This window comes from Streptomyces sp. NPDC007863 (genome assembly GCF_040633895.1).
GTDB lineage: Bacteria > Actinomycetota > Actinomycetes > Streptomycetales > Streptomycetaceae > Streptomyces.
Map to the genome: position 1 here is coordinate 198,109 of NZ_JBEYEI010000013.1, position 45,560 is coordinate 243,668.

Annotated in this window: 46 protein-coding genes, 1 rRNA gene and 1 riboswitch (1 of these 48 running past the window's edge); of the genes, 16 read left to right on the top strand and 31 right to left on the bottom strand. The window is 73.9% G+C overall.

Annotated features, from left to right (window positions below; translation table 11 throughout):
* On the top strand, positions 1 to 283 hold the 3' end of the coding sequence (locus ABZ621_RS21785) for an NAD(P)/FAD-dependent oxidoreductase (protein ID WP_360606924.1). The gene continues 974 nt to the left of window position 1, outside the view; 283 of the gene's 1,257 nt are visible here — the last part of the coding sequence; the start codon falls outside the window, past its left edge; the stop codon is at positions 281 to 283.
* Positions 284 to 364: 81 nt separating this feature from the next.
* Here the strand turns inward: ABZ621_RS21785 and ABZ621_RS21790 are convergent, their stop codons facing one another.
* Positions 365 to 1,012, bottom strand: a complete 648-nt coding sequence (locus ABZ621_RS21790) for a fasciclin domain-containing protein (protein WP_360606926.1) — start codon at positions 1,010 to 1,012, stop codon at positions 365 to 367.
* Between the two features lie 599 nt (positions 1,013 to 1,611).
* Here ABZ621_RS21790 and ABZ621_RS21795 point away from each other — a divergent pair.
* Entirely contained in the window at positions 1,612 to 2,514 is a 903-nt protein-coding gene (locus tag ABZ621_RS21795) for a dienelactone hydrolase family protein (protein WP_360606928.1), read from the top strand.
* A 118-nt stretch (positions 2,515 to 2,632) separates the two neighbouring features.
* Complete coding sequence (locus ABZ621_RS21800) at positions 2,633 to 5,098, top strand: helix-turn-helix transcriptional regulator (RefSeq protein WP_360606930.1); 2,466 nt, start codon at positions 2,633 to 2,635, stop codon at positions 5,096 to 5,098.
* A 22-nt stretch (positions 5,099 to 5,120) separates the two neighbouring features.
* Here the strand turns inward: ABZ621_RS21800 and ABZ621_RS21805 are convergent, their stop codons facing one another.
* From ABZ621_RS21805 to ABZ621_RS21835, 7 genes are all read right to left on the bottom strand, one after another.
* Positions 5,121 to 5,786 carry a GPP34 family phosphoprotein gene (locus ABZ621_RS21805; protein WP_360606932.1) on the bottom strand — a complete coding sequence of 222 codons (666 nt, stop codon included), beginning with the start codon at positions 5,784 to 5,786 and terminating at the stop codon, positions 5,121 to 5,123.
* Positions 5,787 to 5,862: 76 nt separating this feature from the next.
* Positions 5,863 to 6,567, bottom strand: coding sequence for a DUF6230 family protein (locus ABZ621_RS21810; protein ID WP_360606934.1), 705 nt, complete (start codon positions 6,565 to 6,567; stop codon positions 5,863 to 5,865).
* A complete protein-coding gene (locus ABZ621_RS21815) occupies positions 6,564 to 7,193 on the bottom strand; it encodes a hypothetical protein (protein ID WP_360606936.1) in 630 nt (209 codons plus the stop codon). Before ABZ621_RS21815 ends, ABZ621_RS21810 begins: the two co-directional genes overlap by 4 nt.
* On the bottom strand, positions 7,190 to 7,606 hold the full coding sequence (locus tag ABZ621_RS21820) for a DUF6114 domain-containing protein (RefSeq protein ID WP_360606938.1): 417 nt from the start codon (positions 7,604 to 7,606) through the stop codon (positions 7,190 to 7,192). Before ABZ621_RS21820 ends, ABZ621_RS21815 begins: the two co-directional genes overlap by 4 nt.
* Positions 7,600 to 8,385, bottom strand: a complete 786-nt coding sequence (locus ABZ621_RS21825) for a DUF6230 family protein (protein ID WP_360606940.1) — start codon at positions 8,383 to 8,385, stop codon at positions 7,600 to 7,602. The genes ABZ621_RS21820 and ABZ621_RS21825 overlap by 7 nt, the downstream gene beginning before the upstream one ends.
* The gene (locus ABZ621_RS21830) at positions 8,382 to 8,918 is read right to left on the bottom strand and encodes a DUF6114 domain-containing protein (RefSeq protein WP_360606942.1); all 537 of its coding nucleotides are present in this window, start codon (positions 8,916 to 8,918) and stop codon (positions 8,382 to 8,384) included. The genes ABZ621_RS21825 and ABZ621_RS21830 overlap by 4 nt, the downstream gene beginning before the upstream one ends.
* A 140-nt stretch (positions 8,919 to 9,058) precedes the next feature.
* On the bottom strand, positions 9,059 to 9,739 hold the full coding sequence (locus tag ABZ621_RS21835) for a DUF6230 family protein (protein ID WP_360606944.1): 681 nt from the start codon (positions 9,737 to 9,739) through the stop codon (positions 9,059 to 9,061).
* Between the two features lie 208 nt (positions 9,740 to 9,947).
* Here ABZ621_RS21835 and ABZ621_RS21840 point away from each other — a divergent pair, with 208 nt between their 5' ends.
* The gene (locus tag ABZ621_RS21840) at positions 9,948 to 10,565 is read left to right on the top strand and encodes a TetR family transcriptional regulator (protein WP_360606946.1); all 618 of its coding nucleotides are present in this window, start codon (positions 9,948 to 9,950) and stop codon (positions 10,563 to 10,565) included.
* A 34-nt stretch (positions 10,566 to 10,599) separates the two neighbouring features.
* Here the strand turns inward: ABZ621_RS21840 and lepB are convergent, their stop codons facing one another.
* On the bottom strand, positions 10,600 to 11,208 hold the full coding sequence (gene lepB / locus ABZ621_RS21845) for a signal peptidase I (RefSeq protein WP_360606949.1): 609 nt from the start codon (positions 11,206 to 11,208) through the stop codon (positions 10,600 to 10,602).
* A gap of 115 nt (positions 11,209 to 11,323) precedes the next feature.
* Positions 11,324 to 12,469 (bottom strand): AraC family transcriptional regulator, encoded by a 1,146-nt coding sequence (locus tag ABZ621_RS21850; protein WP_360606951.1) that lies wholly within the window; start codon positions 12,467 to 12,469, stop codon positions 11,324 to 11,326.
* Between the two features lie 178 nt (positions 12,470 to 12,647).
* Between ABZ621_RS21850 and ABZ621_RS21855 the strand changes: the two genes are divergently transcribed.
* Positions 12,648 to 13,067 (top strand): Rieske (2Fe-2S) protein, encoded by a 420-nt coding sequence (locus ABZ621_RS21855; protein WP_360606953.1) that lies wholly within the window; start codon positions 12,648 to 12,650, stop codon positions 13,065 to 13,067.
* A 64-nt stretch (positions 13,068 to 13,131) separates the two neighbouring features.
* Here ABZ621_RS21855 and ABZ621_RS21860 read toward each other — a convergent pair whose 3' ends face one another.
* On the bottom strand, positions 13,132 to 13,785 hold the full coding sequence (locus ABZ621_RS21860; protein WP_360606955.1) for a cysteine hydrolase: 654 nt from the start codon (positions 13,783 to 13,785) through the stop codon (positions 13,132 to 13,134).
* 94 nt (positions 13,786 to 13,879) lie between these two features.
* On the opposite strand from ABZ621_RS21860, the gene ABZ621_RS21865 reads away from it, so the two are divergent.
* Positions 13,880 to 14,347, top strand: a complete 468-nt coding sequence (locus ABZ621_RS21865) for a pyridoxamine 5'-phosphate oxidase family protein (protein WP_360606957.1) — start codon at positions 13,880 to 13,882, stop codon at positions 14,345 to 14,347.
* 36 nt (positions 14,348 to 14,383) lie between these two features.
* Here the strand turns inward: ABZ621_RS21865 and ABZ621_RS21870 are convergent, their stop codons facing one another.
* Positions 14,384 to 15,286, bottom strand: a complete 903-nt coding sequence (locus tag ABZ621_RS21870; protein WP_360606959.1) for a LysR family transcriptional regulator — start codon at positions 15,284 to 15,286, stop codon at positions 14,384 to 14,386.
* Positions 15,287 to 15,359: 73 nt separating this feature from the next.
* On the opposite strand from ABZ621_RS21870, the gene ABZ621_RS21875 reads away from it, so the two are divergent.
* A complete protein-coding gene (locus ABZ621_RS21875; RefSeq protein ID WP_360606961.1) occupies positions 15,360 to 16,358 on the top strand; it encodes a DMT family transporter in 999 nt (332 codons plus the stop codon).
* Positions 16,359 to 16,405: 47 nt separating this feature from the next.
* Here the strand turns inward: ABZ621_RS21875 and ABZ621_RS21880 are convergent, their stop codons facing one another.
* Positions 16,406 to 17,740: an aminotransferase class I/II-fold pyridoxal phosphate-dependent enzyme gene (locus tag ABZ621_RS21880; protein WP_360606963.1), complete on the bottom strand. Its 1,335-nt coding sequence runs from the start codon at positions 17,738 to 17,740 to the stop codon at positions 16,406 to 16,408.
* Positions 17,741 to 17,789: 49 nt separating this feature from the next.
* Here ABZ621_RS21880 and ABZ621_RS21885 point away from each other — a divergent pair, with 49 nt between their 5' ends.
* Together ABZ621_RS21885 and ABZ621_RS21890 are read left to right on the top strand one after the other, a co-directional pair.
* Positions 17,790 to 18,500 carry a pyridoxamine 5'-phosphate oxidase family protein gene (locus ABZ621_RS21885; protein ID WP_360606965.1) on the top strand — a complete coding sequence of 237 codons (711 nt, stop codon included), beginning with the start codon at positions 17,790 to 17,792 and terminating at the stop codon, positions 18,498 to 18,500.
* Between the two features lie 10 nt (positions 18,501 to 18,510).
* Positions 18,511 to 19,164 carry an FMN-binding negative transcriptional regulator gene (locus ABZ621_RS21890; RefSeq protein ID WP_360606967.1) on the top strand — a complete coding sequence of 218 codons (654 nt, stop codon included), beginning with the start codon at positions 18,511 to 18,513 and terminating at the stop codon, positions 19,162 to 19,164.
* A gap of 4 nt (positions 19,165 to 19,168) precedes the next feature.
* Here ABZ621_RS21890 and ABZ621_RS21895 read toward each other — a convergent pair whose 3' ends face one another.
* From ABZ621_RS21895 to ABZ621_RS21905, 3 genes are all read right to left on the bottom strand, one after another.
* Positions 19,169 to 20,179 carry a DMT family transporter gene (locus tag ABZ621_RS21895; RefSeq protein WP_360606969.1) on the bottom strand — a complete coding sequence of 337 codons (1,011 nt, stop codon included), beginning with the start codon at positions 20,177 to 20,179 and terminating at the stop codon, positions 19,169 to 19,171.
* Between the two features lie 198 nt (positions 20,180 to 20,377).
* Positions 20,378 to 21,376 carry an EamA family transporter gene (locus ABZ621_RS21900; RefSeq protein WP_360606971.1) on the bottom strand — a complete coding sequence of 333 codons (999 nt, stop codon included), beginning with the start codon at positions 21,374 to 21,376 and terminating at the stop codon, positions 20,378 to 20,380.
* Between the two features lie 91 nt (positions 21,377 to 21,467).
* Positions 21,468 to 22,061: a Clp protease N-terminal domain-containing protein gene (locus tag ABZ621_RS21905; RefSeq protein WP_360607012.1), complete on the bottom strand. Its 594-nt coding sequence runs from the start codon at positions 22,059 to 22,061 to the stop codon at positions 21,468 to 21,470.
* 225 nt (positions 22,062 to 22,286) lie between these two features.
* On the opposite strand from ABZ621_RS21905, the gene ABZ621_RS21910 reads away from it, so the two are divergent.
* Both ABZ621_RS21910 and ABZ621_RS21915 read left to right on the top strand, forming a co-directional pair.
* Positions 22,287 to 22,508 (top strand): hypothetical protein, encoded by a 222-nt coding sequence (locus ABZ621_RS21910; protein ID WP_360607014.1) that lies wholly within the window; start codon positions 22,287 to 22,289, stop codon positions 22,506 to 22,508.
* 70 nt (positions 22,509 to 22,578) lie between these two features.
* Complete coding sequence (locus tag ABZ621_RS21915; RefSeq protein ID WP_360606973.1) at positions 22,579 to 23,007, top strand: SRPBCC family protein; 429 nt, start codon at positions 22,579 to 22,581, stop codon at positions 23,005 to 23,007.
* A 75-nt stretch (positions 23,008 to 23,082) separates the two neighbouring features.
* Here the strand turns inward: ABZ621_RS21915 and ABZ621_RS21920 are convergent, their stop codons facing one another.
* A complete protein-coding gene (locus ABZ621_RS21920) occupies positions 23,083 to 23,712 on the bottom strand; it encodes a PadR family transcriptional regulator (protein ID WP_360606975.1) in 630 nt (209 codons plus the stop codon).
* Between the two features lie 361 nt (positions 23,713 to 24,073).
* Here ABZ621_RS21920 and ABZ621_RS21925 point away from each other — a divergent pair, with 361 nt between their 5' ends.
* Positions 24,074 to 25,294 (top strand): acetylhydrolase, encoded by a 1,221-nt coding sequence (locus ABZ621_RS21925; RefSeq protein ID WP_360606977.1) that lies wholly within the window; start codon positions 24,074 to 24,076, stop codon positions 25,292 to 25,294.
* A 191-nt stretch (positions 25,295 to 25,485) separates the two neighbouring features.
* Complete coding sequence (locus ABZ621_RS21930) at positions 25,486 to 26,304, top strand: PhzF family phenazine biosynthesis protein (protein ID WP_360606979.1); 819 nt, start codon at positions 25,486 to 25,488, stop codon at positions 26,302 to 26,304.
* Positions 26,305 to 26,410: 106 nt separating this feature from the next.
* Here the strand turns inward: ABZ621_RS21930 and ABZ621_RS21935 are convergent, their stop codons facing one another.
* Both ABZ621_RS21935 and ABZ621_RS21940 read right to left on the bottom strand, forming a co-directional pair.
* On the bottom strand, positions 26,411 to 27,211 hold the full coding sequence (locus ABZ621_RS21935; RefSeq protein WP_360606981.1) for a CPBP family intramembrane glutamic endopeptidase: 801 nt from the start codon (positions 27,209 to 27,211) through the stop codon (positions 26,411 to 26,413).
* Positions 27,212 to 27,313: 102 nt separating this feature from the next.
* Entirely contained in the window at positions 27,314 to 28,819 is a 1,506-nt protein-coding gene (locus tag ABZ621_RS21940; RefSeq protein ID WP_360606983.1) for a glutamate-cysteine ligase family protein, read from the bottom strand.
* 642 nt (positions 28,820 to 29,461) lie between these two features.
* Here ABZ621_RS21940 and ABZ621_RS21945 point away from each other — a divergent pair.
* Positions 29,462 to 30,052 carry a hypothetical protein gene (locus ABZ621_RS21945; protein ID WP_360606985.1) on the top strand — a complete coding sequence of 197 codons (591 nt, stop codon included), beginning with the start codon at positions 29,462 to 29,464 and terminating at the stop codon, positions 30,050 to 30,052.
* Between the two features lie 327 nt (positions 30,053 to 30,379).
* Positions 30,380 to 30,586, top strand: a complete 207-nt coding sequence (locus ABZ621_RS21950; RefSeq protein ID WP_043229447.1) for a DUF5999 family protein — start codon at positions 30,380 to 30,382, stop codon at positions 30,584 to 30,586.
* 70 nt (positions 30,587 to 30,656) lie between these two features.
* Here ABZ621_RS21950 and gcvP read toward each other — a convergent pair whose 3' ends face one another.
* Complete coding sequence (gene gcvP / locus ABZ621_RS21955; protein ID WP_360606987.1) at positions 30,657 to 33,542, bottom strand: aminomethyl-transferring glycine dehydrogenase; 2,886 nt, start codon at positions 33,540 to 33,542, stop codon at positions 30,657 to 30,659.
* Positions 33,543 to 33,721: 179 nt separating this feature from the next.
* A riboswitch (glycine riboswitch) is annotated at positions 33,722 to 33,820 on the bottom strand.
* Positions 33,821 to 33,933: 113 nt separating this feature from the next.
* On the opposite strand from gcvP, the gene ABZ621_RS21960 reads away from it, so the two are divergent.
* Complete coding sequence (locus ABZ621_RS21960; protein ID WP_360606989.1) at positions 33,934 to 34,305, top strand: PRC-barrel domain-containing protein; 372 nt, start codon at positions 33,934 to 33,936, stop codon at positions 34,303 to 34,305.
* Between the two features lie 297 nt (positions 34,306 to 34,602).
* Here the strand turns inward: ABZ621_RS21960 and ABZ621_RS21965 are convergent, their stop codons facing one another.
* From ABZ621_RS21965 to rrf, 11 genes are all read right to left on the bottom strand, one after another.
* Positions 34,603 to 36,054 (bottom strand): DNA polymerase IV, encoded by a 1,452-nt coding sequence (locus ABZ621_RS21965; protein ID WP_360606991.1) that lies wholly within the window; start codon positions 36,052 to 36,054, stop codon positions 34,603 to 34,605.
* A 362-nt stretch (positions 36,055 to 36,416) separates the two neighbouring features.
* A complete protein-coding gene (locus ABZ621_RS21970; RefSeq protein WP_360606993.1) occupies positions 36,417 to 37,043 on the bottom strand; it encodes a MerR family transcriptional regulator in 627 nt (208 codons plus the stop codon).
* Between the two features lie 256 nt (positions 37,044 to 37,299).
* Positions 37,300 to 37,767 (bottom strand): bifunctional nuclease family protein, encoded by a 468-nt coding sequence (locus ABZ621_RS21975; RefSeq protein WP_030492457.1) that lies wholly within the window; start codon positions 37,765 to 37,767, stop codon positions 37,300 to 37,302.
* A gap of 90 nt (positions 37,768 to 37,857) precedes the next feature.
* Entirely contained in the window at positions 37,858 to 38,616 is a 759-nt protein-coding gene (locus tag ABZ621_RS21980; RefSeq protein ID WP_360606995.1) for a MerR family transcriptional regulator, read from the bottom strand.
* A gap of 32 nt (positions 38,617 to 38,648) precedes the next feature.
* The gene (locus ABZ621_RS21985; protein ID WP_360607016.1) at positions 38,649 to 39,569 is read right to left on the bottom strand and encodes an FHA domain-containing protein; all 921 of its coding nucleotides are present in this window, start codon (positions 39,567 to 39,569) and stop codon (positions 38,649 to 38,651) included.
* A gap of 81 nt (positions 39,570 to 39,650) precedes the next feature.
* A complete protein-coding gene (locus ABZ621_RS21990; protein WP_360606997.1) occupies positions 39,651 to 40,580 on the bottom strand; it encodes a DUF881 domain-containing protein in 930 nt (309 codons plus the stop codon).
* A gap of 5 nt (positions 40,581 to 40,585) precedes the next feature.
* A complete protein-coding gene (locus ABZ621_RS21995; protein WP_030492461.1) occupies positions 40,586 to 40,918 on the bottom strand; it encodes a small basic family protein in 333 nt (110 codons plus the stop codon).
* Complete coding sequence (locus ABZ621_RS22000; protein ID WP_360606999.1) at positions 40,915 to 41,844, bottom strand: DUF881 domain-containing protein; 930 nt, start codon at positions 41,842 to 41,844, stop codon at positions 40,915 to 40,917. Before ABZ621_RS22000 ends, ABZ621_RS21995 begins: the two co-directional genes overlap by 4 nt.
* 101 nt (positions 41,845 to 41,945) lie before the next feature.
* A complete protein-coding gene (locus ABZ621_RS22005; RefSeq protein WP_360607000.1) occupies positions 41,946 to 44,441 on the bottom strand; it encodes a mannose-1-phosphate guanyltransferase in 2,496 nt (831 codons plus the stop codon).
* A 116-nt stretch (positions 44,442 to 44,557) separates the two neighbouring features.
* Entirely contained in the window at positions 44,558 to 45,166 is a 609-nt protein-coding gene (locus ABZ621_RS22010) for a CDP-alcohol phosphatidyltransferase family protein (RefSeq protein ID WP_360607002.1), read from the bottom strand.
* A gap of 138 nt (positions 45,167 to 45,304) precedes the next feature.
* A 5S ribosomal RNA gene (rrf, locus tag ABZ621_RS22015) occupies positions 45,305 to 45,421 on the bottom strand.
* Positions 45,422 to 45,560: the final 139 nt, after the last annotated feature.

The window sequence follows — 45,560 nt, forward strand, 5'->3', positions numbered from 1 at the left end:
GCTCGGCCGCCCCGGCCCGGTGGAGACGGACGCCGTGGTCGGGGCCCTGGGCGAGGTGTACGGCACGGAGACGGGCGCCTGGGAGCCCGTCCACCGGGTCACCGTCACCGACGCCCTGCCGGCGATGCCGGGATCGGCGCCGCTCGTCCGGGACGTGCGGTGGGCTCCCGGCCGGTACGTGTGCGGGGACCACAGGGCGACGGGGTCCCTCCAGGGCGCGCTGGCGTCGGGTGCGCGGGCGGCCCGCGCGGTCCTGGACGATCTGCGGGCGGGCGCGGTCTGAGGACCGGCCTCCTGTACGTCGGACGGCCCCGCGCTCTCCGAGGGGCGCGGGGCCGTCCGAGGTCCGGGCCGTGTGCCGGCGCTACTGGGGCATGAGCACGGTGTCGACGATGTACACGGTGGCGTTGGCCGTCTTCACGTTGCCGCAGACGACCTTCGAGGTGTCGTTCACGGTGTACTCGTCACCGGAGCCCTTCGTGGTGATCATGCCCTTCTGCAGGGTCTCGAAGGAGCCGTTCTCCAGCTGCGCGGGGGTGAGCTTCTGGCCGACCACGTGATAGGTGAGGATCTTGGTCAGCTCGGCCTTGTCGGCGAGGACCTTGTCCAGGTCGGCCTCGGGGATCTTGGCGAAGGCGTCGTCGGTCGGCGCGAAGACCGTGATGTTCTGCGCGTTGTTGAGGGTGTCGACGAGGCCGGCCTGCTTGACCGCGGCGACCAGGGTGGAGAGGGCCGGGTTGTTCGACGCGGCGGTCGCGACGGGGTCCTGCGCCATGCCTTCGAAGGAGCCGGCGCCGTCCTTCGGCACACCCGCACAGGCCGGGCCGAAGGGCGCGTCCATCGCCGTCGCGCCCTCCGCCGGGGTGGCGGCGGTGGTCGGATCGGCGGACGAGGACGCGGGTGCAGCGGCCTTGGTGTCGCCGTCGGAGTCCGAGCAGGCGGCGAGGGAGAGGGGCAGGACCGCGGCGGCGGTCAGGGCGACGGCGCCACGGCGGATACGCAGGGAGGTCATGTCTGTTGCTCCTAGAGAGTTCGTCGTCCGGTGCCGCGGGACTGCGGGCCGCGCGCTCCGGACCGGCGGCGTCCGCGGGCACCGCGCCCGGGAGGACCGGCCCGCGCCGGCGCCCCGAGGGGTGCCGCGCGACCCCGGGACGTCCCGGGTGCCGGTGGTCCGGACGGCGGTGCCGCTGCGGAGGATGCTCACGTCCTGTCATTCGGCGCCGCCCGCCCGGCGGATGGGTGCTTCACTCGAACGAGTGGTGCCGGGTCCTCGCGTGCACCGCGGACCTCTCCGGCTCATGACGTACGTGCCGAGGTCGTCGGCCTCGACGATCCCGGGGAGCGATCCCCCCTCACGCGGGGCGTGACACAGCGGTCGCCACGACCTCCTCCACCCCTCTCCCAGACGGGCCGGTCTCCCCGCTTTCCCGTCGGTCCGTTTCCGTCGGTCCGTTTCCGTCGGTCCGTTTCCCGTGGAGTACGAACCGGCCGCCGCGGGCGCCGTTTCGAGGCCGGTGGTTTCGCCGATGCCCCGGGGCCGTGGCGGCTGGACAGTGGCGGCGTCCGTCAGGACACGGCCCGCCGGCCGGCGCTGCCGGAGGCGGGTGCCCCATGACACGAGAGGACGGCTTCGTCGTGAGACGACACCTTTCCCTGGCCGCCGCAGCGGCGTCCGCGTGCTTCGCCCTGCTGCTCGCGCCCGGCGCCCAGGCCGCCGGGACGGCAGCGGAGAATCCGTACGAGCGCGGTCCCGCCCCGACCCAGTCCAGCATCGAGGCGCTGCGCGGGCCGTACGCCGTGGCGCAGACCGGCGTCTCCTCGCTGGCCGCGACCGGCTTCGGCGGCGGCACCATCTACTACCCCACGTCGACCGCCGACGGCACCTTCGGCGCGGTGGTGATCTCGCCGGGGTTCACCGCGTACGAGTCGTCGATCGCCTGGCTCGGGCCGCGCCTGGCGTCGCAGGGGTTCGTGGTGTTCACCATCGACACCCTCACCACGCTCGACCAGCCGGACAGCCGCGGGCGGCAGCTCCTCGCGGCCCTCGACCACCTGACGCAGCGCAGCTCCGTACGCGGCCGGATCGACGCGAGCCGGCTCGGCGTGATGGGGCACTCCATGGGCGGCGGAGGCACCCTCGAAGCCGCGAAGAGCCGGCCGTCCCTGAAGGCCGCCATCCCGCTGACGGGCTGGAACACGGACAAGACCTGGCCGGAGATCGCCACGCCCACGCTCGTCATCGGCGCGGACGGCGACACCGTCGCACCGGTCGCCACCCACTCGGAACCCTTCTACGAGAGCCTCCCGGACAGCCTCGACAAGGCCTACCTGGAACTCAACGGCGCGACGCACTTCACCCCGAACACGTCGGACACGACGATCGCGAAGTACAGCGTCTCCTGGCTCAAGCGCTTCCTCGACGACGACGTGCGCTACGAGCAGTTCCTGTGCCCGCTGCCGCGGCCGAGCCTGACGATCGAGGAGTACCGGGGCAGCTGCCCGCTCGGGTCCTGACCCGCGGAAGCCCCGCACGCGCCCTGTGCGCGGTCACAGAACGGCGTCCCCGGGACTGGGCCGGTGCCCAGCCCCGGGGCCCTTCCACGGTCCGGTACGGGTCGGTAGCGTGGGCCGGGTGATCGGAGCGACGTCCTCCGCCGAAGGCCCCGAGCTCTACGGGTGCGGGGCCCCGCTCGCCGCCGTGGCCAGGCTGTCGGCCCGCGCCGCGGACGGCTCCGGCGGTCTGCTCCTCGTCACCGGCGACCCCGGCACCGGGCGCTCCGCGCTGCTGGCCCGCGCGGCCCGCGGCTTCCCCGGCGCCGCCTTCGGCGTGGCCGCGCCCGGCCACCGGGCGCCGTGGAGCGGAGTGCGGGCGCTCCTCGGCGCGCTGGCCCCGTCGGCGCCGGCCGCCCGCCGGGCGCTGCGGGAGGCCCGCGGACCGGCCGGTCTCGGCGCGGCCCTGGCGGGGCTGTTGTCCGGGCGCGGCGCGCTGGTGTGCCTGGACGACCTGCACGCGTGGGACGCGCACTCGCGGGCCGCGCTCGCCGCCGCGTGGCGCGAACCGGCGGGACCGGGCTGGCTCGTGTCGCTGGCCGCGCACCACCGGCCGCCGGAGGTGCCGGGCGCGGAGAGCGTACGGCTCGGGCGCCTGGTGCCGGACGCGACGCGGGCGCTGCTCGACGCGCTGTCCCCGGTGCCGGTGCCCGCCGTCGTACGGGAGCGGCTGCTCCAGGAGACGGCCGGGCACCCCGGGGTGCTCGTCGCGGCCGTACGGCGCCTGGACGCCGAGCGGCTCTCCGGACGCGCGCCGCTGCCCGATCCCGTCGTCGACGACGACGTGCTGGGCCGGGTGTACGGCGGGCTGCTGGCCTCGCTGCCCGTCGACTCGCGCCGGCTGCTCTGCCTGGCGGCCACGGCGACCCGGTCCGGCGGGGGCGTGGCCGCCGTCGAGACGGTGCGGACGGCGGCACGGGCGGCACGCACCCCGGCCAGAGCCCTGGACGGTCTCGTCGCCGGCGGGCTCCTCGCGCGCACCGGCCCCGCCCTGCGCTTCGCCGACCCCTTCCTCGAACGCGCCGCCGTGGCCGCCGCCGGACCCGGCGGACCGGCTCTCGCCTGGGGCGAGCGGCGTCGCGCCGAGCCGGTGACCCCGGAGCGGACGCTCGCCGCGGGCCGCGCCCTGCTCCTGCGGGGCCTGGCGGCGGCGGCCGGCGGTCCGGTGCGGGAGGCCCACGAGGCGCTGCTCCAGGCGGGCCGGCTGTTACGGGACGAGGCGCCGGCCGAGGCGGCCGACGCGCTGTTCCTCGCGATGGAGGCGGCCTGGGCGGGCGGTGACGCCGCCGCCTGCCTGGCGGCGCTGGACGGCGCGCGGGGCGCCGCGGGCCCGGAGCGCGACTTCTCCGACGGGCTGCGGGCGGCCCTGGGCGGACGGCTCGCCGAGGCCCGCCCGCCGCTCGCGCGCGTGGTCGCGCGGGACGGCGCGGAGGCCGAGCCACGGCTCCTGCTGCGGGCGGGCTCGGCGGCCCTCGTGCTGGGCGACACCGCCGCCGCGGCCCGGATCCACGCCCGGGCGCTCGCCCTGGCCCGGGCGGAGCTCCGCGGGACGCTGGTCCCGCGCGCCCTGGAGCACCTCGCCTACGCCGAGCTGCGCGCGGGGCTGTACAGCCGGGCCGCGCGCCACGCGCGGGAGGGGCTGCGGGCCGCCGGACGGACCGGCCAGCCCAATGTGGCGGCCCATCAGCACGCCGTGCTGGCCCTCGCGGCATCGGTCCTCGGGGAGGACGGGCGGCGGGTCGCCGAGCACGCCGGGGCGGCCCTCGCGACCGCCCGCGCGCACGGGCTCGTCCAGGCCGCGACGCTCGCCGAGTGGGCGCTCGCCCGGGCGGAGCTCGGCGTCGGGCTCGCCGCCCAGGCGGCCGCCCGGCTTGCCCCGCTCGTCCGCCCCGGGCCCCGGGGCGGGCACTTCGCGCTCCGCATGCTGGTGGCCCCCTGCTTCGTCGAGGCCGCCGCGGCCTCGGGGCGCCGCGCGGAGGCCCGGGAGGTGACGGAGGAGTACGCCGGCTGGGCCGCGCAGGGCCTCGACCGGGCGGCTCCGGCCCAACTGGCGCGCTGCCGGGCGCTGCTGGCGGAGGACGAGCGGACGGCGTACTGGTTCGGCGAGGCGGTGCGGCACCACGACGGCTGCGGCAACGACTTCGAGCGGGCCCGGACGCTGCTCGCGTACGGGACCTGGCTGCGGCGCCGGCGCCGGCCGGGCGACGCGCGCGGTCCGCTGCGCGACGCCCTGGTCACCTTCGAGCGGGCCGCGGCCGTCGGCTGGGCCGAGCGGGCCCGCTGGGAGCTGCGCGCGACCGGCGGCGTCGAGGGCTCCGGCGGCTCCGGCCCGGCCGCCCTCGCCGTCCTCACGCCGCAGCAGCAGCTGATCGCCCGGCTGGCGGCGCAGGGGGCGACCAATCAGGAGATCGCGGACCGGCTCACGCTGAGCCCGCGCACGATCGACCACCATCTGAGGAACGTCTACGCGCGGCTGCAGATCCGGTCGCGGGTGCAGCTGTCCGGCGTGGTGGCGGCCCTCCCCCGCCCTGACGCGGGCCAGGAGTGAGGAGGGCCGGCCCGGCGGCCGCTCAGACGCCGCGCCAGAGGTTGGCGAAGGCGGAGGCCTCGATGGTGCGGCGCTGGCGTACGGCCTCCAGCTCCATGACCGCGTCGTGCACGGCGGCCACCACGGCCGTGACCGCCTCGTCCTCGAAGCCGGGCTCGATCACGGCGAACTCGCCCTGGTCCGCGTCCGCGTCCGCGTCGTCGCCGGCTTCCTCGGCGGGGGTGGGAGCGGTGACGCCGATGCCCAGGGCCGAGGCGAGGGCGGTCAGGACGGGCTCCCGCTCGTCCCAGCGCTCGGCCGCGCGGCGGCGGGCGGGCGTGTCGAGCGGTTCCACGCGCTTCCTGCCGAAGGGCATCCGGCCGCCGCGCTGCGGCGCCAGCTCGCCGTCCTCCTCCAGGGCGGTCTGGTAACCGGCCGAGAGGTCGCGGCCACGGCGCCAGAGCCAGTCCTCGATCCGCTCGTACGGGGCCTGCCGGGTGAGACCGGCCGCGGCCTCGCCGAGGAGCCGGTCGCCCGGCTCCGCGGGTCCGCCGGGCACGATGCGGTCGTCGTCGACGGTGACGGCCTCCGCGCCGAGGAGATCGATCAGTTCGGCTCCCGCGAGGGCGAGCGAGAGGTCGCCCTGCCCCACGGCGCGTTCGGGATCCTGGTCCATGGCAAGGATGAACAGGTCTTTCGCCGTGGTCATGAAAGGGTTCCTCCCGGAGGCGACGACGGAGTGGCCGCCACGATCACTACCACCTCCCCCGCCGGCCGTCGAGCCCTCATGGCGTGCCCGGTGTCCCCGTGGGCGCGGCGGGGGCGGGGCAGGCGACCGCGCCGGGCTTCACGGAGAGCTTGAGCCGGGGCGCGGTGAGCAGTCCGGGGATCTGGAAGTCCTGCGCGGTGCCGGTGATCCGGTCGAACTTGGCGTAGCGGGCCTGGATGCCGAAGCGGTGCTGCGGGGCGCCGAGCGGGTTGGGCACGTACGCGCCGGAGGCGTCCTTGACGGTGCGGACGTCGGCGCCGTTGACGTTGAGGTCGACGATGCCGTCCATGTCGAGTTCGCCGGTGGCGTTCCTCAGGTCGAGGACGGTGTTGCGGGTGCGGATCTCCCAGGAGCCGGGGTTGTCGTCGCCGAGGGTGAGCAGCAGCGTGTACGTGGCTCCCGCGATCTGCTGGCGCTGGCTGAGGCAGAGCCCGTTGAGGACCCCGTCGGCGAAGCCCATCCGCAGCACCCGCACGCTGCCGGCCGTGCCGTCGGGGCGTACGACCTGCTGGTCGACGACGGCGGCGCCGTACTGGGTGCCGTACAGGCTGCTGGTGGTGAAGTCGACGGGCCGGTCCTGGACGCTCAGGCCGACGGCGAGCGCCCCGGTGGCCATCGCCGAGCCGAGCCCGCCGGCGGCGAGGAGCGCGGGGACGGCGACGGCGAGGGTGCGCCGCCAGTGGGTGCGGCCCTCGGGGCGGTGCGGTGCGGAGCTGGTCATGGCGTGGTCACCGTGATCGTTCCGGGGAGGTGGACGGGGTTGTCGGTGGAGTCGAGGGCGGCGTGGTCGTCGACGGTCCTGATGGCGTAGATCTCGCCCTCGAACTCCTCCGCGCCGGCCGTGAGCGGGATGAGGGAGCCGAAGAAGTCGAGCAGCCCCTGGACCTCGCAGATCTGGAAGATCACGCGGACGCAGACCCGGTCGATCTTCCCCCACATCGTCGTGGTCTCGGGCCGGCCGGCGCTGTCGTAGCCGCCGAGCGAGCCCTCGTTCGGCACGTCGATGACGAGGGTGTGGCCGTCGGCCCGCTGGGTCACGTTCATGTGGGAGCGGATCTGCAGCTTGGTGAAGGTGTACTTGTTCGTCACGACGGGGGTGCCGTCGGAGAGCCGGATGGTGACGCCCTTCTCGACGGTCAGGGAGACGGCGACCATGCTGTCGATGCGCACCTGGAGCGGGTACGGGCTGGGCAGGAACGGTACTCCGAGCGGTGCCACGGCCGCAGGCGGGCGGCCGGCGGCGCTGCTCGGCCCGCCGGAGGTGAGCGCGGTGGCGACGGCGAGCAGCAGCGCGGCCACGACGGCGACCGCCTTGCGCCGCCCCCGTACGCCCGCCCCGGCCGTCACGCCTCCACCGCCTCGGGTACGGCTCCGGCCGCGGCGCGCGCCGCTCCGCGCGGGCGCTTGGCGCCCCAGCCGACCAACATCGAGCCGCCGAGGACCCCGAGGGCCATGCCGAGGAGGAAGCCGCCGAGGTTGGAGACGACGAGGGAGACCACGGCGAGGACGCAGCCGAGGAGGCCGAAGGTGTACCGCTGGCGGGGCGCGGCGAGCGGGATGAGCCCGCAGAGGATCATCCCGCCGCCGACGAGGTAGCCCGCGACGCCGCCGAAGCCGGTGCTGACGATGAGCTGCACGGAGCTGAGCGAGAACTTGAGCACGGTCCAGCCGCCGGCCACCATCCACACCGCGCCCCAGAAGGGGCGGGTGCGCCGGAAGGCGCGGAACCACCGGTACGCGGCGCGGGCCCGGCTCAGCATGTGGCGGCCGTTCCGGCGACGACCCTCAGCTTCAGGTTCGGCAGCACCAGCGCGCCGGCCATCTCGGCGTCGTACGCGGTGGCGTTGAGCCCGTGCAGCCGGATGGAGCTGCCGCCCTCGCCGCCCGCCGAGCCGAGGCCGAAGCCGCCGGGGAGCGCCCCGGTGAGCGGCTTGCCGGCGACGGTGACCTGGTCGGCGGACTGGCCGAGGACCGCGTTCTGGAGGGTGGTGGGGCCGTACGCCTGCAGCTCGGTGGCCTGGATGTAGAGGTTGGAGGCGTCGATGTCGGTGGTGAAGGCGGCGGGCGGGGTCGCGGTCACCGGCTGTCCGCCGGTGAGCAGGAGCGAGTACGGCACGCCCGCGATCGACTGGTGGACGATCCCGCACAGTCCGGCGAGGCCCGCGCTGGCGAAACCGACGCGCGCCATCGCGGTGTCGGTGGTCGTGGTGCCGTCGGGGCGCCCCACGGCGGGGGTGTTGACGATGGCGCCGAAGCCGCTGCCGGAGACGCCGTTGGAGGTGAGGGTGAACGGCTGTCCGGTGACGCTGAAGTTGGCGGCGAGGGCGCCCTGCGCGAGGGCCGCGCCGAGCGCGCCGATCGCGAGGCAGGAGGGGACGAGGGCGAGGGCGCCGCGGCCCCAGCGGGTGCCCCGGCGGGTGCCGTCGGCGGCCTCGGCGAGCATCCGGGCGTTCCAGCCGGCGGCGGCGCGGACGCCTTCGGCGCCGAGCCGGGCGAGCGGGCCGCCCGTCGTGCGGGGCGCTGCGTGGAGGGGGTTCATGCGGAGCCGCTCCCAACGGATGCGGGGGACGCGGGGGTCCCGTCGGTGACACGGTCACGGCGGCGGCCCGGGCGGCCGGGGCGCCGGGCGGGCTTCTCTGGCAGCCAGGCGAAGGCCATGGCGCCGCCCAGGACGGAGAGGCCCATGCCGACGAAGAGGCCGCCGAGGTTGGACAGGGGGAACGAGGCGACGCCGGCGATGACGGCGAGGGTGCCGGCGGTGTGGCGCTGGCTCGGCAGGGCGAGGACGAGCAGGGCCATCGCCATGATGACGACGCCGCCCGCCATGCCGGCGATGCCGCCGATGCCGACCTGGAGGATCCTGCCCAGCGGCGCCAGCGGCAGGAAGAAGATCACGAAGCCGCCGAGGGCCATCCACAGCGCGGCCCAGAACGGCCGGGTGCGGCGCCAGCGGCGGAACCCCCGGCGGGCGCGGGCCGGGGCGGAGGGGCGCGGCTCCGGGGCCTCGGCGGGCGCCGGCTCGGCGGGCATCGCCTCGGGGGCCTCGGGGGCGGGCGGGTCGGTGCTGGTCACGGGGGCCTCGCAGGGGCGGTCCGGAAGGGGCGGGCGGTGGGCCGGTCCGGGGCGGCGCGCCCCGCGGTGGCGCGCCGTCCCGGTCCGGGTCGTGCGGTGGTGCCGTGGTGCGGTGGTGCTCATGGGGTGCGGAGGGGGTGTCAGCAGCCCGTGTCGCCGTGCTTGATGGCGATCGCGAGGTCGGGGAGCGTGATGGCCCCGGCGATCGTGGCACCGTTCGCGTCGGCGTTCAGGTTGCTGATGTCGGTGCGGCCGCCGGTGGCGTCGAGGCCGAACTGGCCCGCGGCGCCGTCCTGGATGCCGGTGGCCTTGATCCCGGCGCCGTCGGCCGCGGCGCCGATGACGTTCGGGGTGGCGTCGCTGGCGTTCAGGGTGGCGGTGGCCGCCTTGAGCGCCTGGGCGTCGAGGATGAGCTTGTTGGCCTGGAGTCCGGCGCCGTTGGCCAGCTGGTCGCTGGTGAGCGGGGTCGCGGCGGCGGGCGAGGAGATGTTGAGCGACCAGGTGCCGAGGCTGCCGATCACCGGGAGGGCGACCGACTGGGTGGCGTGGACGCAGATCCCGTCGAGGCCGGCCTTGGCGATGCCGACCTGCGCGGCGCCCTTGGGGCCGCCGGCGTCGATGGTGTGCATGACCGCGCCGATGCCCTGCGGGGCCGCCACCGTCTTGGAGCTGAGGGTGAACGGCACACTGGTCAGGGAGAGGTTCGCCGCGAGGGCGCCCTGGACCATCGCGGTGGCCATGGCCGCGACCGCCGCGCAGGCGGGGACGGCGAGGAAGGCCGATCTGCGCCAGCGGGTGACGCCTCTGGGCTCGTTCTGCATGAGGGTTCTCCAACCGTGGGTCCGCGCGGTGGCGCGGGGTGGGATGAGGGACAGCCGTGCGTCCGGGGCCGGCGGCCGAGGACGACGGACACTCTGTGGCTGTCTGTTCGAGAATTGGACACTACGAGAAGTTGTGTCAAGAGTGCGGACGGACCCGGTGGTTCTGTCACCCCCCTGAGGGGTTCCGGCGCTGCTCTAGGCTGGCGCGATGGCACGCTTCAGGGAGACGGTCAGGACACTGCTGCGCGAACGGCTCCTCGACGCCGCCTTCGAGCGCGTCGCGGAGCACGGCTTCGACAAACTGCGCATGGCGCATCTCGCCGGTGACGTGGGCGTCAGCCGGCAGACGCTGTACTCCGAGTTCCCCTCCAAGGAGGCGGTCGGCGAGGCGCTGTTCCGGCGCGAGCTGGAGCGCTGCCTGGTCGGCATCCAGCAGGGCCTGGACGCCCACCCGGACGACCTCCGCGCGGCCGTGGAGGCCGCCGTCGGCTTCACGCTGACGCTGGCCCGCCGCAATCCGCTGATCCGGGCGATGCTGACGAGCACCGGCGAGGGCGGCCTCCTCCCCTATCTGACGACCCGTTCCGCCGCCGCGTTCGAGCTGGCGACGACGATGGCGGCGACGTACGCGGCGGAGACCTGGCCCTCGATCGACCCGGTCGCGCGGGACCTGGCGGTGGACACGGCGGTCCGCCTGACGGCGAGTCACGTCGTGCAGGCCGCCGCCTCCCCCGAGGAGTCGGCCCGCCGCATCGCCGACACGACGGTGCGCGTCGCCCTCAGCACCGGCCGGGAACGCCTGCCGGCGGGCACCGCCCGCGCCTGAACCCGCCGTCGCCCCCGCGGCTCCGGTCCCGCTCCTACGGCGGCGGACCCCCGTACTCCTCCAGCACGGGCCGGTTGCCGAGCCCCGGCGCGGCGGTGACGGGGTAGGCACGCAGCCCGACCCGCCCCTCCACCCGGTCGATCGCACCCCAGCCGTACTGCCGGGAGTCGTCCGACAGGTCGGGGTTGTCGCCCAGGTAGAAGAAGCCGCCCTCGGGTACGGTCCGCAGCTCCGCGCGCGCCGACCGGGTGCCCTCCGCCGAGCAGCAGGCCCCCGCGCGGTGGGCGCGGCCGGCCCACTGGGCGGCGACCACCCGGCGTACGGGCCCCTTGCCGCCCTCCTGGAGCAGGACCTGGAAGGGTTCCGCGCCGGTCGACACGATCGCCACCCGGTCACCGGGCAGACCGATCACCCGTTTCACCATGAGGGAGTCCTGTCGGCCGCCGCGCAGCAGGACCACGTCGAAGCGGTCCACCCGGCCCTCCGAGCCCGGCGAGACGAGGATCCGGTCGCCCGGGCGGAGGGTCGGGTCCATGCTGGACCCGTCGACCCGGACGCCGAGGGCGGTCACGGCCACTCCCGCGAGCAGACAGAGCAGGGCACCGGTCCCGAGGACTGCGCCGAGGACGCGCCCCGCCCTCATCGGCGGCCCTTTCGGCCGCCGTGTCGGCCGGGGTGCGGTACGGCCCCGGACCGGTCGAATTCGGTCATGGCGGGACGGTAGGCCGGGCGGCGGGCGGCCGCTGTGACCGTACCGCTCAGCCTTGTTGACCGCGCGTCAACAAGGGCGGGGGCGCAGGTCCGGGCCCCGGTCCGGCGTCCCGGTCGCGGACCTGGTAGGCACGCGGGGTCTCGCCGGTCCAGCGGCGGAACGCCCGGTGGAAGGCGCTGGGTTCGGAGAAGCCGAGCCGCCGCGAGAGCCGCTCGATGGAGACCCGCCCCGCGGTGAGCTCCGCGATGGCGTGATCCCGGCGCACCTGATCGCGCAGCCGCTGGTACGTGGTGCCCTCGGCGGCCAGTTGCCGGCGGAGGGTCTGCGGGCTGACCGAGAGCCGCTCGGCCAGCTCCTCCGGGGTGGGCACGGGCCCGGCCGGCAGCGCCCGCCCGATGAGGTGGCGCACCCGCCCTGCGACGGTGCTCCCCCACTCCGAGCAGACCAGCACGCCGTCGGGGGCGCGGCGCAGGAAGTCCCGGAGCGCCGCCGCGTCGCGCAGCACGGGCTCGTCGAGGTCGGCGCGGTCGAAGACGGCGGCGGTGCGACCGGCGCCGAAGACGCAGGGGGCGCCGAAGAGCAGGGCGTACTCGGCGGAGTGGCGGGGCTCGGCGTGGGCGAACTCGACCCGGCGCAGCCCGATCCGGCGGCGGATCAGCCAGCCGGCGAAGCGGTGGGCGACGAGGACGGTGGCCTCGGCGCCGAAGTGCAGGGGGTCGTCGTAGCCGGAGACGTCGAATTCGAGCCGGGCCTCGTCGGGGCGGTCGCGCTCCGGCTCGTCCTTCTTGTCGTCGTCCCTGCCGTACTCCCTGTCGTACTCCCCCTTCGGCGCCGCCGGTTCGACGAGGCGGAAGCTCGGCCCGCCGGGGAAGAGGGAGTAGAAGGTCCGGGCCCGGTGCAGGGCCTCGCGCAGGTCGCCGCTGCCGTGGACGACGAGGTGGCCCATCATCGCGAAGGCGCCGACCTTGGTGGGCGCGCCGCCGAAGCCGAGCAGCTCGTCGTCGAGGCTCGCCCAGAGCAGCCGGACCAGCCGCCCGAAGCGCGCGGACGGCACCCGGTCCGGCGGGAGGCCGGTGAGCAGGGCGGGCGACAGCCCCGCGCGCGCGAGCAGCGGTCCGGCGTCCATCCCGCGCCGCTCGGCGGCGAGGGCCACGGCCCGCACGTGATGGGCGCTGACCGATCCCGTCCGCATGCCCGTCGCCTCCGTTCGGCGCGTTTGACACTTCACCCGGTGGGTGTCCAGGTTCGGACACTCTAATGCGGACTGTAAGGCGGCTGGAGGGAGTCTGCGCCGAACGGGGCCTACGTCACAGGAACTCCGTCTACCGTCGCTTCCGGAAGACTCCAGCGGCGCATCGAGAGGGGCAGGCATGAGCGGAGTGGCACGGCGGACCGTGGTCGCGGCCGGCGGGGCGGGGCTCGCGGCGGCGGCGCTGACCGCCTGCGGCGGCGGCACGAACGCCGAGGGCGACACCGGCACGGGCGGCGGGGACGGCGCCCCGGAGGGTCCGCTCGCGAAGACCGGGGAGATCCCGGTGGGCGGCGGCAAGGTCCTGGCCGGCAAGGGGATCGTCATCACCCAGCCGAAGGCCGGGGAGTTCAAGGCCTTCTCGTCGAAGTGCACGCACGCGGGGTGCGCGGTGAGCGAGGTGAAGGACGGCGTGATCGTCTGTCCGTGCCATCAGAGCAGGTTCGACATCTCGGACGGCAGCGTGAAGGGGGGTCCGGCGACGTCGTCACTGCCGCCGGAGCCGATCGAGGTGAAGGGCGAGGACATCTCCTTCGGCTGACCCCCGCCGCCACCCGCCTCCCCTCACGCGCCTCTCCTCACACGCCTCTCCGCACCCGTCCTCCTCACGCGCGGGCGGAGGAACGCCTCGGCGCCTTCCAGGCCGTGAGCAGCTCGTCGGTGGTGGCGATGGTGGCGACGAGGGAGAGGGTGTTGCGGATCATCGCGGGGGTGTAGTCGGCCGGCACCCCCGCGATGGCGTCCCGCGGCACGACGACGTTGTAGCCGAGGTTCACCGCGTCGAAGACGGCGTTGGGTACGGCCACGTTGGCGGAGACCCCGGTCACCACGAGGGTCCGGCAGCCGAGGTTGCGCAGCAGCGCGTCCAGGTCCGTGCCGGCCAGCGGGGAGAGGCCGTGCAGCCGCCGCACCACCAGGTCCTCGTCGGCCACCTGGATCGGCTCCGCGATCCGTACCGCCGTGGAGCCGCTGTGCTGCTGCACGGGCAGCCGGGAAGCGGCCCGGAAGAGGCGGGCGTTGCTGTTGGAGCCGCGCCCGTCGGGGCGCCGCTCGGCGACGGCGTGCACCACCTGGACGCCGGCGCCGTGGGCGGCGTCGACGAGCCGGGCCACGTTGGCGAGGGCGCCGGACTTCCGCGCGGCGGCGGCGAGTTCGGGCAGGGCGCTCTCCGCGCCGACGACCCCCCGCTGGCATTCCACGGTGAGCAGCACGACCCCGTCCGGGCCCGGCCGCTCGTCGCGCTCTTCTCCGCGTCCCATCGCTCCCCCTCGCACCCGCCCGCCTCTTGCACGGGCGTGCGAGAGGGACCCATGATTTCTGACGTCTCATCAAAAATCCAGAAGGGTGCGGACGATGACCGTCGCGCAGCGCCATGGACGCAGGATCATGATGACCCCGAAGGAGCTCGACTCCTTCCTCGCCGAGCAGCGCACCTGCCGGGTCGCCACCGTCTCCGCAGACGGCCGCCCCCATCTCAGCGCGCTCTGGTACGCCTGGGACGGCACCTCGCTCTGGCTGTACTCGCTGACCCGCAGCCGCCGCTGGGCCGAGCTGCGCGCCGACCCCAGGATCTCGGTCCTGGTCGACGACGGCGAGGAGTACGGCGACCTGCGCGGGGCCGAGCTGTCGGGGACGGCGGTCTTCGTCGGCGAGGCACCGCGCACGGGCGAGCCGTGTCCGGAACTCGACGCGGTGGAGCGCCTCTTCGCGGCGAAGAACTTCGGCCTCGACGCCATGCCGCACGACGGCCGGCACGCCTGGCTCCGGCTGACCCCGGACGCCGTCGCGTCCTGGGACTTCCGCAAGCTGGCGACGCTCTAGAGACGGCGCCGGGACTCCGGGGACGGCAGCCCGGGCTCAGCCGGCGTGCGGCCGCCCCGCCTCCCGCAGCGCCTCGACGACCGCGCGCAGCGACGGCCGGCGGCCGGCGTCGGTGCGCCAGGTGGCGTAGATGTGCCGGCGCACCTGCTGGCGTACGGGCACGCAGACGACCCCTTCCGGGTGCGGCCGGCCGAGCCGGGGCGTGACGCACACGCCGAGTCCGGCGGCGACGAGGGCGAGCTGGGTGTGGTGCTCGCCGGCGAAGTGGGCGATGCGGGGTTCGATGCCCTGGGAGCGGAGGGTGAACATCAGCCAGTCGTGGCAGAACTCGCCCTCCGGCCAGGACACCCACTCCTCGTCGGCGAAGTCCGCCAGGTCCACCGCCTCCCGCCCGGCGAGCCGGTGCCCGGCCGGCAGGGCCACGTCCGCCGAGTCGTCGAGCAGATGGGCCCGCTCCAGCTCGCCGGGGACCGGCGCCCGGCGGTTGCTCCAGTCCAGGACGATCGCCAGGTCGGCGTCGCCGCGCAGCACCGCCCGCACCCCCTGCTCGGGCTCGAACTCGGCGGTGCGGACCCGCAGGTCGGGGTGGCGGGCGCGGAGCGCGGCGAGGGCGGCGGGGAAGAGGCCTCGGGCGGCGGTCGGGAAGCCGACGAGCCGCACCTCGCCGACGACCTGGCCGCGCTGGGCCTCGATGTCGGCCTGGGCGAGCTGGACGTGGGAGAGGATCCGGGCGGCGTGCTCGGCGAGCAGCATGCCCGCGTCGGTGAGCCGCACCCCCCGCCCGTTCTTGGCGAGGAGCCGCTGACCCACTTCGCGCTCCAGCTTGGACAGCTGCTGGGAGACGGCGGAGGTCGTCACGTGCAGACCGTCGGCGGCGCCGCTGACGGAGCCGTGCCGGGCGACGGCGTCGAGGGTGCGCAGGCGCTCCAGGTTCAACATGTAAGCAATGCTAAGCGAAAGGGTCGAGTTAATCTCGCTTGTCCTACGAAGTCGTCGCCGTCACCCTGAGTACATGACCCGAGAAGCCGCCCCCACCCGCTCCCCCTCACCCCTCCTCGACTGGCGCGTCCGCTTCGGCCTGCTGGCCCTGATCTGGGGCTTCAGCTTCCTCTTCATCAAGGTGGGCACGGACGGCTTCGCGCCCTTCCAGGTGACCTTCGGCCGGCTGCTCTTCGGTACGGCGGTGCTGGCCGTGGCGCTGGTCGTGAAGCGGGACCGGCTGCCGCGCGGGGCCCGGACCTGGGGCCATCTGGCGGTGGCGGCGTTCCTGCTCAACGCGCTGCCGTTCTCGCTCTTCGCGTACGCGGAGCTGACGATCCCGTCGACGCTGGCGGGGATCTGCAACGCGACGACCCCGCTGTGGGGCATGGTCCTCTCGCTGGTGGCGCTCTCGGAGGACCGGCCGACCCGGGTGCGGGCGGCGGGCCTGGGCATCGGCTTCGTCGGCGTCCTGACGGTCCTCGGCGCGTGGCAGGGCTTCTCGGGCCTCGACGTCACGGGCACGGCGCTGGCCCTCCTCGCCTCGTTCAGCTACGCGGTCGGCTGGATCTACGTCCGCCGCACCCTGAGCGGCACGGGCTCCTCGCACCTGTCCCTGGCGACCGCCCAGGTCGGCACGGCCACCCTGCAACTGGCCCTGGTCACCCCGTTCTTCACCTCGCTCCCGGACTCCGTCGAGCTCCTGCCGCTCCTCGCGGTGATCGCCCTCGGCGCCCTCGGCACCGGCTACGCGATGCTGCTCCAGTACGGCGTGGTCGCCGAGGTCGGCCCGACGACGGCCTCGATGGTCACGTACTTCATCCCCGTCATCGCCACGGCGGCGGGCGTCGCCTTCCTGGACGAACACCTCGCCTGGAACACCCCCGTGGGCGCCGCGATCGTCCTCCTGGGCGCCGCCCTCACCCAGACCCGCACCTCCCGCCGCACGCCGACGCCCACCCGCGAGGCGACCCCCGGCACCCCCGCGGAGGCGGCGGACTCCTCGCATCCGAAGGTGCCGAGCTCCAGGTAGACGCGCATCCCACCGGCCCGACGGCCGCCCCGGCTCCGGGGCGGCCGTCAGCCGTAGCTGCGGGCCGGGGCCGGGCCCGCGGCCGCGGCGACCGCGTCGGCGAGGGGGGCGATGTCGCCGGGGGCGAGCGGGGAGACGGTGAGGCGGACGGCGGGTCCCGAGGCGATGCGGAAGCGGGCGCCGGGGGCGACCGCCCAGCCGGCGGCGAGCAGGCGCGCGACGGCTCCGGTCTCGTCGGCGACGGGCACCCAGACGTTCATGCCGCTGCGCCCGTGGGCCTCGACGCCCCGCCGGGCGAGGGCCAGGACGAGGGCGTCGCGCCGCTCCCCGTAGGCGTCGGCGACGGTCTCGGGGTCGACCGCGCCCGTGGTCCACAGGTGGACGACGGCCTGCTGGAGGAGGCGGCTGACCCAGCCGGGGCCGAGGCGCTGACGGCCGAGCACCCGGTCGACGGTCTCGGGGTCGCCGGTGAAGGCGGCGATGCGCAGGTCGGGGCCGTAGGCCTTGGCGACCGAGCGGACGAGCGCCCAGCGGTCGGTGACCCCGGCGAGCGGCCGCAGCCGCCGGGCGACGATGCCGTGGCCGTGGTCGTCCTCGACGAGCAGCACGCCGGGGTGCGCGGCGAGCACCCGCCGCAGCTCCGCCGCGCGCCCGGCGCCGACGCAGGCGCCCGTGGGGTTCTGCGCCCGGTCGGTGACGATCACCGCGCGGGCGCCGTCGCGCGTGATCGCCCGCTCGACCCGGTCGGCGAGCGGCCCGTCGTCGTCGACGGCGACCGGTACGGGCCGCAGCCCCAGGGCGGGTACGAGATCGAGGAGGCTGCCCCAGCCCGGGTCCTCGACGGCGACGGCGTCACCGGGCCTGAGGTGCGCGGCGAGGATCCGCTCGATCGCGTCGAGCGAGCCGGAGGCGACGCCGACGGGCCCGTCGGGCACCCCGTCCGCGTCGAACGCGGCCCGGGCGAGCCGCGCGAAGTCGGGGTCGACGGGCGCCTCTCCGTACATGCCGGGCCGCACCGCGTACCGCCGCGCCGCCTCGGCGAAGGCCTCGCCGAGCGGCGGCAGCAGGGCCGGGTCGGGGTTGCCGCCGCTGAGGTCCCGGACCCCGGGCGGCGCCTCGACGCGCAGCGAGCCGCGCGCCGTGGTGGCCGGCCGCGGCCGCACCCGGCTGCCGCGCCGCCCGTCGGTCTCGATGACCCCGCGCTCCCGCAGGGTCCGGTAGGCGGCGGCGACCGTGTTCGGGTTCACGCCCAGCCCGGCGGCCAACTCCCGCATGGGCGGCAGCACATGGCCGGGCTCCAGCGCCCCGCTCCCGACCCCCCGCTCCACGCTGGCGGCGATCTCCGATGCGCGACGACCCTCGATCCGATACTCTCCTAGCACAAATCACATTATGCACTAGTGCAATCAGAGGGGCAAGGGAAGCAGAACCATGAGCGCCATCGACCGCCACACCCCCACGGACGGCTACACGCCCACCGACCGCACCGTGCCCACCCGCTCCCGGCAGCGGGCCTCCTACGACCGGGCGCTCGTGCACGCCATCCTCGACGAGGGGTACGTCTGCCACCTCGGCTTCATACGCGACGGCGCCCCCGTCGTGCTCCCCACCCTCTACGGCCGGATCGGCGAGCGGCTGTACGTCCACGGCTCCACCGGCTCCCGCCCGCTCCGCATGGCCGCCGCCGCGAAGCCCGGCACCACCGGCGCCACCGCCGAGGACCCCGGCCTCACCGTCTGCCTCACCGTCACCCACGTCGACGGGCTGGTGCTGGCCCGCTCCGCCTTCCACCACTCGCTCAACTACCGCTCGGTCGTCGTCCACGGCACCGCCCACCAGGTCACCGACCCCGAGGAGCGGCGCGTGGCGCTCGACGCCCTCGTCGACCAGGTCGTCCCCGGCCGCTCGGCCGACGCGCGGCCGGCCGACGCCAAGGAGCTGGCCGCCACCGCCGTCATCCGGCTCGACCTGGAGGAGGTCTCGGCCAAGGTCCGCTCCGGCGGCCCCAACGACGACCCCCGGGACCTGGCCCTGCCGCACTGGGCGGGCGTGGTCCCGGTCGCCCCGCGCGCCGGCGCCCCCGTCCCGTCGGCGGACCTGGACCCGTCGATCGCCCTGCCCGCCTACCTGACCGCGCTCTGAGGGACCCCCGATGCTCATCCACCCCTGGGACGCCGCGACCGACGAGACCGAGTGGCGGGAGTGGCTCGCCCGCCACGACTTCGGCCAGATCGCCGCCAACGGCCTGCCCGGCGAACCGCCCCTGGTACAGCCCGCGCACTTCCGGTACGAGGAGGAGCCGGGCCCGTACGGCCGTGTCCTCACCCACCTCGCCCGCCCCAACCCGCTGTGGCCCGCCCTGGAGGCGAACCCCCGGGTGCTGCTCAGCGTCGTCGACGACTACGCGTACGTCCCCGGCACCTGGACGGCCCCCGAGGGCGCGCCCTCCGGACACGGGACGCCGACCTCGTACTACGCGGCCGTGCAACTGCACTGCGTCGCCCGCGTGGTGGACGACCCGGCGGAGAAGGCCGAGCTGCTGAACCGGCAGGTCGGCCACTTCCAGCCGGGCGGCGGGACCGCGCGGGTCGTCCCCGGCGAGGCTCCCTTCGGGCGGATGCTCCCCGGCATCCGGGGCCTGGTCCTGGAGGTGACGGAGGTGCGCGCCAAGTTCAAGTACGCGGGCAACAAGACGCCCGAGGTGCAGCGCCGGGTCGCGGAACGCCTCGCCGAACGGGCCGGCCCGGGCGACCTCGCCGCCCGGGCCCACCAGCTCCGCCGCCTCGCCGCGGAGACCGGCGGCTGACCCGCTACGCGGCCGCGGGCTCCACCGCCCGGCGCCGCTCCGCGGCCGTCCTGGCCTCCGCGAGGGCGAGCCCGGTGACGGCCGCGAGCAGCAGCACGGTGCCGAGCACGGTCGTGGCCGTCAGCTCCTCGTCGAGGAGCGTGACGGCGAGGAGCGCGGCGCTGACCGGCTCCAGGAGCATGATCACGGAGACGGTGGCGGCCCGGACGACCGCGGCGCCCGCGAAGTACAGCGCGTAGGCGAGGGCGGTCGGGATGGCCGCCACGTACAGCAGCAGGAGCAGCAGCCGGACGACGTCCTCGGTGTGCGGGAGCAGCCCCTCGACGACCGCCAGGGGCAGCACGACGAGCGCCGAGACGCCGAAGGTCCACGCCGTGCTCGCGAGCGAACCGGCCTCGCCGGTCCCGGCCCGGCCGAGCCACCGGGTCAGCAGGGTGAGGGCGGCGAAGCCGGCGGCGGACAGCACCGCGTAGCCGACGCCGGCGAGCCGGACCTCCGCTCCCCCGCCGCCCAGGACCAGGACGACGAGCCCGGCGAGCGCGCCGGCGACGGCCGCGAGGCCGCCGAGGCCGAGGCGCTCGCCCATGGTGACGCGGGCGCCGACCGCGATCAGGACGGGCCCGGCGCCGAGGGTCACGACGGTCCCGACGGCGAGCCCGGTGGACTCGACGGCGGCGAAGTAGGCGGTCTGGAAGACGGCGAGTCCGACGCCGGTGCCGACGATCCGGATCAGCCGCGTCCGGCGCGTCTCGGCGGCGGCCCCGGCGGTGCGTCCGGACGGGCGCGTCCGCCGCCTGCGCAGCGGACGCAGCGCAGGGACGGCGAGGAGGAGCAGGAGCCCGCCGGCGCAGCGCCAGAAGGAGAGGGCGAGGGGGCCCATGTCGCTGTTCCGGAAGACGAGGGAGCCGGCGGCGCCGGCGGTGCCCCACGCGATTCCGGCGACGACGAGGTAGACCAGGCTCCGCCCGACGGGCAGGGCGGGGTGCGCGGCAGGAAGGGACTGCGGGTTCGACACGTGGTTTCTCCGTGAAGACGGTCGTCCGTGCGGACGGACCGGGTGAAGGGTGGTCGCCTGCTCCGCGCGCGGGCAGCGACGGACCGCTCGGGGGCGAGATGTCGCCCGCCCGAGCCCGGTCGGTCGTCTTCGGGAGGAAGGAGCCGCGCGCGCTAGGCGACGGGCGGCGGAAGAACGGTCGCGTGCATGGCCGTCACCCTACGGGGCGGTCCTTCCGCCGGACAACTGCCCCTCGTGCCCCACCGGGAGGGCTTCGCCGTCGGAGCCGGCGACCGGCCCCTCGGACGGCGCCTTGGGGGCGGCGGACTGGGCGATGAAGGCACCGACGAGGACGAGCGCGCCGCCGACGAGCTGCGGGGTGTCCAGGTGTTCGCCGAGCAGCACCCAGGCGAGGACGGTCGCGACGACCGCCTCCAGACAGGCGACGACCCCGGCGACCTGCGGCGAGAGCCGGCGCACCGAGACCACGCCGGTGACGTACGCGAGGACGGTGGCGATCAGGACGATCCAGCCGAGCAGCAGCCAGGCCGGCACGGCGCTCCCGCCGAGGTCGGCGCTGCCGGCCAGGACGGAGGTGTCCATGCCCCACGGGCGGGCGATCACGGTGAGCACGAGCGCGCCGATGAGCAGGCCGTACGCGATCACCCCGAGCGGGTCGGCGGGTTCGGCGTCGTCGGTGCCCTGGTCGGAGAGGACGAAGTAGCCGACCTGGCAGCAGGCGGCGGCGAGCGCGAGCAGCAGTCCGAGGAGGTCGAAGCTCAGCCCGGACCAGATCTGGACGACGCAGGCGAGACCGCCGACGGCGAGCACCACGCCGAGGGCGGCGGCGCGGGTGACCGGCCGCCGCTGGACGAAGCGGACCCAGCCGAGGACCAGGGCCGGGGCGAGGTACTCCAGGAGGAGGGCGACGCCGACCGGGATCCGGGAGAGGGAGGCGAAGTAGAAGGCCTGGACGCCGGCGACGGCGAGGAGGCCGAAGCCGACGAGGAGGCCGGGCCTGCGGCGCAGCAGCCCCCGGTGGTGCCAGGCCACGGGCAGCATGACGAGCGCGGCGCCGGCCACCCGGAGCCAGACGACGTGGAGCGAATCGAGTCCTGCCTCGATCAGCGGCTTGGCCGCCACTCCCGAACCACCGAATGCGAAGGCCGAGGCCAGGGCGAGTCCCAGGCCGGCGCTTCTCCCCTGAGACGCGTGCATCGGGCCATGATGACAGGAGCCGGTCAGGCGCGTAACCCCTGTCGCACCTGTTGAGACGGAGCTCCGGGAAAACCCTCCCCGGCCCCGGAATTCACCCCTCCGTGCCCTGCTCCGCCACCCCTCCCCCGGAGACCGGCTCCTCGCCGTCGAGCGCTCCGGCCCCGGACCCGCGCGGCGCGATGACGGAGGCGAGCGCCACGGCGCGGGCGCCGAGCACGGGCGGGTCGATCCCGGCGTGCCGCAGCACCTCGCCGGCCCGGCTGGCGGGGTCGGCGGCGAGCCCGGCCAGCAGGTCGAGCCCGTGGGGCTGCTCCTCGCCGCGCGCGGCGGCGCGCCGCAGGGCCTCCTCCAGGGCGGCCGCGGCGGCGGGCGACCAGCGGGAGGTGCGGCGCCGCGGCGCCTCCCCGGCCCGTACCGCGGGCAGCGGGCGCGGGGCGGCGTCGCCCTCGGCGGAGCGCTGCCAGCGGAGCCCGTATCCGATCGAGCGCTGGACGAGGTAGCCGAGGACCCGGGCGACCCGCTCCTCGCCGTCGAAGGCGGCGCGGGTCTCGGGGTCGGACTCGACGAGGGCGTGCAGCAGGTGGGCGGTGTCGACCTGCCGGTCGCCGTCCCGCAGGGCCCGGCGGCGGGCGGCGCCGAGCACGGTGGCGAGGAGCGGCGCGGGCCCGGCCGGAGCCGGGGGCACGAGGGGGCGGGACGGGACGGAAGGGTGCACCCTGCCACCTCATCAGGCGCGCCCGCGCGGGTCATCACACGGGAGAACCATGTCCGCGTCCCACCGGAGTCGTGCGCGACCGCGCGGCTCCTCCTCCTCGGGGAGGAGATCCGGGCGATTTCGCGCACGCGGCGCGCGCCGCCTTGCCTCGCGCCCCGATCGCAACCACGAGCCGCCGCCGAGCGTCCTTCCTGTGTGTTCTGGATGGTCGGTCTGCCCGCGCGTGACGGCCGGCAGTTCGTGTACCGGGTGTACGCACCCCGGGAGGCGCTGCCGGGCGATCTGTTCTGGGCCGCGTTCCACTGCCACGAGGAGGACGGCGGTCCGCGGGTCTCGGACTGCTTCGACGCGGCCGAGATCCGGTGGATCGGCGGTACGGGTCCGGCCGCCGCAGAACTGACGGTTCATCAGCATTGAATGTTCACGCCCCTCCGGCTACGTTCCGCGACACCAGAACCCAGCGGGCACGCGTGAAGGGGTGGTCGTCATGGCCGAAGTCACCGCGGAGGCACGGATCGAGGCACCGGCCGGGAAGGTGTGGGAACGCCTCACCGACTTCGACTCGTACGGGGAGTGGAACGCCACCCACACCAGCTTCCCGAACGGCGGCCCGGAGACCCTGGCCGCCGGTTCCACCTTCACCGAGAACATGAAGCTGATGGGCTTCCCGGCCGAGGTGCTGTGGACGGTCGAGGAGCTGGAGGACGGCCGGGTCCTCGCCATCCGCGGCAAGGGCCCGATGGGCGTGATCGTCGGCACCCGCTACTCACTGGCGGACGCGGACGGGGCGACGACGGTCCGCATCGACGGCGAGTTCACCGGGGCGGCGGTCTCCCTGATGGCCGGGAAGCTCAAGGACTCGGCGACGGCGGCGCTGAACGAGTCGCTGCGCAAGCTCGCCGGCCTGGTCGCCTGAGCCCACGCGCACGGAAGGGCCCCTCGGCGGCGCACGCCGCCGAGGGGCCCTTCCCCGTCCACCGCCGGCACCGGCTCAGTGCTCGTCGGCGAGGATGAGGTACAGCTTCTTCCGGGCCTCGTTGATGACCTCGACGGCCTTCGTCCGCTGCTCGGCGCTGCCGGTCTTCCAGACCTGGCCGAAGGCCTCCATCAGGCCGAAACCGGCCTGCCGGACCTCGTTCATCGCCTCCCAGTCGACACCGCGGCCGACCTCTTCCCAGGGGGCCTCGGCGCCGGCCTCGGCCTCCTCGCGCCCGGAGTCGGTGAGCGAGAAGAGCTTCTTGCCGCCCTCGCTCGCGCTGACGATCAGCCCCTCGTCCTCCAGCAGCTGGAGGGTCGGGTAGACCGAGCCGGGGCTGGGCTTCCAGGCCCCGCCGCTGCGCTCGCCGATCTCCTGGATCATCTCGTAGCCGTGCATCGGGCGGTCCTTGAGCAGCGCCAGGATCGAGGCGCGCACATCACCGCGGCGCGCCCTTCCCCGCCCGCCCCCGCGGCCGCGCCCGAAGGGCCCTCCGCCGAAACCGGGCCCGCCGCCGAAACCGGGGCCGAAGGGCCCGAAGGCGGCACGCCGTCCCTCGAATTCGCCCCGCGGTCCGGGTCCGCCGAAACCGCGCCCGGGGCCGCCTTCGCAGCCGTGTCCATGTCCGTGTCCATGAGTACGCATCGCAACGCTCCTTCCGTGAGATTGTTCGTCGAACTGTCGCGATGCCTCAACGATATATCGGAACTGTTCGGTGAGCAACCGACCGACTGCCACCGACCGCACGAGCGCGCTCGTGCTGGTCGACCCCGCCGGGTACACCCTGACGACCTCCCGTCCGGTGACCGGCGCCGCCCCGCGCCGCCACCGTTCATCGGGACGACGCACGGCTGCGTTTCTCCGGAGGACAGCCCCGTCGCCCCCATCGGCCCCGGGTTGTACACCCGTGGGCCGATGCCGCCCGGGAGAAGGACATGACAGCGTTCCGGCGTGCCCACGGACCGCCCGTGGCAGCACGGTTGACGATCCGTGACACGGAGGCCGCATGACCGTCCCGCCGTCCACCTCCCGCAGAAGCCCGACCCGCCGCCGCGTGCTGGGAGCCGCGCTGGCGGCCGGGGCCGCCGCACCGCTCGCCACGATCGCGAGCCCCACGTGGGCGGCTCCGGGCACGCCCGCCCCTGCCCCGGGGCGGCTCACGCTGCCCGCGCCCACCGGGCCGCACCCGGTGGGCACGGTCCCCCTGCACCTCGTCGACCGGTCACGCCCGGACGACATCGCGGGCCCCGGGCACTTCCGGGAGCTCATGGCCACCGTCTGGTACCCCGCCCGGAACGTCGAGCGCCACCCGGTGGCGCCCTGGATGCCGGCCGGCGCCCTTCGGGCGTTCCTCACCGACGCCGGGCTCGCCGACCTCGTCCCCCTGGCGCCGCTCACCGCCGGGCACGTGGGCGCTCCGGTACGGCGGTCGGGCCGACGACTGCCCGTCGTCGTGTTCTCGCACGGCGCGCACAGCCACCAGGGCGACCACACCGTCGTCGTCCAGGAGCTCGCGAGCCACGGATACGCGGTGGTGACCGTGGCCCACCCGTACGACACGTACACCGAGTTCCCCGACGGCCGGGTCGCCGTCCCGCTCCGCGACCGGAAGGCGCCGACGCTGCCCGGGGACTTCGCCGCCGACCTGCGCTTCGTCCTCGACTGCGTCGAGCAGCTCGCCGCCGGGTCCAACCCGGACGTCGGCCGGCGGGAGCTGCCGACCGGGCTGCTCGGCTCCCTCGACCCGCGGCGCATGGGCGCGTTCGGCTGGTCCAAGGGCGGGACGGCCACCGCCTGCGCCACGCTCGCGGACGACCGCGTCCGGGCCGGTCTGAGCCTCGACGGCCCGATGCGGATGAACCCGCCGCTCGCCGGTGACCTGTACCGGCCGTTCATGATGATGTCCGCCGAGTTCACCCGGGCCACCCATCCCGAGGCCGCCGCCTTCTGGTCGCGGCTGCGGGGCCGGCGGCTGGACATCCGGGCCGAAGGCGCCTCCCACGTCTCGTACGGCGACAACGAGGCGCTCTTCCCCCAGGTCGCGAAGATGTTCGGATGGAGCGAGCAGCAGCTCCAGGACGTGATCGGCACCCTCGATCCCGACCAGGCCGTGAGGATCCAGCAGGCGTACCCGCTCGCGTTCTTCGACGAGCACCTGCGCCACCGCCGGGGACACCTGCTCGACGGCCCGTCCCCTGCCTTCCCCGCCGTGACGTTCCTCCCCTGAACCCACCGGCGCCCCCCGGAGCCCCGGCACCGGGGCCAGGGGGCGGGCCTCCGGTCCGGTTCCGCCACCCGCGGTCGAGATCGTCCGCGCACGGTCCCGACCGATCCGGCCGCTCCGAGACGGGCGGACCGGTCCAGAGATCCCCGATTGGCCTGCGCCCGCCCCCTCGGGCCGCGGGTACGGTCCGTGCCATGCGCATCCGAATCGTCGACGCCTTCACCGACCGGCCCTTCTCCGGCAACCCCGCCGGAGTCCTCCTCCTCGACTCCGCCGACTCCTTCCCGGAGGACGACTGGCTGCGGAAGGTCGCCGCCGAGGTCAACCTCTCCGAGACCGCCTTCGCCCACCCGCTGCCCGCCGGCGGCGCGGCCGACTGGGCGCTGCGCTGGTTCACCCCGACCACCGAGGTCGACATGTGCGGCCACGCCACCCTCGCCACCGCGCACGTCCTGCACACCACGGGCGCGGCGACCGGGCCGGTCCGCTTCGCCACCCGCTCGGGCGTCCTCGGCGCCGTCGCCGGCGAGGACGGCGGCATCACCATGGACTTCCCGACCTCCTCGCTCACCCCGGTCCCGGCCCCGGACGGCCTGGCGGAGGCGCTCGGCGCCGAGATCGTCGCCGTCCACGACACCGCCGCCCACATCGGCGACCTGGTCGTCGAGCTGCGCGACGAGGCCACCGTCCGCGGCCTCGCCCCCGGCCACGCGGCGCTCCGGGCCCGCTCCACGCGCGGGGTGATCGCGACCGCGCTCGCCGCCGACCCCGAGAGCGGCTACGACTTCGTCTCGCGCGGCTTCTTCCCCGCCGTCGGCATCGACGAGGACCCGGTCACCGGCAGCGCCCACACCGCGCTCGCGCCGTACTGGTCGGCGCGCCTCGGCCGCGACGAGCTGACCGGCTTCCAGGGCGGCGCCCGCACCGGCCTGGTCCGCACCCGGCTGCGCGGCGACCGCACCCTGCTGACCGGGCACGCCGTGACGGTCATCGAGGGCGAACTGCGCGCCTGAGTCCGCCGGGGAGGCCGAGCCTCCGGCGGCCCCGGCCCGCCCGGAGACGCCGGAGGGGCGTACGGCTCCACTGCCGTACGCCCCTCCGCCCCTGTCCGCCCCGCGCTCACACGGTGGGCAGCCAGTCCACCTTCCCCGCCAGCAGCCCGTAGCCGACGAAGGCCACGATGTCGAGCAGCGCGTGGGCGACCACCAGCGGCCCCACCCGCCCCCAGCGGCGGTAGAGCAGCACGAAGACGACGCCCATCACCATGTTGCCGACGAAGCCGCCGATGCCCTGGTAGAGGTGGTACGAGCCGCGCAGCACCGAGCTCGCCGCGAGGGCGCGCATCGGGGTCCAGCCCAGCTGGTCGAGCCGGCGCAGCAGATAGCCGACGACGATGACCTCCTCCAGGACGGAGTTCTGGATCGCCGAGAGGATCAGGACCGGGTACTTCCACCACACCTCCGGCAGCGACTCCGGGACCACCGTGAGGTTGAAGCCGGAGGCCCGCGCCGCGAGGTAGAAGGCGAGGCCCGCGCTGCCGATGCCGGCCGCCACCAGCGCCCCGCGCCCGAGGTCGGGCCAGGGCCGGGTCCGGTCGAAGCCGATGGCCCGCAGCCCGGAGCCCTCCCGCATCAGCAGATGGGCGACGAGCACCACCGGCACGAGCGCCGTGGCGATGCCGAAGAGCTGCCAGGTCAGGTCGAGCCAGGGGCGCCCGGGGGCGTACGAGCCGTTGAGGGTGGCCGCCTGCTCCTTGAGCGCGCCGGGCCGGGTCAGCGAGCCGACGAAGCTGATCAGCGAGGAGACCGCGCTCGCGCCGAGCGAGAGCGCCAGCACGATGAGGGTCTCGGAGCCCAGCACCCGGCGCGACAGTCCGCCCCCGGGCGGGCCGGCGTCCACGACCCGTTGTTCCGCCACCACACCCGTCTCCCGTTCGCGTCACGACCGTCCCGGGGACCGGTCCGCGGTCCCCGTACGACGATCATGCGCGACGGCCCGCCCCGAGCGCCATCCAGGGCGGGCTCAGGCTCCGGCCACCCCCACCGGCCAGGTGTGCACGGGCTCGCCCTCCAGCATCAGCGCGCGGTACCGCCGGGTCGTGGCCGCCAGGGCCGCGTCCCGGTCGAGGCCCGCGTCCAGGGCCTGGTGGAAGGTCTCGGCCTGCCAGGACGCGCCGTTGACCCCGCGGCGGCAGCGCTGCTCGATGACGCCCAGGTAGAAGTCGCGGTCCGCCGGGTCGACGTGCCAGGCGTCGAGCCCCGCCGCGGCCAGCGGCAGCAGCTCGTCGAGGACGAGCCGCACGGCCGGCCGGCTCGCGACACCGCCCGCGCGCCCCGGCCGGGGCCAGCGCAGCTCCGCGTCGATGCCGTGGCGGCAGGCGGCGTCGAAGTTGGCCTCGGCGTCCGCGAAGTCCATCCGCTTCCACAGCGGGCGCGGCTCGTCGGCGAGCGAGCGGACGAGCCCGTAGTAGAAGGCGGCGTTGGCGATGACGTCGGTGACGGTGGGGCCCGCGGGCAGGACCCGGTTCTCGACCCGCAGGTGCGGGACGCCGTCGACCCAGCCGTAGACCGGCCTGTTCCAGCGGTAGACCGTGCCGTTGTGCAGGACGAGTTCCTTCAGCTGCGGCACCCCGCCCTCGTCGAGGACGCGCAGCGGGTCCTCCTCGTCGCACAGCGGCAGGAGCGAGGGGAAGTAGCGCACGTTCTCCTCGAAGAGGTCGTACACCGAGTCCACCCACCGCTCGCCGAACCAGGTGCGCGGCCGGACGCCCTGGGACTGGAGTTCGGGCGGACGGGTGTCGGTGGCCTGGGTGAAGAGCGGGGGCCGGGACTCGCGCCACACCTCCCGGCCGAAGACGAACGGCGAGTTGGCGCCGAGGGCTATCTGCACGCCGGCCACGGCCTGGGCCGCGTTCCAGACGGAGGCGAAACGGGCCGGCGTCACCTGGAGGTGGAGCTGCACGGAGGTGCAGGCGGCCTCCGCGATGATCGACTCCGAGGTGTGCCGGAGCCTTTCGACGCCCTGGATGTCGAGCGTGATCTCCTCCCCGCGGGCGACCAGGATCTGGTCGTTGAGCAGGGCGTAGCGGTCGGCCGAGGAAAGGTTCTCGAAGACCAGGTCACGTCGCGAGAGGGTCGGCAGTATCCCGATCATGAGGACCCCGGCGTCGAGTTCGGCGGCCTGCCGGTCGGCATATCCCAGGCCCGTTCTCAGCTCTTCCGCGAGCCGGTCGAAAACATGGCCACCGAGCCTGCGCGGGGCGATGTTCACTTCCAGGTTGAACATTCCGAGTTCGGTCTGGAAATCGGTGCTGGCGATCTTATCCAGGACGGCCTCGTTCAGCATCCGCGGGAGTCCGTCGGAGCCCGCCAGATTGAGTTCGATCTCGACGCCCATGAGGTTGCGCGGGCGGTCGAACCGCTGCTCCGCGAGGAGCCGGGCGAGCCCCGCCAGACACTGCTGGAGCTTGCGCCGGTAGCGCTGCCGGTCGGCCGGGCCGAACCCGTCCGTCACGACCTTCTCCCCCATCGAGGCGTCCCTCCCGCGTGGGCGGCCACCGGGCGGGGCCGCGCGTACGGACGATGATGCCCACGCCACTGATCGACAACGCCTGCGTTTCCGGCCGCTCCACGGATAGTCTGGTACGAACCTGCCGGCGCCCGCGCGGATCTTCGCCTGCGGACCGGTCGTGGACATATACCAATGTCATATTGCCGCCCCGGCACGTCCGGAGACGGCTTTCGGAATTCTGACGTCCGGCTTGCCGGGGAATGCGAGGACGGAGATCCTGTCCTCGCTCCGATTCCGCCGCGCCGCCCGCCGGATACGTCCTGATGACGCCTTGTCAGGAATATCGGCCGGGTCTAGCGGAAACAATCCCTGAACACGTGTCGTATAAACTCCGCGGACGAGGCAGAGCGCCGGCGTACGGCCACGACCCGTGGCCCCCCGCTCCGCCCCCGTCGCGACAGCGCCGTCGTACCCGGCCCCGCCGTCGCGCATCGCCGCACCAGCACCCGTACCGAGACCGGTACACACCAGCACCGCACCAGCACCCGTACCGAGACCGGTACGGCCGGCACCGCACCGAGAGCCGTACCGAGACCGGTACCAGGAACCCGCACCCGTATCCGTATCCCCGTGTCTCCTGAGCGAGAGGCGACCCACACGATGCTCCGACCCTCCCCGGCCCCCGCGCCCGCCCTGCGCAGTGTCCTCGCGGCCCTGGGCTCGCCCACGGCCGTCCGAGAGGCCCGCACCCCGGCCCTGCGGGCCGCTCCGGGACCGCTGAGCCCCGAACTCCCGCTGCCCGTCCACGTGCTGAGGATCTCCGGGGCCCCGGGGCACGAGCCCGGCACCCGGCTCGTCGGCTGGCGGTTCCTGATCCGCAGCGGGGACCGGGCGGTCGCCGCCGCGGACACCATGCTCACCCCGGACGGCTGGTCCTTCTCGCACTTCTTCGAGGGGCCGTACGTCGCCGCCACGGAGCGGGCACTGGTCCAGGCCGAAGCGCTGCCCGGCACGTACCAGCCGCGGCTGCTCTCGGTGCCGGAGCTGTACATGCTGACGCTCTGGCTGCACGCCGAGCCGGACCCCGACGGCACGGAGCCGGGCGCGGAATCCGCCGACGTCCTGGTCCCGCTCGCCCCCGCGCCGCCCGGCATCGCCGCCAACCGCCCCTACCGGGTGGCCGATCTGCTGCCCGTGCTCAGCACCCGTCTCGCCCCGCCGCCGCTGCTCGGCTCCGCCGCGTCCGCCTGACCCGGACCGCCCGCCGCCCCGTGACCCGCCCGGGTCACGGGGCGCACAGCTGTCCGCGGCCGGCGTCCGAACGGCGTTTCCGAACACCCCTCCCGGACGGACTAGCCCGCTCGGGCCACCCCGAACCACCCGAAAAGGCGGGGGTGTTGACCTGAACCGCCCCTGCGGGTGATGCGTCTTCCCAGGAGAGGACGAGCTGACGCGAAATACCTGCGGAAGACCGTCCGTGGGGCAAGACTGGGACCGGAACCGAACCGACCGACGGGGGCGGCCATGAGCGCGCAGAGCCGCAGGACAACCACCACGACGCAGCGAAAGAACCCATCCATGTGCCAGCACCAGCCTGCCTGTCCCACCGCCGACTCCGCCGACCGTGAGGCCGCCGCTCCGGTGGCGTGCCACCCGGAGCAGGGGTGGAGCCTGCTGTGCAACGGTGTCCTGCTCTTCGAGGACACCGGCGAACTGCTGCCGGACGGGCAGATCATCGCTCCGCACCGGCCGCTGACGACGGGCCGGGTGACGACGGCGGCCTGAGCCAGGGCTCGGGAAGCGCCGAGGGCCGGCCCGGAGGAGACTCCGGACCGGCCCTCTGTCATGCCGTCGCTCAGTGGTCGTACTCGTCCAGCGGCGGGCAGGAGCAGACCAGGTTCCGGTCGCCGAAGGCGCCGTCGATGCGGCGGACCGGCGGCCAGTACTTGTCGGCGGCCGAGACACCGGCCGGGAAGACCGCCACGTCACGGTCGTAGGCGTGGGCCCACTCACCGCCCAGCGCGGCCGCGGTGTGCGGGGCGTTGCGCAGCGGGTTGTCCTCGGCCGGCCACTCGCCGGAGCCGACCTTCTCGATCTCGGCGCGGATCGCGATCATCGTGTCGCAGAAACGGTCCAGCTCGGCCAGGTCCTCGGACTCGGTCGGCTCGATCATCAGCGTGCCGGCGACCGGGAACGACATGGTCGGCGCGTGGAAGCCGTAGTCGATCAGGCGCTTGGCGATGTCGTCGACGGTGACGCCGGTCGCCTTGGTCAGCGGACGCAGGTCGACGATGCACTCGTGGGCGACGAGCCCGGCCGGACCGGTGTAGAGCACCGGGTAGTGCGGCTCCAGGCGCTTGGCGATGTAGTTCGCCGCGAGGACGGCGACCTGGGTGGCGCGCGTGAGGCCCTCGCCGCCCATCAGGCGGACGTACGTCCACGAGATCGGCAGGATGCCGGCGGAGCCCCACGGGGCGGCCGAGATCGGGCCGACACCGGTCTCCGGGCCCGCGGTGGGCTGGAGCGGGTGGTTCGGCAGGTACGGGGCGAGGTGGGCGCGGACGCCGACCGGGCCGACGCCGGGGCCGCCGCCGCCGTGCGGGATGCAGAAGGTCTTGTGCAGGTTGAGGTGCGAGACGTCGCCGCCGAAGTGGCCCGGCTTGGCGAGGCCGACCAGGGCGTTGAGGTTGGCGCCGTCGACGTACACCTGGCCGCCGGCCTCGTGGACCTCGGCGCAGATGTCGGCGACGTGCTCCTCGAAGACGCCGTGCGTCGACGGGTAGGTGATCATCAGCACGGAGAGCTCGTCGCGGTGCTGCGCGATCTTGGCGCGCAGGTCCTCGACGTCGACCTCGCCGTCCTCGGCGGTCTTCACGACGACGACCTTCATGCCGGCCATCACGGCGGAGGCGGCGTTGGTGCCGTGCGCGGAGGACGGGATGAGACAGACGGTGCGCTGCTCGTCGCCGTTGGCGCGGTGGTAGGCGCGGACCGCGAGGAGACCGGCCAGCTCGCCCTGCGAACCGGCGTTCGGCTGGATGGAGACCTTGTCGTAGCCGGTGACCTCGGCCAGGCGCTCCTCCAGCTCGGTGATGAGCGTGACGTAGCCCTGGGCCTGGTCGATCGGCGCGAAGGGGTGGATCTGGCCGAACTCGGGCCAGGTCACCGGCTCCATCTCGGTGGTCGCGTTCAGCTTCATGGTGCAGGAGCCGAGCGGGATCATGCCGCGGTCGAGCGCGTAGTCGCGGTCGGAGAGGCGGCGCAGGTAGCGCAGCATCGAGGTCTCGGAGCGGTGCGCGTGGAAGACCGGGTGGGTGAGGTACGCGTCGGAGCGCAGCTGCGCGGCCGGGAGGGCGTCCTCGGTGGTGGCGTCCAGCGCCTCGACGTCGGCGGTGACGCCGAAGGCGGCCCAGACGGCGGCGAGCTGCTCGCGGCCGGTGGTCTCGTCGCAGGAGACGGAGACGCGGTCGGCGTCGACGCGGTACAGGTTGACGCCGGCCTCGCGGGCGGCGGCGACGACGGCGTCGGCGCGGCCCGGCACGCGGGCGGTGACGGTGTCGAAGAAGGCGCCGCTGGTGAGCTCGACGCCCCCGGCGGTCAGGCCGGCCGCGAGGATCGCCGCGTACCGGTGGGTGCGCTGCGCGATCTGCTTCAGGCCGTCCGGGCCGTGGTAGACGGCGTACATGCCGGCCATGACGGCGAGGAGCACCTGCGCGGTGCAGATGTTGCTGGTGGCCTTCTCGCGGCGGATGTGCTGCTCGCGGGTCTGCAGGGCGAGGCGGTACGCCTTGTTGCCGTCGGCGTCGACGGAGACGCCGACGAGGCGGCCGGGCAGCGAGCGGGCGTGCTTGTCCTGGACGGCCATGTAGCCGGCGTGCGGGCCGCCGAAGCCCATGGGGACGCCGAAGCGCTGGGTGGTGCCGACGGCGATGTCCGCGCCGAGCGAGCCGGGCGAGTCGAGCAGGGTGAGCGCGAGCAGGTCGGCGGCGACGGTGACGATCGCGCCGAGCTCGTGGGCGGCGTCGATCAGCGGCTTGATGTCGCGGACCGCGCCGGAGGCACCCGGGTACTGGAGGAGCACGCCGAAGACACCGCGCTCGGCGACCTCGGCCGGGATGCCCTCGCTCAGGTCGGCGACGACGACCTCGACGCCGGTCGGCTCGGCGCGGGTCTCGATCACGGCGATGGTCTGCGGCAGGGCGTCGGCGTCGATCAGGAAGACGCCGTTCTTGACCTTGCCGACGCGGCGCGCGAGCGCCATGGCCTCGGCGGCGGCGGTGCCCTCGTCGAGGAGGGAGGCGCCGGAGGTCGGCAGACCGGTGAGGTCGGCGACCATCGTCTGGAAGTTGAGCAGCGCCTCCAGGCGGCCCTGCGAGATCTCCGGCTGGTAGGGCGTGTACGCCGTGTACCAGGCCGGGTTCTCCATGACGTTGCGGAGGATCACCGGCGGGGTGAAGGTGCCGTAGTAGCCGAGGCCGATCATCGGGGCCAGGACCTCGTTGCGGCCGGCGAGGGCACGCAGCTCGGCGAGGACCTCCGCCTCGGTGCGGGCGCCGGGCAGGGCGAGCGCCTCGGCGTTCTTGATGACGTCCGGCACCGCGGCGGCCGTCAGCTCGTCGAGCGAGCCGAAGCCGACCTGGGCGAGCATCTTGGCCCGCGCCTCGGCGTCGGGTCCGATGTGCCGCTGCTCGAAGGGGATGCCCTGCTCGAGCTCGGAGAGCGGGGTGCGGTTGGCGGTCATGATGCGGGGGCCTCCTGGTCGTCACGACCTGCGAGGGGCACCACGGCGCGGGTGCCCGGACGGCCTCCCCCTCTGTCATCTCAACCTGAGAGCTTCACCGGCACGCCCGGGGGCACGCCGGCTTTCACCGTCGGTGAGAGCGGATGCCGTCGGACTCCCGCCCTGCTTTCCAGAGTGACCTCGCCCGCGCGGTACCGGGTGCCTGAGAGATTCCGGGGAGGATTTGCTCCTTCGGCGCCAACGGAAACCTCTCCGATGGACTCTCCCGCACGGTGTCGACAGCCACAGCCAGCCTACCAGCGCGGTTGTCGCTCCCTTCGCTCAAGTGGCCGACATCCCAGATGTGCACTTTCGTAGGGGTGTAGAGCAGTTGCGACCAGTTGGAGGGACCGTGCAGACCGACATCGATCCGCGCAGCCTGATCGGCCGCAAGGCGTTCGACCGGAACGGACACAAGATCGGAACCGTGGACGAGGTGTACCTGGACGACGCGACCGGCATCCCCGAGTGGGCCGCCGTCCGCACCGGCCTGTTCAGCAGGGACGCGTTCGTCCCCTTGGAGCCGAGCGAGCTGACCGACGACGGCCTCCACATCCCCTTCGAGCGCGCCCTGATCAAGGACGCCCCGGACTTCGGCGTCGGCCGCCACCTCTCCCCCGAACAGGAGCTCCAGCTCTACCGCCACTACGAACTGACCCTCCCGCCCCCACCAGAGAAGATCCCGGACTTCGGCCACATCGCGGGCCAGGACGACACGACGTAAACCGGCCGCCCCGAGCACGCCCGGACCCGACGGCCCCGGCATCCGCCCCCCGACGGCACCCCGCGCCGCGCGCGCGTCCGGAAGGGAACAGCCGTCACGGGCACTCCCCGAGCCCTCCTACGCCCCGCCCGCCCCTACACCCGCAGCCCGCCACGCCGGCTGCACGCGCGCGCGTCCCCGGGGGCGGCCCGCACGGGCACGCCCCGAAACCCTCGCGCCGCCGGGTGCACGCGCACGCCTGGCGGGCGGGCGGCCCCGGCGGAACGACGGGATCACCCCCGGCGCCCCCTGGCGGCGTCACTCACCCGTGCGGACGACCGGAGCGGCAGGCTCCGCCCCCGTCACCCCTCCCGGGACCAAGGGCAGCGGATCGGCCGGTTCCAGGTCGGGATCGTCCACCGAGAAGGTGCGCACCCGCCCCGGAGCCGTACTCCCGGGCTCCTCGAAGCGGACGGTGACCCGCCCGAGCCCGCTGCCCTGCACCCAGCCCGCCCCGAGAGCCGCGTGCCGTACGTCGTTCCCCGGCGCCCACCGCCGCATCGCGGTCTCGGTCGCGGTGGGCACCGCCAGCGCCACCGGCGCCCCGGACGGCACCGAGCCCCCGCCGACCCCGGCCTCCCCCCGCCCCCCGTCGTCCCGGGGCTCCGCCTCCGCTTCCGCCCCCGCCCCCGCGTCGGCTTCCGCCTGGGCGAACAGATCCTCCTGCGTGTAGTCGGCGAGCCCGCTCACCCCGACGCCGAGCAGCCGCACCCCACCCGTCGTGTCCACGAGCTCCAGGAGCCGCTCCGCCGCCTCCCGCACCACCAGGGGATCGTCCGTGGGCCCCCGCAGCGTCTCGGACCGGGTCAGCGTCGAGAAGTCGTACCGCCGCACCTTCAGCACGATCGTCCGCCCCGAGTGCCCCGAGCGCCGCAGCCGCTCCACACACCGCTCCGCGAGCCGCTCCACCTCCAGCCGGATCCGCAGCCGGTCGTGCAGGTCGATGTCGAAGGTGTCCTCCACCGAGACCGACTTCGCGTCCCGCTCGGCCACCACCGGCCGGTCGTCGTGCCCCAGCGCCATCCGGTACAGCGAGGCGCCGTGCGACCGCCCCAGGATCCGTACGAGCTCGTCCTCGCCCGCCTCCACGACGTCGGCGACCGTGGTGATCCCGGCCCGCCGCAGATGGTCACCGGTGGCCGGCCCCACTCCGGGGATGATGCGCACGGACCGCGGCGCGAGCAGCGCCCGCTCGGTCCCCGGCTCGAACAGCACCAGGCCGTCCGGTTTGGCCTCCTCGGAGGCGATCTTCGCGAGCATCTTGGACCCCGCGAGCCCCACCGACCCCGTCAGCCCCGTCGTCACCAGGATCTCGGCCCGCAGCCGCTCCCCCACGGCCCGCGCGCTCGCGCTGTCGTCGGCGAGTCCGCCGGCCTCCAGGTCCACGAAGGCCTCGTCGAGGCTGAGCGGCTCCACCAGCGGCGACAACCGCCCGAGCAGCTCCATCACCTGCCCGCTGATCGCCCGGTAGAAGGCGAAGCGCGGCACCAGGTACGCCGCGTTGGGCGCGAGCCGCCGGGCCTGCCCCATCGGCATGGCCGAGTGCACGCCGAAGCGCCGCGCCTCGTACGAGGCGGTGGCGACCACTCCGCGCGGCCCCAGACCGCCCACGACCACGGGCTTCCCGCGCAGGCTCGGCTTCGACGCCTGCTCGGCGGCGGCGAAGAAGGCGTCCATGTCGAGGTGAAGGATCGTGGGGGCGGCTCTCACACGTCCGATCCTGCCTCACACCACTGACAACCGGCCGCTACGAAGCGACCCCGCGCCCAGCCGGCCGGCACCCCGTATCCGGGCCCCTTCCGGAAACCCGCGTCAGGCCGAGCCTGAAACCCGCGTCAGGCAGTCCCGGAAACCCGTGTCCGGACCTCCCCGAAACCCGCGTCAGGCCGCCCCGGAAAGCCGGGTCCGGGTCTCCGGGAAACCGCACCGGCCCCTTCCGGAAACCCGTGTCCGGCGCACCCGTGGACCCGCCTCGGAGCCTCCGACAAACCCGCCTCGGCCGCCTCCCGCACACCAGCGCCCGGGGCCCCGGCACACCGCTCCCGAGCCCCCGGGCCTACCCGCCCGAGGCCTCAGACCGCCCGGTCGCGCCGGCGCCGGGCCAGTTCGTCCTGCGGGTTGTGCCCCACCAGCGTCTCCCCGGTGTCGACCCGCTCCCCGTGCAGCTGCGAGAGCGCCGCCTCGACGTCCCGCCACACGACGCCCACCGCGATGCCGAAGACGCCCTGCCCGCCCTGGAGCAGCGAGACGACCTCGTCGGGCGAGGAGCACTCGTAGACGGTCGCCCCGTCGCTCATCAGCGTCATCCGCTCCAGATCGCGGAAGCCGCGGGCGCGCAGGTGCTGCACGGCGGCCCGGATGTTCTGGAGCGCGACGCCCGTGTCGAGGAAGCGCTTGACGATCTTCAGGACGACGACGTCCCGGAAGCTGTAGAGCCGCTGCGTGCCGGAGCCGTACGCGGGCCGCACGCTCGGCTCCACGAGCCCGGTGCGCGCCCAGTAGTCCAGCTGGCGGTAGGTGATGCCGGCGGCCGCGCAGGCCGTGGGACCGCGGTATCCGATCGCCTCGTCCGCCACCCCGGCGCCCGTCTCCGTACCGAAGCCACCGAAGTCGCCCACACTGCCGTGAAGCGGATACGCGGCGCTCTCCCCGGACGCGCGTCCGAGCGAGCTCCCTGCCGTACCGTCCGCGCTGCTCATCACGCCGACCCTCCGTCCTTGACCTGCCCACTCGAAGGTAGGCAGTCGCTAGGGGTGCGTCAACGATCGCCACACTCGGCACGCCGAGTGATAATCACCCAGAGAGTGGTTTCACGTGTCCCACTCCGGGGAAAGGCTACTCGAATGCGCCGACGGCGCCTTCCGTCCGACCCGATTCAGCCCTGGTTCCGCCCCGCCTCGGCCCGCCGCACGCGCGCGCCCGGAACACCGCCTCACCGGGCCCGGGAACGGCGCCTCACTGGCTCCCGAAGTCCTCCGGCGAGATCTGGTCGAGGAACTCGCGGAACTTCTCCACCTCGTCCTCCTGCTCGTCGGGGATCGCGATCCCGGCGTCGTCGAGGACGCCGTCGCTGCCGAAGATCGGCGAACCGGTCCGCAGGGCCAGGGCTATCGCGTCGGACGGCCGCGCGCTGACCTCCACCCCGCTGGCGAAGACCAGCTCGGCGTAGAAGACCCCGTCCCGCAGATCGGTGATGCGGACCTGGGTCAGCTCCTGCCCCACCGCCTCCAGCACGTCCTTGAACAGGTCGTGCGTCAGCGGCCTCGGGGGCGCCATGCCCTGCTGGGCGAAGGCGATCGCGGTCGCCTCGCCGGGTCCGATCCAGATGGGCAGGTACCGATCGCCCCCCACCTCGCGCAGGAGCACGATCGGCTGGTTGGAGGGCATTTCCACCCGGACACCCACAACGTCGAGCTCGTTCACACAGCAACCCTAGGACGTGGCCGACCGGTTTGGATAGTCGGGCCCCCGCTCAGCGCCCTCCGCGCCCCGCCGCGAAGCGCTCCGGGACCGTCACTGGAGGCGGATCCCGAGCGCCGTCTGCACCAGCGCGGCGTGCAGCCGCACCGAGAGCTGCGCCAGATCGGCGGCCGTCTCCTCGGCGTGCGCCCGGGTCTGCGGGTTGCGGTGGCGGCGCAGCGGCGCCACGACCTGCTCGATCAGTCCGGCCTCCCGGTCCGCCGAGGCCTTCACGGCCCGCAGGTGCCGGGGTTCGAGCCCGAACCGGCCGAGATCGGCGACGATCCTGGCGACGGTGACGCTCTCCGCGTCGTAGCCGCCGCCCTCGCCCTCGACGAGCAGGCCGTACGACTCCCACTCCGTCAAGTCGGCGTCGGTGACCCCGGCCGCGGCGGCCAGCTCGGCCCGGCCGAGGCGCGCCGCGGTCGGCCGCTCGCCGTCCTCCTCGTCCACCGGACCGTCGAGCAGCCCGTCCAGGAGGTCACGGCGCCGGCCGGGAGCCGGCAGCTTCACCTGCTCGCCCCGGGCGAGGGCGTCGAGATGCTCCCGGATGACTTTCAGCGGAAGGTAGTGGTCCCGCTGCATCCGCAGGACGGCGGCGAGCCGCTCCACGTCCTCCGGGCTGAACTTCCGGTACCCGGAGGCCGTACGGCGCGGCTCGACGAGCCCCTCGGCCTCCAGGAAGCGGATCTTGGAGATCGTCACCTCGGGAAACTCGTCCCGGAGCTGGTTCAGCACGGTGCCGATACTCACCAGCCGGTCGCCCGCGGTGGCGGTGCCGGATCCGGCACCGCCCGTCGGTGTTCGCACCATGGACCTTTCCTGAAGGATCTCCGCCAGGCGTGTCAGACGCCTCGCTGGCCGGCGTAGAAGACCAGCCGGTACTTGCCGATCTGGACCTCGTCGCCGTTGTTGAGCACCACGTCGGTGTCGATCGGCTCGCGGTTGAGGTAGGTGCCGTTGAGGCTGCCCACGTCGGCGACGGTGAAGCTGCCGTCCTGGCGCCGGCGGAACTCCACGTGCCTCCGGGAGACCGTGAAGTCGTCCAGGAAGATGTCGCTCTGCGGGTGCCGGCCGGCCGTCGTCAGCTCGCCGTCCAGGAGGAAGCGGCTGCCCGAGTTGGGACCGCGGCGCACCACCAGGAGCGCGGAGCCCGGCGGCAGCGCCTCGACGGCCGCGAGGGCCTCGGGGGACAGCGCGGGCATCGCGATCTGGCCGGTGGTCTCCGCGTCGTACGCCTCCAGACCCGAGATCGAGATCGTCGACGTCGTCTCGGAGGGACGCTCGGCGGCGATCCCGCCCCGCAGCGGCGTGCCGCAGTGGGAGCAGAACCGGCTGTCCGCCGTATTGCGGTGACCGCACCTCGTACACACCGGCATGGACGCGTCCTCCTGCCGCGGCTGCCCCGCGGAGGTCTGGGTCGCGTACGGATCGGGGGTAAACCCTCCACCCGTACTTGAGGTTGATGGTTCACCGAAACCTATGCGCGCGGCACCGGCGGGGTCAACAGACGACGCGCCCTGACCACCGACCTCGTCACGGAAGAGCGGACGCTCGCCGCCCTGCTCCTCGCTCTGGGCGTGGCGCGGCGCACGGTGCCTGGCGTTGCCGCCGTCCTCGCGTGCGCTCTTGCCGAACAACTTCGCAAACAACTTCACGGGCGATTCCCCTTGACCGAAACAGACCCGCCCGTGGGGCAGGACGAACCGAGATCCATCACACCTGCCGACCCGGACACCTTCACAACGTCCGTATCCTCCGGACAGTTTCCACCACGCACCACCGTTGTGGTGCGCCGACCCCCCGCAACGCTCCAGCCCATGTCGCGGGACCCCTCGCCCCCTCTCTCACTGGGAGGACGACCGAGCGTAGTCAGGCCGCTTCACGGGTCGCAAGGCGTCGACGACGATCTTCGCCGAACGCTCCACCGTGGCCGTGGCCTGCTCCTTCTCGAGGGTCTGGACGACTCCACCGGGGATGTTGAGCGCGGGCTCGAGATCCTCGGGCTTGCCGATGACCTTGAAGACGTACGGAGCGGTCACCGGCGTTCCATCGATCCGCATGTCTTCACCGCCACCGGTGAAATAACTGTTGGCGACCACACGCACGCCGTCGACCTGGATCGCCTCCGCGCCGGCCGCCCGCAGCTCCTGGATGGCGTCGAGCAGCATGTCGGACTCGACCGCGCCGACCGGGTCGGTCACCGTCAGCGTGATGCCGGGCCCCTCGGCCGCCACCGTGCCGGCCAGGATCCCGAGCTGCCGCTCCTTCTCCTGCGTCTGCCGGCGCGCCTCCTCGGCCTGGTCGGAGCTGGACTCCAGCTCCGACCGCTGCTTCTCAAGCCGCGCCTTCTCGTCCTCCAGGCGCTGCGTGCGGTCGTCGAGCTCGTCGAGGATCCGTACGAGGTCCTCCTGCCGCGCCCCGCGCAGGGCACTGCCCTCGCTGGTCGAGGAGACCTGGATGGCGAGGCCGAAGCCCAGACAGGCCAGGAGCAGCGCCACGACGAGCTGGGCCCGCGTCACCCGCGGCGGCCACAGGGCGTCCGCGAGCCGCCGGCGGCCGCTCGGCGCCCCTGCACCGGCACCCGCTCCGGGGGCGGCCACAGCCGCCTCGGGAGCGCTCTCACCGGCCTCCGCGGCCGGCGCCGGAGGCGTCTCGGACCGCTCGGGCTTCCCCGCCGTACCCGGCTGGTCGGACGTCCCGGGCTCGACCGGCGTCTCCGCGGCCTCCGGCCGCTCGCCGCCCTCTTCCGGCTTCTCGTTCGGATTCACACTCATCGGCCTCACGCCCGGAAGACATGGCGGCGGATCGCGGCCGCGTTGGAGAAGATCCGGATGCCGAGCACGACGACGACACCCGTGGAGAGCTGCGCGCCGACGCCGAGCTTGTCGCCGAGGAAGACGATCAGCGCGGCCACGACCACGTTCGACAGGAAGGACACCACGAAGACCTTGTCGACGAAGATCCCGTCGAGCATGGCCCGCAGACCGCCGAAGACCGCGTCGAGGGCGGCGACCACGGCGATCGGGAGATAGGGCTCGACGACCGCCGGGATCTCGGGCCGGACCAGCAGTCCCGCCACGACTCCGACGATCAGGCCCAGTACGGCGATCACGATGTTGCCTTCCCCTTGTCGGCCGTGGCACGACCGGTCGGCGTCGCCGCCCCGGCCCCCCTCGGCTCAGCTGTACGTACGTTCAGGCTCGGCGCGGCCGGCAGGCTCAGCTCGCCCTCGACCGAGATGCTGCTGCGGATCCCGAAGTTCTCCACCAGCGCGTGCAGGTACTGCCCGTCGGCGCTGTCCTGGAAAGCCGTGCTCAGCCGCTGCCCGTCCCCGATCGCGAGGACGGTGTACGGCGGCACGAGCGGCCGGTTGTCGACGAGTACGGCGTCACCGGCGGCCCGGATCGCCGAGAGCGAGGTCAGCCGCTGGCCGTTGATCGACACGGCCTCCGCGCCGGACTCCCACAGCCCGTTGACCACCCGCTGCATGTCACGGTCGCGCACCCGCCCGGTGTCGGAGAAGCCGGCGCTCTCGCGCGGCCCGCCGCCCCCGCTGTCGGAGCCCTTGGCGTCGTCGACCACGAGCTTCACACCGGGACCGTGCACGGCGGTGGCACCGGAGAGCAGGGCGACCAGTTCCGCCTGGTCGCCGCCGTGCTGTTCGAGCGCCGCGCGCTGCCGCTCGCCGACCTCCACGCGGATCCGCTCGACGTCCTGCTCCAGGCCGTCGGCCGTCGCGTTCTCGTCCTCGATCCGGTCGATGAGCTCCTGCCGCTCCTTGGCGACGACGGGCGCCGAGACCCGAGCCTCGGCCGCGCCCACCGTCACGACGGCGGCGGCCAGCACCAGACCGGCCGCGAGACCCAGCTTGGCCCGCAGCGGCTTGGGCAGCTCCCCGCCCTCGGCCCGGCGCCGCGCGGTCGCCTCCGCGTACCCGTCGTCCAGCGCGTGGTCGATGACGTTGTTCAGCAGCGACATCGACGCGTCCGGGCGCGGGGGCGGAGAACCGGTGCTCCGAACGGGGGGCTGCTGCGACATGCCGCACATCGTCGCACGTCGTACGCCCTACCGCCGAATGGCCCCCGGGAAGGGCCGGACGGCACCGAGACGGCGCCGCCCGGCCGCGCTCCGCCTCCCGGTCAGCGGCCCGCGCTCTCGACCACCCGCGCCCACTCGTCGAGCAGCGCCTGCGCGGAGGTGTCGTCGGGCCCCTCCGCCCACAGGTGGGTGACGGCCTCGGCCGGGTCCGGCAGCACCATCACCCAGCGCCCGTCGGCCTCCACGACCCGCACGCCGTCGGTGGTGTCCACCGACCTGCTGCCGGCCGCCTCGACCACCCGGCGCATCACCAGCCCCTTCACCGCCCACGGCGTCGCGAGGTCCCGCTTGATCACGTGCGCCCGCGGGATCCGGGCGTCGATCTGGCTCAGCGTGAGCTGCGTCCGCGCCACGAGCCCGATGAGCCGCACGAACGCCGCGGCCCCGTCGAAGACACTGCTGAACTCGGGCACGATGAACCCGCCGCGCCCGTCACCGCCGAAGATCGTCGACTCCTGCCGGCCGACCCGCGTCAGGTCGTCGGGCGAGGTGGTCGTCCACTCCACCTGGGTGCCGTGGTACGCCGCCACCTGCTCGGCGATACGGGTCGTGGTCACCGGCAGCGCCACCCGCCCCGACCGCCGCTCGGCCGCCACCAGGTCCAGCATCACCAGCAGCGCCCGGTCGTCCTCGATGATCCGCCCCCGCTCGTCGACGAGCGACAGCCGCTCGCCCACCGGGTCGAACCGCACCCCGAACGCCGCCCGCGCCGACGCCACGATCTCCCCGAGCCGCACGAGCCCGGCCCGCCGCCGCTCCACGGACTCGGTGGGCCGCGACTCGTCGAGCCCGGGGTTGATGGTCAGCGAATCCACCTGGAGCCGTCCGAGCAGGCTGGGCAGGACGAGCCCCGCGCTCCCGTTGGAGGCGTCCACGACGACCTTGAGCCCGGCCTCCGCGATGCCGGTCGTGTCGACGTTCCGCAGCAGCGAGCCGGTGTACGAGTCGAAGACGCTCGCCGGGAAGGACAGGTCGCCGATCTCCCCGGGGAAGGCCCGCCGGTACTCCTGCCGCGCGTACACCCGGTCCAGCTTCCGCTGCCCGGCCTGCGACAGGTCCGCGCCCCGCTCGTCGAAGAACATGATGTCGACGGAGTCCGGCACCCCCGGAGAGGTACGCACCATGATCCCTCCGGCGCTTCCCCGCGCGGTCTGCTGCCGGGCCACCGGCAGCGGCACGTTCTCCAGGTCGCGGACGTCGATGGCGCTGGCCTGGAGCGCGGAGATGACGGCCCGCTTGAGGGCACGCGCGCCCCGCGAGTGGTCGCGCGCGGTGGTGACGGTGGAGCCCTTCTTCAGCGTCGTCGCGTACGCGCCCGCCAGCCGCACGGCCAGCTCGGGGGTGATCTCGACGTTGATGATCCCGGTCACCCCGCGCGCCCCGAAGAGGTGGGCCTGCCCGCGGGACTCCCAGATCACCGAGGTGTTGACGAACGCGCCGGCCTCGATGGTCTTGAAGGGGTAGACCCGGACGTTGCCCTGCACGATCGATTCCTCACCGATCATGCACTCGTCGCCGATGACGGCCCCGTCCTCGATCCGGGCCGCCCGCATGACGTCGGTGTTCTTGCCGATGACACAGCCGCGGAGGTTGCTCTGCTGCCCGATGTAGACGTTGTCGTGGACGACCGCCTTGTGCAGGAAGGCCCCGGTCTTCACCACCACGTTGGAGCCGATGACCGTGTGCTCGCGGATCTCGGCCCCGGCCTCGACCTTGGCGTAGTCCCCGATGTACAGCGGCCCGCGCAGCACCGCGTCGGGGTGCACCTCCGCTCCCTCGGCGACCCATACGCCGGGCGAGATCTCGAAGCCGTCGATGTCGACCTGCACCTTGCCCTCGAGCACGTCGGCCTGAGCCTTGACGTAGCTCTCGTGGGTGCCGACGTCCTCCCAGTAACCCTCGGCGACATAGCCGTAGATCGGCTTGCCTTCCTTCATCAGCCGCGGGAAGACGTCTCCGGACCAGTCGACCGGAACATCGGCTTCGACGTAGTCGAAGACTTCGGGCTCCATCACGTAGATGCCCGTGTTCACGGTGTCGGAGAAGACCTGTCCCCAGGTCGGCTTCTCCAGAAAGCGTTCGACCTTGCCTTCCTCGTCGACGATCGTGATGCCAAATTCCAGCGGATTCGGCACGCGCGTCAGACAGACCGTGACGAGGGCGCCCTTCTCCTTGTGGAAACGGATCAGGTCGCTGAGGTCGAAATCGGTGAGGGCATCCCCCGAGATCACGAGGAAGGCGTCGTCCTTCAACGCCTCCTCGGCGTTCTTCACACTGCCCGCTGTACCAAGAGGCTTCTCCTCGTTGGCGTACGTGAGCTCCATCCCGAGCTCCTCGCCGTCCCCGAAGTAGTTCCTGACGAGCGACGCGAGAAACTGCACGGTCACGACGGTCTCGTTGAGACCGTGCCTCTTGAGCAGTCGCAGGACGTGCTCCATGATCGGCCGGTTCACCACCGGCAGCAGAGGCTTGGGCATGCTCGAGGTCATGGGGCGAAGGCGGGTTCCTTCGCCACCGGCCATCACGACGGCCTTCATGTCGGAAGCGTCCTCCTTGAAGAGACGACGGTCCTGCCGACCGACCCAGTCCGGTCACTGGCCCTCGGACGCCCTCGTTCCTGCCGGCGACGCTGCACGGCACGGGACGGACGGGCTCAATCGGCCGCGGTATCCGCCTTCACGAGTCGACGGACCTGGACCACGTAGAGGATCCCTGCCCACCAATACAGAGTTGTACCCCAAACAGCGAAAGCCCATCCGAAAACTTCAGCGAGTGACGCCAGCCAGCCGGTTCCGTCACTGAGGAGCAGCAACGGGAAGGCGTACATGAGGTTGAAAGTCGCAGCTTTCCCGAGGAAGTTCACCTGCGGCGGCGGGTAACCGTGCCGGCGCAGGATTCCCACCATGACGAGCAGCATGACTTCACGTGCCAAAAGCACGGCGGTCAGCCACAGTGGCAGGATCTCGCGCCAGGTGAGACCCACCAGCGTGGACAGGATGTACAGCCGGTCGGCGGCCGGATCCAGCAGCCGGCCGAGGCTGCTGATCTGGTTCCACTTCCGGGCGAGCTTCCCGTCGAGGTAGTCGCTGACACCGCTGAGCATCAGCACGACCAGCGCCCAGACATCACTGTTCGGCCCGCCGAACTCCGGCCGGAGGATGAGCCACAGGAACAGCGGCACGCCGAGAAGTCTCGCCATGCTGAGAATGTTGGGGATGGTGAGGACCCGGTCCGTCTGGACCTCGGTCTCCTGGACCTCCACCCGAGGGCCTCCTGCTCGGAACCGTACCGACGTTGACCCCTGACCTTACCTCCCGCCACGACCGGCTCCGCCCACCGGGTCTGCCGGAAACGCAGAAAAGCCCCGCACCATAAGGTGCGGGGCTTTCCCACAATGATTGTTCGGCGGCGTCCTACTCTCCCACAGGGTCCCCCCTGCAGTACCATCGGCGCTGAAAGGCTTAGCTTCCGGGTTCGGAATGTAACCGGGCGTTTCCCTAACGCTATGACCACCGAAACACTATGAAGTTGAACTCAACCAACCGGATTGGGAGTTCGTTACTTCAGAACTAACACAGTGGACGCGAGCAACTGAGGACAAGCCCTCGGCCTATTAGTACCGGTCAGCTCCACCCATTACTGGGCTTCCACATCCG

What these genes read in the sequence shown, in the direction of transcription:
- ABZ621_RS21810 (WP_360606934.1), bottom strand. Translation starts at nt 6,567, where the DNA reads ATGACCAGCTCCGCACCGCACCGCCCCGAGGGCCGCACCCACTGGCGG.
- ABZ621_RS21885 (WP_360606965.1), top strand. Translation starts at nt 17,790, where the DNA reads ATGAGCGCCATCGACCGCCACACCCCCACGGACGGCTACACGCCCACC.
- ABZ621_RS21990 (WP_360606997.1), bottom strand. Translation starts at nt 40,580, where the DNA reads ATGAGTGTGAATCCGAACGAGAAGCCGGAAGAGGGCGGCGAGCGGCCG.
- ABZ621_RS22000 (WP_360606999.1), bottom strand. Translation starts at nt 41,844, where the DNA reads ATGTCGCAGCAGCCCCCCGTTCGGAGCACCGGTTCTCCGCCCCCGCGC.
- ABZ621_RS21980 (WP_360606995.1), bottom strand. Translation starts at nt 38,616, where the DNA reads ATGGTGCGAACACCGACGGGCGGTGCCGGATCCGGCACCGCCACCGCG.
- lepB (WP_360606949.1), bottom strand. Translation starts at nt 11,208, where the DNA reads ATGAGGGCGGGGCGCGTCCTCGGCGCAGTCCTCGGGACCGGTGCCCTG.
- gcvP (WP_360606987.1), bottom strand. Translation starts at nt 33,542, where the DNA reads ATGACCGCCAACCGCACCCCGCTCTCCGAGCTCGAGCAGGGCATCCCC.
- ABZ621_RS21870 (WP_360606959.1), bottom strand. Translation starts at nt 15,286, where the DNA reads ATGTTGAACCTGGAGCGCCTGCGCACCCTCGACGCCGTCGCCCGGCAC.
- ABZ621_RS21790 (WP_360606926.1), bottom strand. Translation starts at nt 1,012, where the DNA reads ATGACCTCCCTGCGTATCCGCCGTGGCGCCGTCGCCCTGACCGCCGCC.
- ABZ621_RS21875 (WP_360606961.1), top strand. Translation starts at nt 15,360, where the DNA reads ATGACCCGAGAAGCCGCCCCCACCCGCTCCCCCTCACCCCTCCTCGAC.
- ABZ621_RS21865 (WP_360606957.1), top strand. Translation starts at nt 13,880, where the DNA reads ATGACCGTCGCGCAGCGCCATGGACGCAGGATCATGATGACCCCGAAG.
- ABZ621_RS21950 (WP_043229447.1), top strand. Translation starts at nt 30,380, where the DNA reads ATGTGCCAGCACCAGCCTGCCTGTCCCACCGCCGACTCCGCCGACCGT.
- ABZ621_RS21850 (WP_360606951.1), bottom strand. Translation starts at nt 12,469, where the DNA reads ATGCGGACGGGATCGGTCAGCGCCCATCACGTGCGGGCCGTGGCCCTC.
- ABZ621_RS21900 (WP_360606971.1), bottom strand. Translation starts at nt 21,376, where the DNA reads ATGCACGCGTCTCAGGGGAGAAGCGCCGGCCTGGGACTCGCCCTGGCC.
- ABZ621_RS21835 (WP_360606944.1), bottom strand. Translation starts at nt 9,739, where the DNA reads ATGCAGAACGAGCCCAGAGGCGTCACCCGCTGGCGCAGATCGGCCTTC.
- ABZ621_RS21825 (WP_360606940.1), bottom strand. Translation starts at nt 8,385, where the DNA reads ATGAACCCCCTCCACGCAGCGCCCCGCACGACGGGCGGCCCGCTCGCC.
- ABZ621_RS21920 (WP_360606975.1), bottom strand. Translation starts at nt 23,712, where the DNA reads ATGCGTACTCATGGACACGGACATGGACACGGCTGCGAAGGCGGCCCC.
- ABZ621_RS22005 (WP_360607000.1), bottom strand. Translation starts at nt 44,441, where the DNA reads ATGAAGGCCGTCGTGATGGCCGGTGGCGAAGGAACCCGCCTTCGCCCC.
- ABZ621_RS21890 (WP_360606967.1), top strand. Translation starts at nt 18,511, where the DNA reads ATGCTCATCCACCCCTGGGACGCCGCGACCGACGAGACCGAGTGGCGG.
- ABZ621_RS21945 (WP_360606985.1), top strand. Translation starts at nt 29,462, where the DNA reads ATGCTCCGACCCTCCCCGGCCCCCGCGCCCGCCCTGCGCAGTGTCCTC.
- ABZ621_RS21805 (WP_360606932.1), bottom strand. Translation starts at nt 5,786, where the DNA reads ATGACCACGGCGAAAGACCTGTTCATCCTTGCCATGGACCAGGATCCC.
- ABZ621_RS21855 (WP_360606953.1), top strand. Translation starts at nt 12,648, where the DNA reads ATGAGCGGAGTGGCACGGCGGACCGTGGTCGCGGCCGGCGGGGCGGGG.
- ABZ621_RS21915 (WP_360606973.1), top strand. Translation starts at nt 22,579, where the DNA reads ATGGCCGAAGTCACCGCGGAGGCACGGATCGAGGCACCGGCCGGGAAG.
- ABZ621_RS21930 (WP_360606979.1), top strand. Translation starts at nt 25,486, where the DNA reads ATGCGCATCCGAATCGTCGACGCCTTCACCGACCGGCCCTTCTCCGGC.
- ABZ621_RS21970 (WP_360606993.1), bottom strand. Translation starts at nt 37,043, where the DNA reads ATGAGCAGCGCGGACGGTACGGCAGGGAGCTCGCTCGGACGCGCGTCC.
- ABZ621_RS21925 (WP_360606977.1), top strand. Translation starts at nt 24,074, where the DNA reads ATGACCGTCCCGCCGTCCACCTCCCGCAGAAGCCCGACCCGCCGCCGC.
- ABZ621_RS21820 (WP_360606938.1), bottom strand. Translation starts at nt 7,606, where the DNA reads ATGCTGAGCCGGGCCCGCGCCGCGTACCGGTGGTTCCGCGCCTTCCGG.
- ABZ621_RS21795 (WP_360606928.1), top strand. Translation starts at nt 1,612, where the DNA reads ATGACACGAGAGGACGGCTTCGTCGTGAGACGACACCTTTCCCTGGCC.
- ABZ621_RS21860 (WP_360606955.1), bottom strand. Translation starts at nt 13,785, where the DNA reads ATGGGACGCGGAGAAGAGCGCGACGAGCGGCCGGGCCCGGACGGGGTC.
- ABZ621_RS21940 (WP_360606983.1), bottom strand. Translation starts at nt 28,819, where the DNA reads ATGGGGGAGAAGGTCGTGACGGACGGGTTCGGCCCGGCCGACCGGCAG.
- ABZ621_RS21840 (WP_360606946.1), top strand. Translation starts at nt 9,948, where the DNA reads ATGGCACGCTTCAGGGAGACGGTCAGGACACTGCTGCGCGAACGGCTC.